The sequence below is a fragment of the Catenovulum sp. SX2 genome (assembly GCF_052056295.1).
In the GTDB taxonomy this organism is placed as follows: domain Bacteria; phylum Pseudomonadota; class Gammaproteobacteria; order Enterobacterales; family Alteromonadaceae; genus Catenovulum.
In genome coordinates this window covers 1,787,816-1,845,486 of record NZ_CP182493.1, presented here as the reverse complement: position 1 = coordinate 1,845,486, position 57,671 = coordinate 1,787,816, and the positions used below count along the sequence as shown (strand labels likewise).

At 40.2% G+C, this 57,671-nt stretch carries 50 protein-coding genes (2 of these 50 running past the window's edge); 22 read left to right on the top strand and 28 right to left on the bottom strand.

Annotated elements, in window-relative coordinates; translation table 11 throughout:
* Positions 1-543: the 5' portion of an anti-sigma factor family protein gene (locus tag ACMZOO_RS07735; RefSeq protein WP_440906111.1), read on the bottom strand. The gene continues 231 nt to the left of window position 1, outside the view; the window shows 543 of its 774 coding nt (coding positions 1-543); its start codon is at positions 541-543; its stop codon lies off the left edge, out of view.
* A complete protein-coding gene (locus ACMZOO_RS07730; protein ID WP_440906110.1) occupies positions 540-1,034 on the bottom strand; it encodes an RNA polymerase sigma factor in 495 nt (164 codons plus the stop codon). The genes ACMZOO_RS07735 and ACMZOO_RS07730 overlap by 4 nt, the downstream gene beginning before the upstream one ends.
* Before the next feature lie 179 nt (positions 1,035-1,213).
* Here ACMZOO_RS07730 and ACMZOO_RS07725 point away from each other — a divergent pair, with 179 nt between their 5' ends.
* The 5 genes from ACMZOO_RS07725 to ACMZOO_RS07705 all read left to right on the top strand — a co-directional run bounded on the left by ACMZOO_RS07725 (position 1,214) and on the right by ACMZOO_RS07705 (position 8,671).
* On the top strand, positions 1,214-2,662 hold the full coding sequence (locus ACMZOO_RS07725) for a S8 family serine peptidase (RefSeq protein ID WP_440906109.1): 1,449 nt from the start codon (positions 1,214-1,216) through the stop codon (positions 2,660-2,662).
* Positions 2,663-2,746: 84 nt separating this feature from the next.
* On the top strand, positions 2,747-4,639 hold the full coding sequence (locus ACMZOO_RS07720; protein ID WP_440906108.1) for a hypothetical protein: 1,893 nt from the start codon (positions 2,747-2,749) through the stop codon (positions 4,637-4,639).
* Between the two features lie 71 nt (positions 4,640-4,710).
* Positions 4,711-6,438 (top strand): HEAT repeat domain-containing protein, encoded by a 1,728-nt coding sequence (locus tag ACMZOO_RS07715; RefSeq protein ID WP_440906107.1) that lies wholly within the window; start codon positions 4,711-4,713, stop codon positions 6,436-6,438.
* Positions 6,438-7,322, top strand: a complete 885-nt coding sequence (locus ACMZOO_RS07710) for a LysR substrate-binding domain-containing protein (protein WP_440906106.1) — start codon at positions 6,438-6,440, stop codon at positions 7,320-7,322. Before ACMZOO_RS07715 ends, ACMZOO_RS07710 begins: the two co-directional genes overlap by 1 nt.
* A gap of 107 nt (positions 7,323-7,429) precedes the next feature.
* Entirely contained in the window at positions 7,430-8,671 is a 1,242-nt protein-coding gene (locus ACMZOO_RS07705; protein WP_440906105.1) for a glycoside hydrolase family 88/105 protein, read from the top strand.
* Here ACMZOO_RS07705 and ACMZOO_RS07700 read toward each other — a convergent pair.
* Both ACMZOO_RS07700 and ACMZOO_RS07695 read right to left on the bottom strand, forming a co-directional pair.
* Positions 8,655-9,458, bottom strand: a complete 804-nt coding sequence (locus tag ACMZOO_RS07700; protein WP_440906104.1) for a DUF2145 domain-containing protein — start codon at positions 9,456-9,458, stop codon at positions 8,655-8,657. The genes ACMZOO_RS07705 and ACMZOO_RS07700 overlap by 17 nt on opposite strands.
* 80 nt (positions 9,459-9,538) lie before the next feature.
* Complete coding sequence (locus ACMZOO_RS07695; protein WP_440906103.1) at positions 9,539-9,940, bottom strand: hypothetical protein; 402 nt, start codon at positions 9,938-9,940, stop codon at positions 9,539-9,541.
* Positions 9,941-10,103: 163 nt separating this feature from the next.
* On the opposite strand from ACMZOO_RS07695, the gene ACMZOO_RS07690 reads away from it, so the two are divergent.
* The 4 genes from ACMZOO_RS07690 to ACMZOO_RS07675 all read left to right on the top strand — a co-directional run bounded on the left by ACMZOO_RS07690 (position 10,104) and on the right by ACMZOO_RS07675 (position 12,432).
* Complete coding sequence (locus tag ACMZOO_RS07690) at positions 10,104-10,835, top strand: helix-turn-helix domain-containing protein (protein ID WP_440906102.1); 732 nt, start codon at positions 10,104-10,106, stop codon at positions 10,833-10,835.
* Positions 10,836-10,961: 126 nt separating this feature from the next.
* Positions 10,962-11,396 carry an inner membrane protein YiaA gene (gene yiaA / locus ACMZOO_RS07685; protein WP_440906101.1) on the top strand — a complete coding sequence of 145 codons (435 nt, stop codon included), beginning with the start codon at positions 10,962-10,964 and terminating at the stop codon, positions 11,394-11,396.
* An 86-nt stretch (positions 11,397-11,482) separates the two neighbouring features.
* Positions 11,483-11,896 (top strand): GFA family protein, encoded by a 414-nt coding sequence (locus ACMZOO_RS07680; RefSeq protein ID WP_440906100.1) that lies wholly within the window; start codon positions 11,483-11,485, stop codon positions 11,894-11,896.
* Between the two features lie 137 nt (positions 11,897-12,033).
* On the top strand, positions 12,034-12,432 hold the full coding sequence (locus ACMZOO_RS07675) for a DUF2721 domain-containing protein (RefSeq protein WP_440906099.1): 399 nt from the start codon (positions 12,034-12,036) through the stop codon (positions 12,430-12,432).
* Here the strand turns inward: ACMZOO_RS07675 and ACMZOO_RS07670 are convergent.
* The 4 genes from ACMZOO_RS07670 to ACMZOO_RS07655 form a co-directional block, all read right to left on the bottom strand.
* A complete protein-coding gene (locus ACMZOO_RS07670; RefSeq protein WP_440906098.1) occupies positions 12,429-13,361 on the bottom strand; it encodes a hypothetical protein in 933 nt (310 codons plus the stop codon). The two genes, ACMZOO_RS07675 and ACMZOO_RS07670, sit on opposite strands and share 4 nt — an antisense overlap.
* A 77-nt stretch (positions 13,362-13,438) precedes the next feature.
* Positions 13,439-14,464 (bottom strand): hypothetical protein, encoded by a 1,026-nt coding sequence (locus tag ACMZOO_RS07665; protein WP_440906097.1) that lies wholly within the window; start codon positions 14,462-14,464, stop codon positions 13,439-13,441.
* Positions 14,465-14,642: 178 nt separating this feature from the next.
* On the bottom strand, positions 14,643-16,022 hold the full coding sequence (locus ACMZOO_RS07660; RefSeq protein WP_440906096.1) for a tetratricopeptide repeat protein: 1,380 nt from the start codon (positions 16,020-16,022) through the stop codon (positions 14,643-14,645).
* 79 nt (positions 16,023-16,101) lie between these two features.
* A complete protein-coding gene (locus tag ACMZOO_RS07655; protein WP_440906095.1) occupies positions 16,102-16,344 on the bottom strand; it encodes a (2Fe-2S)-binding protein in 243 nt (80 codons plus the stop codon).
* 714 nt (positions 16,345-17,058) lie between these two features.
* Between ACMZOO_RS07655 and glyQ the strand changes: the two genes are divergently transcribed.
* The 4 genes from glyQ (at position 17,059) to ACMZOO_RS07635 (ending at position 21,283) form a co-directional block, all read left to right on the top strand.
* A complete protein-coding gene (gene glyQ / locus ACMZOO_RS07650; protein ID WP_016956175.1) occupies positions 17,059-17,961 on the top strand; it encodes a glycine--tRNA ligase subunit alpha in 903 nt (300 codons plus the stop codon).
* Position 17,962: 1 nt separating this feature from the next.
* Positions 17,963-20,032, top strand: coding sequence for a glycine--tRNA ligase subunit beta (glyS, locus tag ACMZOO_RS07645; protein WP_440906094.1), 2,070 nt, complete (start codon positions 17,963-17,965; stop codon positions 20,030-20,032).
* 35 nt (positions 20,033-20,067) lie between these two features.
* A complete protein-coding gene (locus tag ACMZOO_RS07640) occupies positions 20,068-20,547 on the top strand; it encodes a hypothetical protein (RefSeq protein ID WP_440906093.1) in 480 nt (159 codons plus the stop codon).
* A gap of 271 nt (positions 20,548-20,818) precedes the next feature.
* The gene (locus ACMZOO_RS07635) at positions 20,819-21,283 is read left to right on the top strand and encodes a hypothetical protein (protein WP_440906092.1); all 465 of its coding nucleotides are present in this window, start codon (positions 20,819-20,821) and stop codon (positions 21,281-21,283) included.
* Position 21,284: 1 nt separating this feature from the next.
* Here the strand turns inward: ACMZOO_RS07635 and ACMZOO_RS07630 are convergent, their stop codons facing one another.
* From ACMZOO_RS07630 to ACMZOO_RS07590, 9 genes are all read right to left on the bottom strand, one after another.
* Positions 21,285-22,460, bottom strand: coding sequence for an ABC transporter permease (locus tag ACMZOO_RS07630; RefSeq protein WP_440906091.1), 1,176 nt, complete (start codon positions 22,458-22,460; stop codon positions 21,285-21,287).
* Positions 22,457-23,122: an ABC transporter ATP-binding protein gene (locus tag ACMZOO_RS07625; RefSeq protein WP_440906090.1), complete on the bottom strand. Its 666-nt coding sequence runs from the start codon at positions 23,120-23,122 to the stop codon at positions 22,457-22,459. Before ACMZOO_RS07625 ends, ACMZOO_RS07630 begins: the two co-directional genes overlap by 4 nt.
* Complete coding sequence (locus ACMZOO_RS07620) at positions 23,119-24,957, bottom strand: GAF domain-containing protein (protein WP_440906089.1); 1,839 nt, start codon at positions 24,955-24,957, stop codon at positions 23,119-23,121. The genes ACMZOO_RS07625 and ACMZOO_RS07620 overlap by 4 nt, the downstream gene beginning before the upstream one ends.
* A complete protein-coding gene (locus tag ACMZOO_RS07615) occupies positions 24,947-26,410 on the bottom strand; it encodes a TolC family protein (protein ID WP_440906088.1) in 1,464 nt (487 codons plus the stop codon). Before ACMZOO_RS07615 ends, ACMZOO_RS07620 begins: the two co-directional genes overlap by 11 nt.
* Positions 26,411-27,028 (bottom strand): thiol:disulfide interchange protein DsbA/DsbL, encoded by a 618-nt coding sequence (locus ACMZOO_RS07610; RefSeq protein ID WP_016956182.1) that lies wholly within the window; start codon positions 27,026-27,028, stop codon positions 26,411-26,413.
* A gap of 69 nt (positions 27,029-27,097) precedes the next feature.
* Positions 27,098-28,084, bottom strand: coding sequence for a serine/threonine protein kinase (locus ACMZOO_RS07605; protein WP_440906087.1), 987 nt, complete (start codon positions 28,082-28,084; stop codon positions 27,098-27,100).
* Between the two features lie 19 nt (positions 28,085-28,103).
* Complete coding sequence (locus tag ACMZOO_RS07600; RefSeq protein ID WP_440906086.1) at positions 28,104-28,952, bottom strand: DUF72 domain-containing protein; 849 nt, start codon at positions 28,950-28,952, stop codon at positions 28,104-28,106.
* Positions 28,953-29,026: 74 nt separating this feature from the next.
* A complete protein-coding gene (locus tag ACMZOO_RS07595) occupies positions 29,027-30,508 on the bottom strand; it encodes a substrate-binding domain-containing protein (RefSeq protein WP_440906085.1) in 1,482 nt (493 codons plus the stop codon).
* Positions 30,509-30,598: 90 nt separating this feature from the next.
* A complete protein-coding gene (locus ACMZOO_RS07590) occupies positions 30,599-30,970 on the bottom strand; it encodes a DUF2750 domain-containing protein (RefSeq protein WP_440906084.1) in 372 nt (123 codons plus the stop codon).
* Between the two features lie 137 nt (positions 30,971-31,107).
* Here ACMZOO_RS07590 and gmk point away from each other — a divergent pair, with 137 nt between their 5' ends.
* The 6 genes from gmk (at position 31,108) to ACMZOO_RS07560 (ending at position 37,399) form a co-directional block, all read left to right on the top strand.
* Complete coding sequence (gmk, locus tag ACMZOO_RS07585) at positions 31,108-31,728, top strand: guanylate kinase (RefSeq protein WP_440906083.1); 621 nt, start codon at positions 31,108-31,110, stop codon at positions 31,726-31,728.
* A gap of 64 nt (positions 31,729-31,792) precedes the next feature.
* Positions 31,793-32,068: a DNA-directed RNA polymerase subunit omega gene (gene rpoZ, locus ACMZOO_RS07580; protein ID WP_440906082.1), complete on the top strand. Its 276-nt coding sequence runs from the start codon at positions 31,793-31,795 to the stop codon at positions 32,066-32,068.
* Positions 32,069-32,276: 208 nt separating this feature from the next.
* Entirely contained in the window at positions 32,277-34,532 is a 2,256-nt protein-coding gene (locus tag ACMZOO_RS07575; protein WP_440906081.1) for a RelA/SpoT family protein, read from the top strand.
* 31 nt (positions 34,533-34,563) lie between these two features.
* Positions 34,564-34,956 carry a RidA family protein gene (locus ACMZOO_RS07570; RefSeq protein WP_440906080.1) on the top strand — a complete coding sequence of 131 codons (393 nt, stop codon included), beginning with the start codon at positions 34,564-34,566 and terminating at the stop codon, positions 34,954-34,956.
* A 65-nt stretch (positions 34,957-35,021) separates the two neighbouring features.
* A complete protein-coding gene (gene trmH, locus ACMZOO_RS07565) occupies positions 35,022-35,744 on the top strand; it encodes a tRNA (guanosine(18)-2'-O)-methyltransferase TrmH (protein WP_440906079.1) in 723 nt (240 codons plus the stop codon).
* A 53-nt stretch (positions 35,745-35,797) separates the two neighbouring features.
* A complete protein-coding gene (locus ACMZOO_RS07560) occupies positions 35,798-37,399 on the top strand; it encodes a GGDEF domain-containing protein (RefSeq protein ID WP_440906078.1) in 1,602 nt (533 codons plus the stop codon).
* Between the two features lie 11 nt (positions 37,400-37,410).
* On the opposite strand, the gene ACMZOO_RS07555 is transcribed toward ACMZOO_RS07560, so the two are convergent.
* The 5 genes from ACMZOO_RS07555 to recG form a co-directional block, all read right to left on the bottom strand.
* Complete coding sequence (locus tag ACMZOO_RS07555; RefSeq protein WP_440906077.1) at positions 37,411-41,178, bottom strand: AAA family ATPase; 3,768 nt, start codon at positions 41,176-41,178, stop codon at positions 37,411-37,413.
* Positions 41,165-42,445, bottom strand: coding sequence for an exonuclease subunit SbcD (sbcD, locus tag ACMZOO_RS07550; protein ID WP_440906076.1), 1,281 nt, complete (start codon positions 42,443-42,445; stop codon positions 41,165-41,167). Before sbcD ends, ACMZOO_RS07555 begins: the two co-directional genes overlap by 14 nt.
* 44 nt (positions 42,446-42,489) lie before the next feature.
* Complete coding sequence (locus ACMZOO_RS07545) at positions 42,490-43,341, bottom strand: hypothetical protein (protein ID WP_440906075.1); 852 nt, start codon at positions 43,339-43,341, stop codon at positions 42,490-42,492.
* A 397-nt stretch (positions 43,342-43,738) separates the two neighbouring features.
* On the bottom strand, positions 43,739-44,446 hold the full coding sequence (locus ACMZOO_RS07540) for a TetR family transcriptional regulator (RefSeq protein WP_440906074.1): 708 nt from the start codon (positions 44,444-44,446) through the stop codon (positions 43,739-43,741).
* 185 nt (positions 44,447-44,631) lie between these two features.
* Positions 44,632-46,710, bottom strand: coding sequence for an ATP-dependent DNA helicase RecG (gene recG / locus ACMZOO_RS07535; protein WP_440906073.1), 2,079 nt, complete (start codon positions 46,708-46,710; stop codon positions 44,632-44,634).
* 137 nt (positions 46,711-46,847) lie between these two features.
* Between recG and ACMZOO_RS07530 the strand changes: the two genes are divergently transcribed.
* A complete protein-coding gene (locus tag ACMZOO_RS07530; RefSeq protein ID WP_440906072.1) occupies positions 46,848-49,211 on the top strand; it encodes an ATP-binding protein in 2,364 nt (787 codons plus the stop codon).
* A 2-nt stretch (positions 49,212-49,213) separates the two neighbouring features.
* Here ACMZOO_RS07530 and ACMZOO_RS07525 read toward each other — a convergent pair whose 3' ends face one another.
* The 4 genes from ACMZOO_RS07525 to lptM form a co-directional block, all read right to left on the bottom strand.
* Positions 49,214-52,555, bottom strand: a complete 3,342-nt coding sequence (locus ACMZOO_RS07525) for an ATP-binding protein (RefSeq protein WP_440906071.1) — start codon at positions 52,553-52,555, stop codon at positions 49,214-49,216.
* Positions 52,556-52,571: 16 nt separating this feature from the next.
* Entirely contained in the window at positions 52,572-53,768 is a 1,197-nt protein-coding gene (locus ACMZOO_RS07520; protein WP_440906070.1) for an ABC transporter substrate-binding protein, read from the bottom strand.
* Between the two features lie 168 nt (positions 53,769-53,936).
* Positions 53,937-55,187, bottom strand: a complete 1,251-nt coding sequence (gene lysA / locus ACMZOO_RS07515) for a diaminopimelate decarboxylase (protein WP_440906069.1) — start codon at positions 55,185-55,187, stop codon at positions 53,937-53,939.
* An 11-nt stretch (positions 55,188-55,198) separates the two neighbouring features.
* A complete protein-coding gene (gene lptM / locus ACMZOO_RS07510; RefSeq protein WP_157447273.1) occupies positions 55,199-55,366 on the bottom strand; it encodes an LPS translocon maturation chaperone LptM in 168 nt (55 codons plus the stop codon).
* A 72-nt stretch (positions 55,367-55,438) separates the two neighbouring features.
* Between lptM and cyaY the strand changes: the two genes are divergently transcribed.
* A complete protein-coding gene (cyaY, locus tag ACMZOO_RS07505; protein ID WP_016956202.1) occupies positions 55,439-55,771 on the top strand; it encodes an iron donor protein CyaY in 333 nt (110 codons plus the stop codon).
* 79 nt (positions 55,772-55,850) lie between these two features.
* Positions 55,851-56,537 carry an alpha/beta hydrolase gene (locus ACMZOO_RS07500; protein ID WP_440906068.1) on the top strand — a complete coding sequence of 229 codons (687 nt, stop codon included), beginning with the start codon at positions 55,851-55,853 and terminating at the stop codon, positions 56,535-56,537.
* On the opposite strand, the gene dtd is transcribed toward ACMZOO_RS07500, so the two are convergent.
* Together dtd and pip are read right to left on the bottom strand one after the other, a co-directional pair.
* On the bottom strand, positions 56,534-56,971 hold the full coding sequence (dtd, locus tag ACMZOO_RS07495) for a D-aminoacyl-tRNA deacylase (RefSeq protein WP_440906067.1): 438 nt from the start codon (positions 56,969-56,971) through the stop codon (positions 56,534-56,536). The genes ACMZOO_RS07500 and dtd overlap by 4 nt on opposite strands.
* Positions 56,972-57,131: 160 nt before the next feature.
* Positions 57,132-57,671: the 3' portion of a prolyl aminopeptidase gene (pip, locus tag ACMZOO_RS07490; protein WP_440906066.1), read on the bottom strand. It continues 432 nt past the right edge of the window; only the last 540 of its 972 coding nucleotides appear in the window; the start codon falls outside the window, past its right edge — the gene reads right to left on this strand; the stop codon is at positions 57,132-57,134.

The following is a 57,671-nucleotide window of genomic DNA, read 5'->3' as shown; positions in this document are numbered from 1 at the left end:
ACCAGCAGAGGATGAAACTTTATATTGGCGGCAAACTTGTTGACTGTAGTTAATAAAAGTTAACTCAGGCGTCAGTGTGCTGCCGTCATCCAAACTAAAAGCATTACCCGATAGGCTGTTTTCTAAAACCGCCGCTTGTTGTTGCCAATTATCAGTTGCCGTTGGTAATGACGTTTGAGTTTGGCTAAATACGCCTAACATCACACCCGCAACTAACGCAACACTGGCAGCTTGTGCAGCATGTTCAGATAAAAACTGACTCAACTGCTTAACAGGTTTTTTCCAGCTAGCCATTTCAACTACATTCGACTCAGTTTGGCTTGCAGCACTTGGCTGTGCCAATAAATCATTTAACCCTTGTGGCAATGGTTGCTCATCAATTTGGCTATAGGTGGCTCTAATTTGTTCATCCACCATACTCAGTTCGGCTAAACGCATGGCAATTTGTTCGTCGTCGGCTATTTGCTGACGAATTTCCGCCATTTCATTTTCAGCTAGTTCAGCATCTAAAAAGGCTGAAAGTTTTTCATCTGTGATCTTCATGCGTTTGCCTCCTGTGGAGTCACTTTTAAATATTCAGCTAATGCGCTGCGGGCGCGGGCTAAACGGCTCATCACTGTGCCAATTGGTAAATCTAATGCTGCAGCGGCTTCTTTGTACGATTTGCCTTCAAGCGCAATTAATGCAATTAAACTGCGCTGATCGTCCGGTAATTTATCCATCGCCAGATTTACTTGATTCAATGCAATTTCGCTCTGAATGGCGTGTTCGCCATCCACTGTTTGATTGTCTGTTAACTCAGGTTGAGTCGTCGCTTGGCTGCGTACTTTGCGCGAGCGATATTCATCAATCCATAAGTTTTTGCATACTCTAAACGCCCATTTAGTTAAATCTTGCTCGTCACCTTCAGGGGCTTGGCGCAATAACTTTTCAATGGTGTTTTGCAACAAATCGTCGGCGTCGGCATGGTTGCCTGTTAGAGCAAATGCAAATCGCCTAAGTTGTGGCACAATTCTAATAATCTGTTGTTGCATACTGGCTTATGCCTCGTTTTTGTTAAACTGTTACTTAGATAACGTGTCAGCGAAAAATTTATTCCGAAAAAATTAAATTTTTTTAGTTTTATTTTTTGCGAGGTAAATATATGGGAATAAATAGCGCCTTTTAAACGTTAGTTTAATAATAGAAGGCTTGTCATCAACGAGAGTGTGAAATGGTTAAATTTTTTCGGTTAAATACTGTAGTACTGCTTATACTGAGTTTGACCACTCAATCGGCAGCCGCAGATGTGTTGGAGCAAGTAACAGATGTTGTTGAACAAAGCACAGAAACTGCTGAGCAGCGGCTAGAGCAGGTGTTACAGCAAGCTGATGAAAATGCAGACAAACTGGTTGAATTGCCTACACAGCTGCAAGATAAAATTCAACCTTTGCTCGACCCTATTGAACTCGCCGCTGAATCAGAAAATATTTTATTGGCAGGTATTAGCAATAATCTTCAGCAAACTTTTACTATTGTTGATGCACGAGGCAGAAAGGTTTTTGATGAAGCTGTATACCCACCGCAGCAATTGGCAGTGGCAAACGAATGGTTGATTCAGCTTGATACTGAGCAAGTACAAGTTAAATGGCAACAACAGCTGCAACAGGCAGACAAGCTAACCGCCATAGAGCAGTTTTCGATTGAACATTTAGCTGCGCTCGATATGCAAATTATCCGCTTGCGTACTACACCAGCGGCAACTAAACAATTGCACAATGATGCAAGTCTTGCCGAGCAGCAGGCATTTTTAGCACAATTACTTAATATGCCTGTCGATGTTATACAGCAGCTGACCCTAGAGCGTAATTTTATCTACCAGTTGCAAGCTGAGGATAATCCATCGACCGCTAAAGCTAAGCACTCACCCAATAAACTAGTCTGTAAGCAGCCGTTAAAATTAGGCATATTAGATTCAGCAATCGAGCTGAATCACCCACAATTACCAGTGAATCAAATAACCCAACAAGATTTTCTTGAAGCAGGTTTAACCCCAGCAATGGCACATGGCACAGGTGTGGCGGGTATTTGGTTGAGCCAAGATTATGCGTATGCACAGTTGCCAAATGCGCAGGTGGTCAATGCATCTGTGTTTTATCAAAGGCCGGACGGCAGCCAAGGCGCGACCATGTTAAGTTTAATTCGTGGGTTAAATTGGTTGGCTGAGCAAGATGTGCGTGTGATTAATATGAGCCTAACTGGGCCGGATAATGCGTTATTGCTACGGGCAATTAAAAAAGTAGCGGCTAAACCTGTGGTGATAGTTGCTGCGGTTGGTAATGCCGGACCAGCGTCAGCACCTTTATATCCTGCTGCTTACCCAGAGGTTATCGGCGTAACCGCAGTGCAAGCCAATCAAAAAATATATCGCTGGGCAGTGCGTGGTCAACAAGTTGATTATGCTGCACTGGGGGTAGATATGCCGGTACTGGCCGATAAACAACAAGTTATTCGCCAAAGTGGTACTTCGTTCGCTGCACCAATTGTGGCAGCACATATAGCCTGTTTAATTAATAACAAACCCACTTTGGGTTTAGAAGCCAAATTAATGCTGCGCAACCAAGCAATTGATTTAGGTGAGCCAGGTAAGGATGTAATTTTTGGTTATGGCTGGATAAATTGAGAGCGGTTTGGCAACTTTCGCCTATAATCATTTAGGTTCGGCTAATTTCATAGATAATAGCCGCAAAAAATTAGGGATATCACCATGAAACTCAACCGCTTTAAATTGTACGCTCACAACTTGCTTGTGGGTTTATCCGCCTTGATTCTGTCTGCTTGTAACCAAGTTGAGATAGAAATTAGTAATGACAGACCCAATCTAACCATTACCGAAATAAATATCGCAACAGATCAAATTTACACAGCCAGTGACCAACTGCATTTTGATTACACATTAGTGGTAGATGATTTAGAAGATGTTGATGTATTAGTCGACTTTTATCTAGTACATGCTGAATCTGACGGTTCGAACGATGATGCTGTCGAAGTTGAAATTGAAGCGGCACATCATTTAGCTAGCCTGTCACACGATATGTTAAGTGAAGGTCATTTCACTTATTCAATAAACGCACAAATTCCGGCTGATGTAACAGAAAGCGGTAAATACTGGTTAGTCGCGCAAGTTGACCCTTTTAATGAAGTTGAAGAAGACAACGAAGACGATAATCACCCAAATATTGATAATGAAGACCATTTAGTTGGCAATTTCCCCGCGTATGAATTAGATATTGAAGTTCACCCAGAGCACGAATTTCTGTTTGAACAAGTTGTAGTGGATGGTGATTTAGTGGTGTTAGATTCGCCAGATCACCATGAAGGTGTCGGTGATCATCATGCAGACATCATAGGTCATATAGACGCCATCTACCATGGTGCAGAAGCTGCATCTGCCAAACTAACGGTTGAAGCTTTAATTAATGGCAGTTATCAAGTTGTGTCGCAGTGGGACAACGCCCAAGCAAGTTACCAAACTTCTACACAAATTGATTTTGCCTACAATGGTGATGAACACTTTTTTGGTTTTGATTTAGCCTTAACCGATGAACAATTGCAGAATTTATATTCTGTTTATCAAGCGGATGCAGATAATACCTTATCACTTAGATTTACCTTAGAGGACTTAACCGATTCAAGCCTGCCTGAGCACGATGATAGCAATAATGTTTATCAGCTAGATTTACCGCTGTTTTTCTTTGAAAACGACACAGTTGCAGCAAAAACAGCGAGTGAAGGCACAGCGCGACGTTTTACCAATACAGGCAATCAACTCATTATTGATGGTTCGTATAACAAGGGATACGGTGATGCGAGCAAGTTTAAAGTCGCGGTTGATTTAGCCGGTAGTCTAACTTTAGATTTACTCGGTGTTGGTACCGGCCAAGGTGCAGTAGCCGAAGCCGGTGGCTCAGTAGATATGTGGATTTTTAATGCACAAAACACCATTTTTGGCATTAGTTTTAATGGCCAAGCTTATACCTCAGGTTTAAATACAGGTTATGAATCAGAAATGATTATCTTCAATACCACAGTCTTTGAAGATGAAAACTATGTAGCTCAGTTCTCTAAAACTTTTGAAAAATCTTGGGAAGAAAGACGCGTATTAGCCAGTACAACTTTTACCGTTGGGCCAATTCCAATTAAGATTGAAGCGGGTTTAGACGGTTCGGTTGGTTTTGAATTTACCATAGCTTACGCAAGTAAATTAACTGCGGGTGGTGATATTTTTAGCACTAACTTTGGTGGTTTTGCTAATGGTGGTGTCAGCTTAGGTTTAGCTTCGGCAGGTGTGACTATTGTAATTACCTTGTTGGATAATGTGTTGAATTTAGACAGTGAAGCGAACTTAGCCTTATTGGACGATGGTCAAGTTAATCCGCGTATTGAATATGCTTTTGCCCTGACAGATGAGATAGACATTATCAGTGGTAAATTTGGTTTATACGCTGATGTTAAAGGCATTAAGTGGTGTAAAAAATGGGGCATACCATACCCTTGTGGCTCAAAAACCACTACCTATTATTTATGGTTATACCAAACACCAAGTGTGTTTAACAAAGCTTGGACTCTATATAGCAAAGAAGGTAGCATCAGTATCTAGAGCTAAATCTATATTTTATTGGAGCTGGCTTTTGTCAGCTCATGTTCTACGCCTCTCTAATGGAATATATCATGTCGTTTTTATCTGCTAGTCGTACTGTTGTTGGCTGTTGTTTACTAATTGTTGGTAGTTTCGGCGCTTCAGCAGCTTCACAGCAATGTAAACAAAGTTACTCGTTAGAGATAAAAACACATACCCAATTTAGCTTTGGGCAAAGCAATCGTAGTTATCATATTTTGCGCGCGAATATGGCATTAAAACAATTTGCTGCAAGTGACACTGGTAGTTGGTTCGGCTTACAGTTAACCGAGGTTGAGCAAAAGTTAGATAATCAAATTTTGCAACAAGAGCCTATTTTATCTTTGCCGTTTAAGTTTCATCGCACGCATTCGGGACAAATAGACCAATTTCAGTTCTCACAAAATTTAACTAAAGAGCAGCAAGACAGGTTAAAAGGTTTAGCTTTTTATTTGCAGTTCACCGACAAAAAATCGCAACAACAGCTCAGTGTGCAAGAAGTGGATACTATAGGTGAGTTGACGGCTGAGTATAGTTGGCAAGCGCCAGTTTTGATTAAGCGCAAACAGGCCTATATCAACTTAGCCAACGCCAGTACTGTCAGTCAGCCAATTGAAAAATTTGAGGTGATTAAGTCTAAACATCAAATTACGCCGGATGACTGTTTAGTAGAACGCATTTTGGGCAGTGAAACTTTGTTAGCAACCGGCAAAAATAAACAGTTGTCGATGCAAACTCAGCAAACATATCGTTTGTTTAAATTAGAAAAACTAACCAACGCAGATTTATTCTTTTTAACTGCAGATATTAATACATGGCCAAAATTAGTTGAGCCAGAAAAACACCTGACTACGGATGAATTAGCTAAATTGCGTAAACAAATGTTGAGTCAGTTAGAGTATCTAGATCTTTCTCAAATCGATACTGCTGACTTAGCCAACTGGTTGTTACAGTTTGATCCTGTATTAGACAGTTTGCACCAATTGATAATGGAGCAAAAATTTTCCGACGCTGCGAATATGCGTTTGTTCAATGCTTTAGGCTTGTTAGACTCGGTGAATAGCCAAGCGTTATTAATCGGCATAATTGAAATGGATTTATTCTCAGAAAATAATAGATTCCGCGCTTTGCGCGCATTATCTCAAGGTCAAAAAGCTTTAACCGCAGACATTACTGAGAGATTAGTTGTGCTGCTAGGTGAACAAGATTTTGCTGGCAGTGAAGCTATGCATGGTGCAACTATTATGACGCTCGGCGCTTTAGTTGCTCGCAGGCAAAATAATGAACATAGTCAAATATTAGAAACTGCATTAACCAATAAACTTGCTGGTGAAACCAATAGCCGCAAACAAGCGGCACTGGTGGCTAGTTTAGGCAATACAGCTAATGAAAAACATACAGACACATTAGCCAAATACACTCAAGTACAAAGTGATCATGTGCGTGCTAATGCAGCGTTTTCGTTAGGGCAAATTGGTGGTGAAAAAGCACATAATTTGCTTTCTGGCATGTTACAAGCCGAAAGCTCAGATAGAGTGCACAAAGCGCTGTTTTCGGCGCTAGGCAACTTTTCAATGAATAGTGCAGAAATTGATAAAGTCAGTGAGTTGGCGGTCAATAGTAGCAGTGAACAAACCCGCGCCGCGGCCATTAAAGCACTTGCTAAGCAAACTCAACAAAAACAACAAGTGACGACACATTTAAAACAAATGATGAAATCAGAAAAATCGCGTAAAAACTTTGCGTTGGCGGCTAAATCTCTAGTTGCTTTGGATAAATAATGGATACTTTAGCTGGGGTTCGAACTGTAGTTGCTGTTGTCGAAAATTCATCTTTTACCATAGCGGCCGACAAACTTGGTATTTCAAAAGGTTTGGTGAGTAAACAAGTTAGCCAAATTGAAGCGGCACATAATATACGATTGTTTAATCGCAACTCGCGCAAAATTTCGTTAACCGATGCGGGCGCGAATTACTACCAGCATGCGCGCAAATTACTTGAGTATTACGAACAAATGCTCGATAGCGTCGTTACTCAACAAAATACCCCAAGTGGCAAGCTGCGCATTAGTTCACCCATTGCATTTGGTGAACATGTAATGACACGACTACTACCTAAATTTAGCCAGTTATACCCACAAATAAAGTTAGAACTTATTTTGCAAAATCAGCCGGTAGATATGCTAAAAGATGGCATAGATATTCGGATAAAAAGTGGCAAAGTCAGTGATTCGAATATGATAGCTAGGCCTGTGTGTAAATGGCCTCTGATTGTTTGTGCATCCGCTAAATACCTAGCGGATAAAACTTTGCCAATAACCCCACAACAGTTGGCTGAACATCAATGTGTATTGGACAAGCATTTAGACGACAATACAAACTGGTTATTTGGCTGCAAAGATGGTGGTGATATCACAGTTGCGGTGAATGGGGTATTAGCCTCGAACAATCCACAAGCTGTGGTTAATATGATTAAAGCCGGTGGTGGTATTGGCTTAGCCGCGCGTCAGTCGGTTGCCGCTGAATTGCAGTCAGGTGAATTGATTGAGCTTTTGAGCGATTACCAAAGCAAAGTATTAGACATTTATTTAATTTACCCGCATAGGCAACATATAGCGCAAAAAACACAGTGTTTTATCGACTTTATGTTGTCGCAAGATTTTTAATGATGGTTTCCAAAATGGAAACGTTGTGTTTGTAATTTTCCTGTTTACCCTTTTGTTGATTGATTTAAGCTATGCCCCTCATATAAAAATTAAACAACAAAAATATTATGGAAAATCGTCTACACAAATACCGCAAGCAAGTTTTAATCGCTAGTCTATTATTCATTGGCGCTGCGCTGCAGTTTGCCCACGCCCAACAAAAAGTTGCTGAATGGTTGTCTGATTCAATTATTCAGCGTTATCAACCAACTATAGATGTATTAACTCACCATGGTTGGGATCACTCCAACAGCATAGTCATGCATGCTATGGCTAAGGTGTATCTACAAACCAACAACCCGAACTATTTAGCTTATGTGCAAAAATATGCCGATGACTATATTAATGCCGACGGCAGTATTAATGGTTTATTAACCACATTAGATGGCATGCACCCAGCAGTCTTGTGTTTGTTTTTGTATCAACAAACAGGTGATAAAAAATACCAAAAAGCTGCAACAACAATGCGCGACCATTTGCTTGGCAAGAACGGACAAAAGTCTCAGTTTAATAAAACCCAAGACGGCATTTTTTGGCACAAAAACAATGCTAAATACCAAGATGTTGCATCAGTTGACGGTTTGTATATGAAAGACCCATTCTTAGTGCGTTATGGACTTATGTTTGACCAAGCTGAATTGGTGGACGCATCGGTTGAGCAGGTACTAAAACTGGCACAGCGCTCTTTTAATATCCGAACTAATCTGGCTTTTCATGCATGGGATGCAACAGGCACACGTGAGTGGGCAGATCCTATAACCGGTCAAGCGACTCAACATTGGTCACGCGCGTCCGGTTGGTTTGCAATGGCTTTGGTGGATATATTGGAGTACTTGCCTAAATCACATCCTGAATACAACAAAGTAGCGCATATATTTCAGCGCTTAGCTCTTGGGCTGAAAAACGCCCAACATCCAAAAAGTGGCTTGTGGTATCAAGTATTAGACCAAGCAGAACAGCCGGATAATTATCCTGAAATTAGTGGCAGCGGTATGATTGTTTATGCGTTAACTAAAGGTGTGCAGTTGCAATTGTTAGCCGATGAATATGCACTAATTGCGCAAAAAGCTTGGGTTTCAATGCAAGATTATATCAAAACTTATAGTGACGGTGGCCCACAAATTACCTCGGTTGCACCTGGTATGAGTAGCAAACTTGATTACGCGGCTTATGTAGCGGTTAAACCAATTGAAGTGCCGCGTAGCCAAACAAAACAATATTCACACGGTTATGTAGGCGTATTAATGGCGGCATCTGTGATTGAATATCAAGGGTTAAATAACAGGGCTTTTGTTACAGCTGGTAGCTAATTGCATGCTCTAACAAGGCGTTTTCTTCTAAGTATGTTTTTATGCGGCCATAGGTAGCTGTTTTTGCTTTGCCTTTGTGGTCGCTTAAATGAACACCATCGACAAATGCTCGGCCTAACCATAATTTAAAGCGGCTGTGTTGCACTGGCTGCGGAGTAAAATGCGCTAGGCTGGCAGCTTTTAGCTCAGCTACATCAGTTGTTTGGTAAATCGCACTGTTAATCATGTCCAAAGTAAATTCTGTACAGTTTTGATATTTTGAGTTGAACGGGTTAGCAATTAACGAGTATTTGGGATTGTGCAATTTTGCATGATCATTGCGTGCAACCAGCTCAATTAATTTTTGTTGTAACTCTGGTGTTGGAATTAAAATGCCTGCTTTAAGTTGATGCACTTGCCAGAAAAAGTCGGTTGGGTAATCAACCACTAATTGGCTGCTGTCTGCGTCATCTGCGTTTTGATAAAGGTTGTGGATCGCATACCCATAAGCAACTTCGCCATCTTCCAAGGTGATTTGTGAATAAATCGCCACGGCAGTGTGGGTAAACTCTATGCCTTTTGGCAAATCTTCCGGTGGTTGGCCAACTCGAGCAATAATAAATGCACGCGCATTTTTCGCCGCAGCGTATTTTTCAACGGACTTTGCAAACTCGCTGATTTCTTCAGGCTTAAACTGAGCTTCACCTGTTTGTGTGCTGCCTGCAAAACTAAAACCACTGATTAATAAGGTGGTAGCTATAGTCGTGAATAAAGCTAACTGACGAAGTAATTTTTTAAACTGTTTCATAATTTTTTCCTTTGATTTTGTGCTTGTAGCTGCTCTGTAAACGACTAGGGCAGCTTGTGACTATTTATTCAGCTCTGGGATTAATTAGTTGTTGTTTGTTGCATTGCTTTTTTCGGTGCTGGTGGCTGCTCATTTTTAGCGACCTTGCCATGTTGAGTGACTACTTTGTCACTGATATGCAAACCCATTTCATCCGACATAGCCTTGGAAACGTCAGTGGTAATTTCTTTAACTACAGCTTCAGTGGTAATGGCGGTCACAACAACAGATGCACCAACTGCTACTACAGGTACTGCAACAGCGGCACTAACCACTTGCATGCCAGCGACAGTTGAATGACCAACAGCTTGTGCACTGTGTTTACTCGCTTGGCTAGTATGTTGTGACGGGCCTTGTTGCGAACCAAGTGCAGCGGCTTGGCCGGCAAATAATAGAGATGTTGCAACTAAGCTTGTTTGAATAAATTTGTTTAACTTTAACATTGTGAAAATCCTCTTCGGTTTGGCCAACAATATGTGTGGCGACGAAGAGAAATTAGTCTTGTGTAGCAAAATGGTAAACACCTTTGCTTAATGTGTAGAAATGAGCTACTTTTGGTCTATTAATTTAATACCTTATCGCTCAGCTAAGGGACTATAAATAATAATGAGCCAAATTAAGCACATCACCAATACACTTAAAGCTTTATTAAAACAGCATAAAATTACCTACAAAGAATTGGCTAAACAGTTGGATATGAGCGAAGCCAATGTAAAACGGGTTTTCTCTACACAAACTTTCACTTTGGAAAGGCTTGAACAAGTTTGCCATGTAATGAACATCAATCTATCCGATCTATTTCTGCTGGCTGAGAAACAACAAGACCAGCTGACTGAATTAACCGAAGAGCAAGAGCAACAATTGGTGGATGATTTAAAGTTATTGCTTGTGGCGGTGTGTGTGCGAGATGGTTGGAGTTACGCTGAAATTATCGAGCATTACCAAATCGACCGATTTGAATGTACTCGATTGATGGCCAAGTTAGACAAGCTGAAAATGATCCAACTATTGCCAAACAACCAATATAAATTGTTAATTGCACAAGATTTTCGTTGGCGTAAAAAAGGGCCGTTAGAGCGTTTTATGCAACAGCAAGTTTTAACTCAATTTATGCAAACTAACTTTGAAGGTGAAGATTGTTTTCGTTTTTATCTACGAGGCAGTTATTCGGATGCTTCAATTGTGACCATTCAACGCAAACTTAACCAAGTGACCAAAGAGGTGGCGTTACTTAATCAAGAAGATGCGCAATTGCCTTTATCACAACGCAAACACATAGGTCTATTAATGGCAATGCGGCCATGGGAGTTACCTCAATTTGCTAAGCTGCGCCGATAAGGTATTAAAAAGGTAGACTTTAAGTCGTGTAAAACAAAACTATTGCTATTTTAGTTTATTATTTTGTTGGTTGAATTACCTTTAAGCCACCTCAACGAGGTTTAATTAATTTAAAGGATATCAATTATGACAAATTCAACTACTCAAGTTACTAAACCTACATCAGCGTATAAATTAGCTTCAATTGTTGCCTTGTTGTTGGGCAGTGTTAGTTATTCAATTGGTTTAATTAATGCTGATTTACAGCTAAATGAAAAAGGCTATTTTTTGATTATTTTGTTGTACGGATTATTCGCCTTCGTGTCTGTTCAAAAATCAGTACGCGATAGAATAGAAGGCATTCCAGTTTCAAAAGTGTACAACATTATCTGTTGGGCTTCGGTAGCAATAGTACTGTTATTAATGACGATAGGATTGTTTAATGCACCACTAGCACTCAGTGAAAAAGGCTTTTTCGCCATGAGTTTTGTTTTGAGTTTATTTGCCGCTGTGACAGTGCAGAAAAATATTCGAGATAATTTGCTGCAAGAGGAAGTCGCTGAACTTGAGCAAATTAGTTAAAGTGGCATTGATTTAAGCAGGGTACTTGTACCCTGTTATTTACTTACCTATAGTTGTAATTTCTGCTAACGAGAAAGGAGTCACGGATGAAAGCTAAGTGTTTATGCGGTCAAATTGAATTTGATTTTACTGCAGATAAAGGTGTGGCGATGAGTTGTTACTGCTCATTGTGTCGGCGTGCGCATGGTGCTGATTATGCGACTCAGCTTATTTCCAAAAAGAGCAGTCTTAAGTTTATTCAAGGCGAAACTTTATTAACTGAATATGCATCAAGTGATAATGGCATCCGCGCCTTTTGCAGCTGTTGTGGTTCTAGGTTAATGAATTATGCACGAGCGGGCAGTGACTATATGAGTGTCGCTTTAGCTTGTGTGACCACAGAACACCACATTGAACCTATCGCCAATGTGCAGGTGGCTTCAAAAGCTGAGTGGGTTTCACCCAATGAGCAAGTGGATAGTTTTGATATCTTTCCGCCGGATATTCATAAGTATTTTTAGTTTCTACTAAGCTCAATCTGAGCAAATACATTTAGTTGAATACTAGTTATTTACTAAAGCAATAAGATTGAGCTTGTGCCTAGTATTTATAGTTGTTTTACTAGCCCTATTGAGACATTTTTAGATAGGATGATCTTATGTCAGATATAGATGTCACCAGCCCTCTTTTACTCTTTCCGGCTATTTCTTTGTTGCTGCTCGCTTATACCAATAGGTTTATCGTTATAGCAGGGTTAACCCGCTCTTTATACGAGAAATACAAAGAAACGCATGACGACTCTATGTATGCACAAATTGAGCATCTGCGTTTGCGTATCAAACTGATTCGCCATAAACAACTATGGGGTGTTATTGCTTTTATGCTTTGCTGCATTTCTATGTTGTGTAATATGGCCGAGTATCAATTTGTTGGTGGAGCGTTATTTGCTGCAAGCATAGTTACCTTAATTATTTCCTTGATTATTTGTTTTGTAGAAATTTATATCAGTGGTTATGCATTAAACGTACAGCTTGAAAGCTTAAGCAAGCGAGGCTAAAAGCTTAGCCTCATAGTCATTTCTGCCAAGGTTTCAGAGTAATCTGCGCTGGCTAAATTAGACCGATTATCTTTATATTCAATATTGCTGATAATGGTCAAATAGCCAGCGATAGGTTGCTGCCATTCAAGACCAATCGCTTGGTTACGATCGTTACGCACCGCAATGTTTTGTCCTTGTTCATTATTAATTGGATAGTGGTCATAATTCTTACCCAACCATTGATAATGTAACTGCAGCTGTGCAGTTTCACCAAAGCTAGCAAACTTGTAGGTATAACTACTGCGGATTTTATTTTGGCTAAAATCAAATGTTTGATTGTTAGCTGTTTCAGTTTCTTGATTTAAGCTCAAAGCCAAATGATGGTTTAAATTAATAAAATAAAAACCGTCTAAACCAAATGCGAGTGAATTTGCATTACGCTCATTCAATTTTGAAAAATCTTTGTTTTTTAACGTGCTGGATAATCTTAAGTAGGCTTGTTTGCCTAACATTGAACCTATGTCGAGTGTCAGCATCTGCATATCTAACAATGGGTTGCCTGCTAGTTCGACATCGGCAAAATCGTAGCGTGCGCCTAGACGGATTTCCTCTAACGACCATTTTCCAGCTAGGTTAAATTGTTTAAGTTCAGTGTCGTAGCTAGAAGTGGATTGGTAATCTTTTTTGCTCCATTGTAAGCCAGCTGCGACTTGGCTGCTTTCAGACAAATCAAATTGACCTTTTAATTTAGCTTTTAAACTTAATGCTTGATCACTTTGGTTGGAAGCTGTGCCATCTAACTCGGCAATGGTTAATTGGCTGTCATGGATAACACCCGCTTCGGTGGAAAACTGTACGCGGTTTTCAGCAACTAAATGGTTTGATGTGAACGCAAAAATTGCGCAGGTTACTGGTAAAACGGCTGATTTAATGCGGAATGTGTTCATAACAAAACCTCTACTAAAAAACTATCAACAAAGAAAATGTGGCGTCCTTGCCACTACTCGAGGAGATTAAATTGAGCTTATAGGTCAGCTAAAGCATTTAAGCTGTTTTCAGCCGCTAGCTCTAATGCGTTGTCGACTTGTTGGTCTATGTTAGACGCAATTTCGCTTTCAACGCTTTGCTCTGCTGATTGCTCGGCAGTCGCTTCTGCTGTTGATTCAACTGAGTTGTTAATTGAATCGCTAATTTGTTGGTCGAAGTCGAGTGATTGCGTTAATGCACTATCTACACTGTTTTCAATTGCACCAGTGACTACGCCTGACACAGCCCCATTAATTGTTGAATCAATAGCGCCTGAAACGCTTTCTGATACACTGCCAACCACATTAGCATTTACCGCTGTATCAATACTTTGTTCAACGCTGTTACTGACAGTTGAACCGACAGTTTCAAGCAATTGTGCTTCAACTACTGTGTTTACTGCGCCATCAATGCTGGCATTGACGCTGTTGTTAACTTCACCTGCAATATCAGTGGCTTGTTGCACACTGCCGTCAACTGCTAGTGCAATATTGGCTGCCGCACCTTGGCTATATTCGAAGCTTTTGTTTAAACCTGCGGTTAATTGTTTGCTGATTTTAGCTTGAGAATCGCTTGCCGCTTGCTCAGTTGCTTCTGTATCGTTTTTGGCTGTTACTGAACCTTGGGTATTTGCTTGAGTGTTTGACTCAGTTGTTGTATTCGATTCAGCTTGATTATTGGTACTGGCTGTTTCGCTTGATTCAGAAGATGACGCTTCTGTCTCTGTTTCAGCTTCAGTTTCTGAGTCACTTACAGCTGCTGTTTCATTTGAACCTTCAACTTGTTGTTCTGTTGAGGCATCAGTTTGGGCGTTTACATTTGCATCAGCTTGAGTTGATTGTTCTGCTGATGCTTCAGCTTGTGCTGAGTTTTGTGCATCAGCTGAGTTTTGCATATTTGCTGAGTAGCTAGCAGAGGTAGATTGCTCAAACTGCACATCAGCATCAATGTGAGTGTTAGCAGCCGCAGTTGCAGAAGTTAAAGCACAGATAGTTAAGATTGCAGATTTTTTTAAGTTAAACATAATCGTTCTCCTAGTGAACTCGTTTTTAAACATTGATGTGGTTGTGCATCAGATTCACTAAGGTAACGATTGGGCTGTGTGGTTTATTCCGAAAAAACTTTTACGTTAAAATAAATTGAGTACTGGTTCACATATAAATGCCATTTTTACTTACTGAAAATGATATTTAAGCTGTTGATTATATTGGGTTACCTTCTTTTTTGATCGTGCTTGCTTCTATTCCATCTACAATGTGCTTGGTTTGCTCAAAGTAAGGTGAACTGGTTGGTATTTGTTGTAAAGCGGCATTTGCCGACTGATAATTTTTTTGTAAAGCGTGCAGCTGCGCCAATATTTTATAACTCAAGTGTTTAGTTTCATTACTGGTTGGATTTTGCAATGCTTGCTCAATAATAACTTTAGTTTTGGTTAAGTTTTCTGATCGCAGGTACATAGCTGCAATATCATTTAGGTATTGATAATCCTGAGTAGTAGCAAATAACAATTGATACTCTTGTTCTGCCGTTGCTATATTTCCGGCCTGCATATGCAAAAATGCCAAGTGCGCCGAGTTTTTGCTGCTCTCTTTACAAATCTTTTGTTTTTTACACTCCAAAAATGTACTGAGCGCCAACTCGTGTTGTCCACTGAAACTATAAGCAGTCGACAATTGTTTTTGGTTTCCGTTAGTTTTTCTCTGGCCATATTCATAGCTGAGTAATCGATACTTTATGATGTTGCTGTAGTCGTCTACTAGGTCGTACAGGTTGGCTAAATTGTTAAGGTAGAGTGCACTTTTTGGGGCATACTCTTGTTGTTGATGAGCTGCTAACAAGCTGTTGTAGTGCATGCCGAGTTGTTGCCAAGCTGACAGTTGCATTATGAGTTGGCTATTATTTGACGATTTAGGCTCCATAGCTCTTTGTGCGGCCATAGCCGCTAAGATAAATTCATTTTGTTGATAATGAATGAAGGCTAATTGATCGTAGACCATTGGCTCGGCAAAGCCTTGATAGCGAATATATTGGTAATAATATCGCTGCGCCTGCTCAAAGTTTTGCGTCGCTAGGTATAAAGTGGCTATGTTTTTTAATACATCAACATAGGTCTTTTGGCCTAATATAAAACTTTGAGTCGACTTTTCTAAATAGTGTAGGGCTGTTGGATAGTCGCTTTGTTGGGCGTACAACTTACCTAAAATGTGTTCGATGTAAGCTTGGTCGAAAGCCGTGCTAGGGGTTAATTCTAACAGCTCGGCGGTAAACTCTTTCTGTTGATTTTTCTCACTATACTTGTCGAGGATTTCGGTCAATTCACTGCCCACTTGCTTGGTTAGGTAATGTGTTGGCCAATTAACTTTTTTACCTTGCTCAGTAATTTCGGTTATCAAATCTGTATATTTTTGTGCGTGTTTGGCTGAAAACTCATATTCTGCAATAGCCTCAGGCTTGTTTAATTTGTACTGAGCTAGATGTGCGTTTGTGAAAGATTCAGGGGATGTTTGTTGTTTTGTCGACGAGCATGCTGACACGAGAAGTATGCTCGCGCCTGCGGTGATAATAGTGTGTTTGAGTTTCATCCTATTGACCTTGTTGTTTTTATTTCCTCTATGCGGTCAAAGAATGGGAGATTTTTGCTTGTTTGGCAATTACGTTTTTTTACAAACCTAGGTCTATTTCATGTATACATTCTATCAGCCTAGATACATCGCGTTTGCAGCAGCCTGAACCATCGGTTGCATAAGTTTTGCGTCTGACTGCTTCAACTGTGTCTGCGCCATCCGCTATGGTCTCGATAATTTCCATTTTGTTTACCTCGTTACAGACGCATAAATTGCTGTCGAGATCTTTTTTTAGGATGTCGGGTAGTTTGTCGAGCGGATTTTTTACGATAAAACTCATTGGAATTACATGCATTGGTTAATGTGAACTCAACCATTATATCAGTAAATGGGTCATTTGTTTGCAGGGCGATTGGTGTGTTGTGTGGAATTTCCATGCGACTTTTGTACATGCTTGTAGCAGTGGATTAATCACTGCTGCTACTCCAGTGGCAATCAAGCCTATTGGAAGCATAATTTTCTAAAAACGCTTTTCGCCAATCCTTGGCCGCTCGCAAAAGGCATCCATGCCTTTTGAAGTTTTAGAAAATTAGCTTTCCAATAGACTTTTATCTGGCATTTTTATCGCTATGTTTTTTGCTGTACACCCAATTCATTAACTCACAGCAACTCAGATGTGAATAAGGTATGTGGGTGTGTTGCGAGCAAAACTTCACAAGGAAGGGAAGCCTTGTGTGAGCGGCTCAGGGATGAGTTTAAAGCGATTTTGCTCGTAATACCCCATATACCTTATTTGAAGAATACCCTGATCATTTGGTGAGTTGTTCGGAATATCCATGCAGCATGCAAATAGACTTTTAGCTAGCATTTTTATCGCTGTTCTTTCTAAAGCGATTCCATTTACCTTCGATTTCTATGGCTAGAACAGGTTTCGGCGAAAAATGAATCCACATAAACACTGGTTGCCAAGCTTACGGTAAGTTATAATTGCCGCCATTTTTCGCGCGAAATTCGGGCAATTTGCCCCTAACTAACAACAAGATATTCAAACTATATGGCTAAGTACGATATCAAAACCTTCCAGGGATTAATCCTGGCATTACAAGATTATTGGGCGCAGCAAGGCTGCGTAATAGTACAACCTTTGGATATGGAAGTGGGTGCAGGTACATTCCACCCAATGACATTCTTACGCTCATTAGGTCCAGAGCCGCATAACTGTGCATACGTGCAACCGTGCCGTCGCCCAGCGGATGGCCGTTACGGTGAAAACCCAAATCGCTTGCAGCACTACTACCAGTTCCAAGTTATTTTGAAACCATCTCCAAGCAATATTCAAGAATTGTACTTAGGTTCATTAGAGCTATTAGGTTTTGATACGCAAACCCATGATATTCGTTTTGTTGAAGACAACTGGGAATCACCAACATTAGGTGCTTGGGGTCTTGGTTGGGAAGTTTGGTTAAACGGTATGGAAGTCACTCAGTTTACCTACTTCCAACAAGTAGGTGGTTTAGAGTGTAAACCTGTATCGGGTGAAATTACTTACGGTTTAGAACGTCTTGCTATGTACATTCAAGGTGTCGACAGCATTTACGACCTAGTTTGGGCAGATGGCCCTATGGGTACAGTGACCTACGGTGATGTGTTCTTACAAAATGAAGTTGAGCAATCAGCTTACAACTTTGAACACGCAGACGTTGATGCATTGTTTGCTCAATTCGACCAATGTGAAAAAGAAAGTGCCAAGCTAATTGAAAAAGGTTTGCCGTTGCCAGCTTACGAGCAGGTTATGAAAGCATCACACGCATTTAACTTATTAGATGCACGCCATGCAATTTCAGTAACCGAGCGTCAGCGTTACATTTTACGTGTACGTACTTTGGCAAAAGCATGTGCTGAAGCGTATTACGCAGCACGTGAAGAATTAGGCTTCCCATTATTAAAGAAGGTTTAACATGGCAACTGAAAATTTATTAATCGAATTAGGTACAGAAGAGCTGCCACCAAAATCTTTACGTAAGTTGGCAGAAGCTTTTGCAGAAAATGTTCAAGCAGGTTTAGACAGTGCGGATTTAGCTTACGAACAAGTTAAATGGTTAGCATCTCCTCGTCGTTTAGCGGTGAAAGTAACGGCACTGGCGAGCCAACAACAAGACAAAGTTGTTGAAAAACGTGGCCCTGCTGTACAAGCCGCATTTGATAAAGACGGCAACCCAACCAAAGCTGCTTTAGGTTGGGCGCGTGGGAATGGTATTGAGCTTGAGCAAGCTGGCCGTTTAGAAACTGATAAAGGCGCTTGGCTTGTATATAACGCCGAAGTTAAAGGCCAAGCCGTTGCTGAGTTAATTCCAGATATCGCTGCTAAAGCTTTAGCTAAGTTGCCTATCCCTAAACCAATGCGTTGGGGTGATTCTGATGTGCAATTTATTCGCCCGGTACACACTGCGACTATCTTGTTTGGTGGTCAGTCAATTGATGCTGAATTATTAGGTGTTAAAACTGGCTTAGAGTTACAAGGTCATAGATTCCACTCTAAAGGCCGTGTACAAATTAGCCATGCTGACGAATACGAAGCTGTATTAGAAAAAGCATTTGTAATTGCTGATTTTGAAGCGCGTAAAACACAAATTAAACAACAAGTGGAAGCGAAAGCTGCAGAATTAGGCGGTGTTGCTGACATCGATGAAGACTTACTAGACGAAGTAACAGGTCTGGTTGAATGGCCTGTATTGTTAGTTGCATCCTTTGAAGAAAAATTTCTAGCTGTGCCTGATGAAGCTTTGATTTATACAATGAAAGGCGACCAAAAATACTTCCCTGTATTAAACAAAGATGGTCGTTTAATGAATAACTTTATTTTCATTTCAAACATTGAAAGTAAAGATCCAAGCAAAGTTATCGCAGGTAACGAAAAAGTTGTACGCCCACGTTTAGCGGATGCCGAATTCTTCTTCAATACCGACAAAAAAGTATCGCTTGAAAGTCGTTTAGACAGCTTAAAAACCGTTCTTTTTCAACAAAAATTGGGTACGCTGTTTGATAAGTCTGAGCGTATATCTAAGCTTGCAGCCTTTATTGGCGAAAAAATTGGTGCCGATGCAAAACTAGCTGAACGCGCGGGTTTATTAGCTAAAACCGATTTAATGACCAATATGGTTATGGAATTCCCTGAAGTTCAGGGTGTTATGGGTATGCACTATGCTAACCATGATGGCGAAGATGCAGCTGTTGCTAATGCGTTAAACGAGCAATACCAACCACGTTTTGCTGGTGATGAGTTACCAAAAGCGCCAGTTAGTTGTGCGGTTGCTTTGGGTGATAAATTCGACACTTTAGCTGGTATTTTCGGTATAGGTTTATTACCAAAAGGTGATAAAGACCCATTTGCTTTACGTCGTGCAGCTATTGGTGCATTACGTATTATCGTTGAAAACCAACTAGACTTAGATATTGCTGAAATTACTGCTCATGCGATTAGCTTGTACGGTGACAAACTAACTAGTGATTCAGCGCAAAATGATGTAGTTGAATTTATCTTCGGTCGTTTCCGTGCTTGGTATCAAGACCAAGGTTATGAAGTTGAAATTATTCAAGCTGTGTTAGAACAGCGTCCAACTCAGCCGTTAGATTTTGATTTACGAGTTAAAGCTGTATCTGAATTTAAACAGCTTGAAGCGGCAGAAGCATTAGCTGCTGCGAATAAACGTGTAAGCAATATCTTAGCGAAAAACCCGGCGGATTTACCTGCACAAATCGACTCTGCATTATTGGTTGAAAGCCAAGAGCAGGAACTTTATAAGTTAGTTGCTGCCAAACAAACAGAACTGGCACCTGTATTTGCACAGCGTCAATATAGCCAAGCCTTAGCTGCGCTGGCGACTTTACGTGAAGCTGTTGATGCATTTTTCGATTCTGTGATGGTTATGGCAGAAGATGAACAAACTAAATTAAATCGTTTGTTATTATTGTCACAACTAAGAGACTTATTTTTACAGGTTGCTGATATCTCTGTGCTGCAAAAATAATTGCAGCACGATAACAGTGGTAAACGGATAGAACTATGAATATTATCGCAAAATGTTTGGCTGTTGCTGGCATCACTTTATTGGCCAGCTGTAGCATTACCCCATATCCTGATCAGGTTAAAGTGGATGACCGCTCCGAATATTTATATTTGCGCGGCAATTTTACTTGGTGGGATATTGAAGAACATGCCAAAGTTGAGCGAGTTGAAGGACAAGTTTACAAAGCTAAAGTTGAATTAATCGCTGATGGCCAACCATACGAATTTAAGTTTGCCGATGAAAATTGGAGCTTAGGTGCAAACTGTGGTTATTACGATAAAGCCGATCAGCAAGTGATTATAGGTAAAAAATCCAGCGCAAACTGCAATGCTAAGTTTGAGCCGTTTAAATTTACCCCGAGTGTAACTGCACACTACAACTTTTTTATCGACTTTAGCGATTTGAACTTACCTAAGGTGTGGATTGAACAAGCACCTGAAGAAAATCTGATCCAACAATTAGTGCCTAAATTCTAAGTTACTAAGCTAAATTAGTGCCTAATGGTTTGTTGCTGTTAGGCGCTAGCCTTTCCTATTTGTTTTTAACTCTTCTCCAAGAATTTCGATGCTACATAGTTATTAATGTGCATTGGTTCACTTTACTAATTTAGTATCCTTTGGTTCGACTCGATTAATACCGACACATGTCTCACTTTTTAAGATGTCGACTTGAGCGCTGTTTGACTCTTTCTATAATGCCCGCCAACAAACAGACTCTATTTACACATAATATTCAGAAGGCAACAAAATGAAAAAATTTCTACTAGGTGGCTTATTCACACTTATATTGAGCGCGCCAGCGATGGCAGATAAAGGCAATGTAAAATTTGATCAACATTTAAAGGTTTATAATAAAACTGGTGAAGTGGTGGTTGTAAATATTCAAAAAGGTAAATATCACGATCGTGAAAAGAAATTATCTGTAAATGAGAGCGACAGATTTAAATTTAATGATTTAAAAGAAACTGTAACTGTAGGTTGTGGCCCTGACGGTTGTGATAACGCATTTTTTGATCGCTCTTTTAAATTTTCAGTGCGTAAGAAAGAATCAACCTATTGGAGTAGTTGCTACATTACAATTCATTACAAATCTAATACTGCGCGCAATAAAGTCATCAGCCGCACCAGCTCAGACACTTGTAAATCTTCGGTCGAAATATCTGGTGCCGACGGCAAAACCATAGATGTGAAATTAACTGGTTTTAATATTTAAGCTACTTCTTTAAAGCTTCAATTGGGTCCATTTTGCTCGCTTGATAGGCGGGCAAAATGCCAAAACCTACACCAACCAATAACGCAGTTACCATACCAGTCACAACAATCTGCCAAGATAAAATCGCCTGCCACTGATAATATTCCGCGGCTACTTGGCTGGCCCAAATTCCTAAAATACAACCTATTAGGCCACCAATTAACGACAATAAAATACTTTCAGATAAAAACTGTTTGAGTATGTCATTTTGTGTTGCACCTAAAGCCCGGCATAGACCCACTTCCATCTGGCGGTTGGCTACATTGCTTAACATTATGTTCATGATACCAACGCCGCCCATCAACAAAGTGATAATGGCAACTATAGCTAAAAAGACGTCGAGCAATTCAGTTTGTTGCTGCATTTGTGCAATTAAACGCTCTGGTGTTGAGATATCAAGATCAAGGTTACGGGTATAAATTGCAAAATGGCTTTCAAGCTGCTGTACACAAGCTTCTAACGACACACTTGAGTTGGCTTGTAACAATACGGTCGAAATGAGCGCATTTTTTTCAAAATGCTGAACAAATTGATAAGGGCTAAAAATAGCATCGTTCGGTTCTAAGTTAATTGAGGCTATAGGTTCATGTGGCGCGAGTATGCCAACAACCAGAGCTTTTTTATTCTGAATTTTTAGCCATTTGCCAACCCAATATTTTGCGGGTTGCATATGATCTAAGCCCATTTCACGGATTGTATTTGCCCCTAACACAACATGAGCAGAGCCTTGATCAAATTGGCTTAAAAAGCGCCCAGCTTGCAGTTCAAACGAACCTAAATTAAAAAAGTTGTGGTTTACCCCAAGTAGTTTAGCTCGGTTGCCTTGATTGTTAATGACAGCTGATTCAGACGAAAAAGGCACGGCTAAATCGATACATTCTAATTGCTTAGCAAGATTGGCTGTCAGTTGGCTATCGAGCAGTTGCACTTGCCGCGGTGAGTTATCGTATAAACCTAAGGTGATTACATTGGTTCCTAAAGCGACAAATTGTTTATTTGCTTCTTTGGCAACCATTTGCCCGATAGAGACTAAACTGATTAACGCAGCGACGCCAAATACAATACTGACAATCGCCATTAAGCTGCGCTGTTTTTCGCTCCATAAGCTGCTACAGGCTTGTTTTAGTAAATAGATCATAAGTTATGCAAACTCCCATCTCTGAGTATTTGCGTTTGTTTACAATGTTTGGCCAGTTCGTGATCATGAGTGATCATAATTATGGTTAGGCCAGCTTCATTTAACTGTTTAAACAGCTGCATTATGCCTGCGGCAACTTTAGGATCTAACGCGCCAGTTGGTTCGTCGGCCAATAAAATACTCGGTTGAGTGACAATGGCGCGGGCAATCGCTATACGCTGCTTTTGTCCACCAGATAAAGTGCTAGGTGATACATGCGCTTTGTCGGCTAAACCAACTTGCTCAAGCGCTTTAGTCGCCGCAGCATAGTTTTGTTTGTTCGATTGCCGCCTGTAGGTTAGTGGCAAAACTATGTTGTCCAATACAGACATACGTTCGAGCAAGTTAAAAGATTGGAAGATAAAACCTATATGTTGATTGCGTAACTGGGATAATTCTTGGTCAGACTGCTGTTTGAGAATTTGGCCGTTTAATTGATAGTGGCCTAAATAGTTTTGGTCTAATAAACCTAAAATGTTTAACAAGGTTGATTTACCACTGCCAGACTCACCAATAATCGCCAGCATATCTTGTTTTTTAATGCTTAAGTTTAGCTGGTTTAATACAGTTAAACTGGATGGACCAATTTGGTAGTGCTTAGTTATGTTTTTAAGCTCGATCATTTGCTGGTCCGGCTATCTTTAACATTAACCAAGAGTTGCTCACCCGCGGATAAACCATCTATGACTTCAAGGCCATCGGCCAACACAGTGCGGCTTTCAATCACTCTTTGTTCTAACTTGCCATTGTGGTTAAGCCAAACCACTTTGTCGCCTTTATCCAATTCTATTGCGCTAAATGGCACTACAATTGCGGATTCGTTGAGATAAGTGAGAATTTCGCTTTCTGCTGTCATGCCCAAACGAATATCTTGTTTGTGCTGTTCAGTTAAGTTGTCAACTTCAATGCGAATGGCAAAACTATTGCCCATATCTGATTGTTCGGCACGTGAACTGATATAACGAATTGTCCCGGTAAAAGATAAATAATCAGCTGCTGGAATTGTCACTTGGGCTATTTGTCCCAAACTGATTTTTGATAATTCAGTTTCGCTTACTTTGCCTTGCACACTAATGCCGGTCATTTCCGCTATGGTAAAGAGTTGCTGATTTGCTTGTAATATCGCACCTGGGTGAAAACTAACATCGGCCTTTTTATCCGCTGGGAAAATGTGCCCTTCAGTTGGGCTAACGAGCTTAGATTGATTGAGTTGCTGCTCAAGTTGGGTTTTGCGTTTTGTTGCATTGTCTAAGGTTAGTTTGGCTAAATTAACTTTAATTTCACTGCCTTGTTCGACTATTTTATTTAGCTGGTGGTTGGCAGCATCTAATTGGTCTTGAGCGTTGAGTAAGGCAGTTTGGCCAAATTCGACATCCAGCTGCGAAATAATACCTTTTTCATACAAACTTTGATTATGAAGTGCGTTCCTCTTAGTTTTATCTAAGGTTTGTTGCGCACGTTCAACTTGGCGCTGTGCTTGTTTAACTTCAAAACTGTTTTGCCAATCGGCTAATTGTTCGTAGGCTTTAAGCGCTTGATAATAATCTGACGTTGCTTGGCGCAAAGCGAGGTCAGACAAACCACTTTGCAAACTAATTAATACTTGGCCTTTTTTTACATAGTCGCCAAAAGTGAAATGCACAGCGTCAACTTTAGCTTGTGTCGGCGCTGTTATATTTAACCATTGTTTTGGTTCAACTTTGCCATCTAAATACATAAAGTCACTGACAGTTGTATGCTCTAGGCTGACAAATTGAGCTTTATCTTGTTTTGGCTGGTTAAGTTTAGGCACATGCTGACTGAGCGAAATACTTGCAGATGAATAACTAAAAATGGCAACAATACTGGCTATTACAGTGGCAAGCGAAATAATTGCACCTTTACTCATGCGGTTGAGTTTTGACTGCTGTTTTAAGTCGCTATTGTCGTTTTCAACACTGATATAGGCTTGTTGTAACTCTTTATGTTTTTGTGCCAGTTGTTCCGTTAGGTTGAGTTCCTTTTGGCGCAGCAGCGCATTTTCAATGGCAACAGCGGCAATGCTGGCTAACGCGACTAGCAGTTTTTGGTCGTCTTGATTAAACGTGCCGCTGTTTTTGTTTAAAACCTGAATAACACCTATGCGTTTGTTTTGATGGTTTACTACCGCGGCACATAAAATTGTGTTGGTTTTAAAACCAGTTTTTTTGTCAATCGCCTGATTAAATCTGCTGTCTTGGTAAGCATCTTTTATATTAATTATTTTGCCAGTTTGAAACACTTCGCCAGCAATACCTAAATGATCGGCAAAACGAATTTCATCCACTTGTGCACCAGAAGCAACACCCGACCATAACTCATTAGTTTGTTCATCGGCTAAAAACAAAGTAGCACGCTGCGCATTCATATATTCAGATACTTGCACCATAGTATTGGTGAATAAATCTGCTAGGTGGTTTTGATTGCTATTAATCTGCAATTTTATAATCCCTAATTTGTTTTATATTGGCATTTTGGCTGCGGCTTAAATCTACTTGCCATTTGGTAATGTCTTGGCCGACTAAGTTATCTAATTCGGTTAATAAGTTGAGATAGTTTATTTTCGCGGATAAATAGTCGCGTTGGGCTGAAACTAGCTGATTTTGATAACTGACCAACTGAAAGTTGGATGACAGCCCAGATTGGACTTTCTCTTGTTCTGTTTCTAACTGTAATTGAGTGTAAGTTAAATATTGTTCAGATAGCAGTAACTCTTGCCAGCTCATTTCTATTTTTTTCTTTTGTTCGGCAACATCTAATTCAATATTACGCTCTAATTCTTTGAGCTGATTGGCGCTTTGATAAAGAGATATTTGTGCTTTGTATACTCGATTGTCACTGCTCATATCATCAATTGGAATTTCGAGTTTAAGGGCAACTTGGTAATCACCTTGGTCTAAACCTGAATAATGTTCAAAGCGCTCTCCACTGACCAACTTGTTGTAGCTCATGTCTAAATCAAGTCGCCAATCGGCTTGGTCTTTTGCTTGATATAAATCTAGTTTGGCCAGCTCTAAATCAATTTTGGCTTGTTGATAGTCTGGTCGATTAGCAAAAGCTAAATTGAGTAATTCAACTAAATTAAGTGCTGGTTCGACTGTGGTTAAATCAGCATCTAATTCAAGGCGTGCATCCGCTTGTTTATCTAACCTGAGCAATTGCAGAAAGTCGAGTTTACTGCGCTCATATTGATATTGGCTGCGCTGAAAGCTCAGTTTTTGGTTAGCTTGGTCGGTTAAACTTTCAACCAACACAGAATTGGAGATACGCCCAGCGGCTAATAAAGCTTGGTTATTACTGGCTTTTTCGTTTGCTCTTGCCAACGACAACTCAACAATTTTTAAACTCTGTTGCGCTAATAATAAATTGCGGTACGAAAAAATAACTCGGCTAATTAAGTTGCTTAAATTGCGTCGCATCGACAATTGGTTGAGTATTTCTTGTTGGCGGGCTTGAGTTAAATTGGCCGTTGCGGCTTTTTTACCTGCACCTTTTAATAAAGGTTGTGAATAACTCAAACCGATAGAGTTTTGGTATTGGTCAGCTTGTTGCTCTGCTTGGTATTTGTTTTGATTTAGCGACAAACTCACTTCGCCGCCATATTGATTACGCCAACTTGCGCCAGTTGATAGGGTGTTTTGCACACTATCATATCTTTGTTCATTGTAACTTGAGTTATATCTGCTCTGAGCACCAGCATTATATTGTACGGCAAACTCATCTTCGGCTAATTGTAAATCGAGTTTGTTGGCAATGCGGCTAAGGTATTGGTTTTTTAGTGTGATGTTATTTTCAAGCGCTAGATCTATTGCTTGAGGCAAACTGAGCTTGAGCGTTTGTGCGCCCAAGCTAGTTGAGAAAAGAAGGACTAATGAATAGAGTGAAAAACGCACTTATTGTTTAGCAAGTAAAAACTTCACCAACTCTACGTATTCTTCTTCTGATTTAACACTACCTAATTCGATTTGGTATTTACCATTCACGATAAAAGTAGGCACGCTGCGAATGTTGAAACTTTTTTGCTCTGACTGCATTTGGTTAGCACGGCCTGATGCCATAAAACTATTGTAAGCTGAATCGTATTTAGCTGGCTCTACACCTGCTTTTGAAACCACAATATCACGTACTTCAGCCATGCTAGAAAAACGTTTTTTGTCTTTGTGTAAATGGCCAAATATTGCAGCAATACCTGCATCTTCAGCTTTTAATAATTCAAGCGCGGCTAAGCTTTTGCCTAAACCTTGGGCTACATCTTTGTTATTGCGTGGCATAAAATCGACATGGCTTTTTTTGAACTCTGCGTCTGCTGGTAAATCTTTTTTGATTTTGTCGACAATTGGTTCAAATGCGTAACAGTGCGGACAGTAGAATGAGAAAAATTCTTTTACTTCTGGCTTGGCAGTTGCCGCTTTGGCTAAAACTGTATAGTGAGTACCTTCCTTAAACTGCTGTGCACAAGCGGCTAAAGGTAATAGCGCCAAGGCAAATAATAAAGATGTCAGTTTTTTCATTATAAATTCCTAATTTGGTTCGACTTACTTTGTGTAGTGCTTAAATTTAATGTCGCTAAAATTACCGTATCATAGACCAGACATCAAGCGTAAAGGTTCCTCATCAAGCGCTGCAAGCTGCTCTTTGAAGGCCAAAATTTGTTGTTCCCAATATCTTTGTTCGGCAAACCAGCTAAAACTATGCTGAAAAGCTGGATCTAACCAGCGTTTGGCTATCCAACCCATGTAGTGAAGCATACGCATTGCGCGTAAAGGTTCGATAAGTTTAAGCTGTGCAGGAACAAATTCGCAGAACTCTTCGTAACCTTCTAACATGGTTTCTAGTTGCAACATTTGTTGATTGCGATCGCCTGATAACATCATCCAAATATCTTGTACTGCTGGGCCTGAGCGTGCATCGTCTAAATCAACAAAAAATGGCCCGTCTCGCCATAAAATATTGCCAGCGTGGCAGTCACCATGTAAACGGATATTGTGATAGTTTTGCGCTTGATATTCGCTCGCGCAGCGCGCAACCAGTTGTTCAACTATGGTTTTAAATGGTAGCTCAATGCTGCTTGGCATTAATTCACTGTTGAGTAAAATTTTTTGCGCATCAAATAAATATTGTTGGCAGCTAATTTGTGGTCTGTATTGAAACTTTTGTTGTTGACCAACTTGGTGTATGCGGCCGATAAAACGCCCCATCCATTCTAAATGATCCAAATTGTCATTTTCGAATGAACGACCACCAACACTTGGGTATAGGGTAAAACGATAGCCGCCGAAGTGATGCAAACTTTTGCCATCAATCAGCATAGGCGCAACCATAGGCACTTCAGCATCTGCGAGCTGTTGAGCAAATTCATGTTCTTCGATAATTTGTTGTTCAGTCCAGCGTTGTGGGCGGTAAAACTTAACCACATATCTTTTATTGTCGTCAGCAACAAATTGGTAAACGCGATTTTCGTAGCTATTCAGTGCAATTAAACCCGATTGTGGATAAATCGCCAGCGACTCAATAGCGTCTAAAATTAAGTCTGGGGTTAAGCTGCTAAAAGAAAAATCATCTGACATTTATTAGATCCCGGCCAGCTTAAAACAAACTCGATTGCTGACTTTGGTTGTGCACAATTGTTTGCATTAGTTTATCTGGATAGACATCGTAGCCCAAATGCTTTTTTAACTCGTCTAACCAAAGTTGGGCTAATTGATGCACTTGTGCATTGTCGGCGGTGTGAATAAATAGGTAAGGTGTTTTACCTTGCTCTAACCAAGTTTTGAAGTGTTTTAACCAAGGCTGAATAAAGGGCAAATTGTCTTCAAGTATAGTGCAGCCGATAAAACGCACCATAGGTTTATCAGCTGTGGCAATTAAATGTACTGGCACTTTAGGTTTTTTCTTTTGTGCGTCAATGATTGCTTCTGTGTTGGGTATTTGGCTGTGCACAGGGCGAGAGTCCATTAATACCCGATTGGCTTTGTATTCAATCAATAATTGATTAAATTCTTTTTCGCTTTGTTGTTTATTAAAAAAATCAGGGTGGCGCACTTCAACGGCAAATGGCAACTCAGAGTAAGCTGTTAAAAATTGCGCAAGATCATTTAACTGCTGTGCACTAAAAAACGGCGGTAGTTGCAATAAAATTTGGCCGATTTGATTGTTGTTTATTAGTGGTTCAAAGCGTGTAATAAACTCTGCCATCTCGGAATCTGCATGTTTTAACATCAACTGATGACTAATACTTTGTGGCACTTTGAAACAAAACTTAAACTTGTCACTGACTTGTTCACGCCAACGTTCAACCGTTTGTTGATTTGGCAATGCATAAAAACTGGTATTGCCTTCGACAGTTGAATATATCTGGCTATAAAAACCTAGATGTTGTGTTTGTGCGGTTTTGCTTGGAAAAAAATTGTGTTGCCATTGTGGATGTGTCCACATAGCGCAACCAAGTTGGATTTGAGATTGTGGCAAAACTAGGTTATTTAAAAATCATAGATGCAAAAATTATAACTTTAATACACCCAGACTTCTACACGACGATTGCGCTCTTGCCCTTGAATACTGTCGTTGCTGGCAATCGGTAATATGCTACCAAATCCTAAGCTATCAACCACACTTATGCCCCGAGACGATAAAGCTTGCGCAACTATTTTTGCTTGTTTGAGCGAATTGTTTAGCTTTGTTGTTGCTTCACCTTGATTGTCCGAAAAACCCATCAAAACAACCCGTTTGTTTGGGTGTCGTTCAAAATAGTTAAGTAAACGCAGCAGATCACGTTTGCCTTTGTTATCCAAATTTTCTTCTGTGTAGTCAAAGCGCAAAGTCACAGACAATCTTTGTGCTTTACCCGCATATTTGTTGTAGTTGGCTGGTGCGCCCGTCACTGCATATGTTTCTTCTAAACTAATGTTTTGTGAAACTAAACCTGTGTTTTCGACTATGTTTTGGCCTGCGTCGCTAATGGCAAATGCGGCAAAATCTTTAACTATAGTTGGACTTGATGTTGGCGTGTACAGATATAAACGCCGTGTTAATGCATAATCTTCACTGCTGATGGTAAATAATGTTGGATAAAGCGCATTGGTATGCTGATTTTCATATATGGCTAGCGCTTTATTATGCGATATATAATTAATACCAATAAAACCGACTGCGGCTTCATTGCGCGCAACTTTTTGTGAAAGCTCCGAGCTAGACTCCAATTGAATCGCATTTGCTGCTAGCTCGGCTGCATATTTATCTAATACAAGATGATCAAAAGTGTCTCTAGTGCCTGAATGTGTGTCGCGTGCATATACCTCAATGTTTTGGTTGGCACCACCAACTTGATGCCAATTGGTTATTTGTCCTGAAAATATTTTGGCAACTTGCTCTATGCTTAAACTGTTTATATTGTTGTTTTGATTAACGATAATAGCTAAACCATCCAGCGCAATTATATGCTCGTTCCCTACTTTACTTAAATTGCCGTGAGGATTGAATAAATCGAGCAGTTCTTGTTTTTTTATCCGCCGAGATGACATCACTATCTCAGCGTCATGCTGTTGCAAGGCGTTAAAACCAGTAGTCGAACCATGCGATTCAATAATAATTTGGTAATGGCTTTGTCGAACTTGAAATTTGAGGATTTGGCTAAGTGTTGCTGGGTTTTTTGCCCAAGCTAAATTATAACCACCTTGCGATTTGATAAAGTGTTCAACCAAATTAGGTGCGAGTTTTTCACCTATAGTATTTGAGCCCGCAAGTCGAAACAAAACTTTGCCATCACTGGTGGTTATTGCGTTTGTTGGGCTGTTAAGGTTTTGGTGGCTGGCTGAAGGTGTTTTGTCAGTTGACAGTGTTTGATTTTGTGGCGGTTCAGGGTGAATGATTTGCTCAACGCTTGGTGCTGAGAAAAACCACATAAGTAAAACAATAGTCACAACAGCAACAACGCCGCCAAACCACAGCAGGCGCTTGTCGTGTTTGATAATATTATCTTGCTGGTGACTCATCAATCAAACCTATCTGTATCGACTTGGCTTAAAGAGAGTCAGTTTAAACTGCAAATATGACCGCTGTATGTCCAAGTGGTCAGTTGGATATTATTGGTCTTGGTATACGCCAGATTCAACAAATACACGGGCAAGTTCAACCATTTCAGCTTCGGTATTTTTTTGCTCGTCTTGCCAATCTATACCTATACGCACACCATCACTGCCTAGTTCTTCCAACCAAAAATCAAAATACTCAGCCACTGGAATGCTAGTTGGTTTGTAGTCGGCCCATTCTTCGGTACAAGTGGCTTGCGCGGCTTGTTCGCTGCTCCACACTAATAGCACTTCGGTGTTTTCAAATTCTTGTGAGTCTACAACAACCCAATCTTCTTCAGCAGCGTCAGCTGTTAAGCCCCATAAAGTTTGAGAGTCTTTAACTTTGTTGGCAAATTCTAATAACGCTTGGTGTGTTTCATTCATTTGTTCTATACCTAATAATTGTACTAAATGCAGGTTAAATAACTATTCTTCATAGCATAGCGGATAAAAGGCTGCTTTTATATTTTTTCCTTGGCAATTTAATTGTAAACTTGAGGTTTTTTCTTGGGGCTAAAATTATGGCAGATTTAGGAACTTTATATGTGGTCTCTGCGCCGAGTGGTGCAGGTAAATCAAGTTTAATTAAAGCTTATTTGGCAAACCACAATCAAAATGCCAGTGTTTCAGTGTCGCACACAACACGTGCGCCGCGCCCGGGTGAAGAAAATGCTGTGCATTATCATTTTGTAAATCATGCAGAGTTTGAAAAATTGATTAGCGACGATGCATTTTTTGAATGGGCAGAAGTGTTTGGTAATTATTATGGCACCTCAAAAGCGGCAATCCAGCAGCAGCTTGAGCAAGGTTTTGATGTATTTTTAGACATTGATTGGCAAGGTGCTCGTCAAATTAAAAAACTGCAGCCGTCCGCCAAAACTATCTTTATTGCCCCACCTTCACAAACTGAGTTGTTATCTCGTTTACAAAAACGTGGGCAGGACAGTGACGAAGTAATTGCTAAACGCATGCAAGAAGCACAAAGTGAAATCTCACATTACAATGAGTTTGATTTTATTGTCGTCAATGACGATTTTGAGCAAGCATTGGCTGATTTAACTGCGATTTTACGTGCTCAACGCTGTACTCAGCAAAAACAAGCGAAAAAACATCAGGCTTTATTTAGTGATCTCTTGGCTTAAGCTTGATCATAAAGTAAACTGTTTAGCCTTTTTTTAAATAATTAGCATAGATAGCGGAGTAACTATGGCTCGCGTAACGGTTGAAGATGCGGTTGAACAAGTTGGTAATCGCTTTGATTTAATTTTGGTTGCAGCGCGTCGCGCACGCCAAATTGCCTCAGAAGGCAAAGATCCTTTAGTTGATCCTGATAACGACAAAGCAACAGTTATTGCTTTGCGTGAAATTGAAGAAGGTTTAATTAGCTCAGAGATTATGGACGCGCAAGAGCGTCGAGAAACTCAAGAGCAAGAAGCCGCTGAAATTGCAGCTGTAGCTGCATTTGCTCAAAACAGAGAATAATCTCGCATACCCAAGCCTTTTGGGTATAACCATCCCATTTATTGCCGCCTTGCAATAAATGGGAATGGCTTCAAAAAAATAACTTGCCATTGACGTGTCCGTCGTTCAAATTTGTGGCTAAACTTAAAGTTCGTCTTAATCAAATTTAATGCGTTTTTCTTCAAGTAACTTGGGTGTTTTGTTAAGAACTTTTTTGTGGGAAGGTTAGGTGGATTTATATCAAGACTTAGGTGAGTTAGTTCAAAGTTATTTATCACCAGATGAAGCTGATTTAGTAGCAAAAGCTTTTGTGGTTGCTCGCGATGCCCACGAAGGTCAATTTAGATCAAGCGGCGAGCCTTATATTACCCACCCAGTAGCGGTAACACGCATTCTTGCGCATATGCACTTAGACTATGAAACTTTATGTGCAGCCTTATTACATGACGTGATTGAAGATACCCCATTAACTAAAGATGATTTGGCCGAAACTTTTGGTTCTATCATTGCCGATTTAGTTGAAGGTGTCAGTAAACTCGACAAAATCCACTTCAATACCAAACAAGAAGCGCAAGCGGAAAACTTCCGTAAAATGATTATGGCTATGGTGCAAGATATTCGAGTTATCTTGATTAAACTTGCTGATCGTACCCACAATATGCGCACGCTTGATTCATTGCGTCCTGACAAACGCCGTCGTATTGCCACTGAAACCTTAGAAATTTATGCACCTATTGCGCATAGATTAGGTATTCACGATATCAAAAATGAGCTAGAAAACCTTGGTTTTAAAGCCATGTATCCAATGCGCTATCGTGCTTTGGGCGCAGCGGTTAAATCTGCTCGTGGGCATAGAAAAGACGTTATCGAAAAAATTGGTAATGAAATTCGCAAACGCATTGGCGAAAGTGACATTCAATGCATAGTTAAAGGTCGTGAAAAGCACTTGTATAGCATCTATAAAAAGATGAAAAACAAGGAGCTGATGTTTAACGATGTGATGGATATTTATGCATTTCGTATCATAGTTGAAGATGTGGATACTTGTTACCGCACCTTCGGCATTATGCATAACTTGTTTAAGCCAATTGAAGGGCGATTTAAAGATTATATCGCTATTCCACGTATTAATGGTTATCAATCATTACATACTTCGTTAATTGGCCCGCATGGTATTCCACTCGAAATTCAAATTCGCACCCATGATATGGAGCTAGCTGCCGACAAAGGCATAGCCGCACATTGGGTGTATAAAGCGCCTGAAGACGACGAAGAAGCTACGGAAAAATCGGCTAAAGAGCTAGCCAAAGAACAGAAAAAAGTTGTCAAAATTAACCCGAAAGTTAATAAAGACGCAGAAAACACGCCAGTCGACAAAGAAAAAGAAACTTGGTCGTTTAAAGCTGGTGATGGCAGCACAACTGCACAAGTACGCGCGCAGCGTTGGATGAATAGTTTAGTTGAACTACAACAAAGTGCCGGCAACTCGTTTGAATTTATTGAAAACGTTAAATCAGATTTATTCCCAGAAGAAATTTATTTGTTTACCCCTAAAGGGCGCATCATTGAATTGCCAAAAGGGGCAACACCGGTAGACTTTGCTTTTGCTTTGCATACAGATATAGGTTTTACCTGTGTAGGCGCTACGGTTAACAACAAACCTATGCCGCTCAATCAGCCATTAGAAAGTGGCCAAACTGTCTATATAGTAACCTCAAAAGGTGCGAGGCCAAATGCCAACTGGTTGAACTTTGTCATTACACCTCGGGCACGTTTGCGCATTCGTAACTACTTAAAAAACCTTAAAGGTGAAGAGTCGGTTGATTTAGGTAAACGTTTATTAAAAGTTGCTTTAGGTGATGTTGAACTCAACGATATTCCGGAAGAAAACATTGCAGCGGTCTTAGACGAAACTAAGTTGCAAACCGTTCATCAGTTATTAGCTGAAATTGGCTTAGGCAACTTAATGAGCATAGTGGTTGCACGTAAATTATTAAAACGTGATGACTCAGTTGCTAGCCATGGTGAATCTTATTTGGATAAGAAAATTTCTATCCGTGGTGCTGAAGGTATGTTGGTGACCTTTGCCAAGTGTTGTCGACCTATACCGGGCGATAGCATTATTGGTCATGTCAGCCCAGGTAAAGGCATAGTGGTGCATATAGACAATTGCCATAACGTGCGTGATGCAGTTACCGAGCCTTCTAAATATTTTGATGTCAGCTGGGACAACTCACCGAACGAAGAGTTTGCCTGTGCTTTACGTTTAGAATTACACAATGTTCATGGGGCTTTGGCACGGGTAACAACGGCTATTTCGAAAATGGGTTCGAATATTCAGAGTTTATATTCTGAAGAAAAAGACGATTACATTTATAACGTAGATTTAGTTTTAACAGTAACGGATCGCATTCATTTAGCGCAAGTGATTAAAAAAGTACGCTTAATTGAAGATGTACAAAAAGTCGAACGTTACAAAAGATAACTTACAATTAGACCTTTAAAGAGAAAGAATAATGTCAAAACAAATTATTAGTACAGACAAAGCACCTTCAGCAATTGGTACCTATAGCCAAGCAGTAAAAGTTGGTACAACTGTTTATTTATCTGGGCAAATTCCTTTGGTACCAGAAAGCATGGAGATGATTGACACAGGTTTTGCTGACGAAGCACACCAAGTATTTAAAAACCTAGCAGCAGTGTGTGAAGCGGCTGGTGGTTGTTTAAACGACATGGTTAAAGTAAACATCTTCTTATTAGATTTAGCGAACTTTGCTCAAGTAAATGAAATTATGGCGCAATATTTCTCTAAGCCATATCCAGCGCGTGCAGCAATTGGCATTGCCCAGCTACCAAAAGGTGCACAAATTGAGATTGATGGTGTATTGGAACTTCCAAGCACAAATTAATCTATCTAAGCCAGTAGTTTTTATGCTACTGGCTAAATTTACCAGCTATAAATCCTGCAATAACTATGACCCCAGAAAGACTTGCCCGCATTCAAAGCATGTTCAGCAACCGTCAACCAGACTTGACTGTTTGTATGGAAAATGTGCACAAAACCCATAATTTATCCGCAGTTGTACGCACAGCTGACGCAGTTGGCATTCATGATGTACATGCGATTATGCATATAGATAATCCGTTAAAAACGCGTTTGCGCACAGGTACAGCTAAAGGTACGCAAAATTGGGTCAATGTACATGCGCATGACGATCTGGATGAGGCCTTAGCTGTATTCAAACAGCAGGGAATGCAAATTGTTGCAACTAACTTGTCCGATAGAGCTGTCAGTTACACTGAAATTGACTATACCAAACCGACAGCGCTGATTTTAGGGCAAGAAAAGTACGGGATCTCAGAACGCGCGTTAGCTGCAGCTGATCATCATGTGGTTGTGCCTATGTTGGGCATGGTGCAATCGCTAAATGTTTCCGTTGCCGGGGCGTTAATTCTCTATCAAGCACAACAACAAAGATTAGCTGCCGGTATGTATGGTGGCGAATGTAAGTTGCCAATTGCTGAACAACAAAGGTTGTTGTTTGAGCGTGGTCATCCAATTTTTGCCGAAGCTTGCCGACGTAAAGGTCTACCTTACCCATTAATTAATGAGTTAGGCGAAATTGAAGCAGATGAATTGTGGTGGCAACAAATGCAGATGACGGATGAAGCTTGGCTAGCGAGTCAAGTCGACTAGAAATCTACCAATATGCGTCTAAACTCTTTAGACAGTTCTTAGTGAGAGTGCGCATGAAGCTCAAACCATTAAAAACCCAGCTTAAATATTTGATAGTTGTTTATTTAACGCTGATATTGTTGTGCTTTTCCACCTACTATGTCGCTGTGTCGATATTTGTCAGTAAGTCGTTTGATAGTGCTGAACAAGATTTCAAAGAAACCTCGCACGCGCATTATTTGCATACGGTTGCGACTTTGCAGAAACAAATCGCATTATTAGATGGTTTAAGTGCGTATTTAGATTTAACAACCGAGCCTAATTTATCTGAACTCAAAATCTACTCAGATAAAATTCTTAAACGCCACCCAGAAGTTTATCAAATTCAGTTTGCCCATCTGTTTCCACAACAAGCGTCACAACAAGTTGTTTCTTCTTATCAGCAGCAAAATGTTGCTTTTAAATTAACCAAGTTTGATATGTCGACCGGCATAGTTGAAATTAGCGAAGCGCAGAACTTATATATACCGATCACTTTTACCGCGTCTAGAGACAAATTGGCTTTCAGTCAAATAGGCTTAGATCTGCAATCCATCCCATTTATTTATGAAGTCATAGAACAAAGTTTAGCTTTGGAAAACGCGACTACTTTAAGCACGCCATTTGAAAGTTTTGAAGGTAATCAAGTGGTGGTTATGTTGCAGCAATCGCCCGGTGCTTTAGCCAACCAACAAATTTATTTTGCCTTTTTGATAATAGATACCAATATCTTATTGAATGAAAGTTTGTATCTGCAGCACCCATTTGATATCAATATTTATTTGGGTCATCACAACACTGAGAGCAATTTACTAGTTGCAAAACAGCATAGTGAACAAAGTCGCTTTTTTATTAATGAATATTTACCCTTACCTAAGTTTAAATATTATGAGCAACTGAATTTAGCCAACCGACATGTTACTTTTGAGTTTAGTCATCAAGCCGAACTCACATATACAGATAGCTTAGTGTTGTTGATTTTAACCTTGTTTTTTATCCTGCTATTGGTGTTGTTTAGTTTGATGTTTTTCAACCAGTATAAAAACGAAAAAGAGCGCCATCAGCAAGCACAAAAACTATATCAACTCGCTAACTTTGACTCTGTCACTCAACTCGCCAACCGCAACTACTTTTTTAATACTTTGAGCCATTCACTTAATTTGGCTAGCCGCCATCAAGATACGATTTTGTATTTGTTGTATTTAGATTTAGATGGTTTTAAAGCAATTAACGATACTATTGGTCACGACGCTGGTGACTTTATTTTAAAACAAGTGGCCAATAAGTTGTTACAAACAACACGTGAAGGAGACACAGTTGCTAGACTCGGTGGCGACGAATTTATTATTTTATTGGAGAACCGTAAAAACCATAAAGATATCACTCCGCTGATAAGCCGTATTAGCAATTCGATTAGCAATATAAACCAGTACCGCCAATATCCAATTAAGCTGGGGGTCAGCATTGGTCTTTCTTCTTTCCCAGTGGATGGTGAAACCAGTACGCAATTGGTCAATTTGGCCGATCAGCGCATGTACCAAGATAAACGCAAACGTAAACAAGCAAGCAAAAAACGCCAACAGCAGCCAGTGCTTACACCAAGCACTCAGCCGAATAAATCAAAAGAAATGCATTAGCGCCTTTTAATCTAGCTCGCAATAAACTGTTTTTCTAGTTGGCTATAACCTAAACCACTGTGTTTGTTAACGCGTATTTGCACTGGAATCCGTTCTTTTAAACTTTCTATATGGCTGATAATGCCGATCATTTTGCCACTGGCGTTGAGCCTATCGAGTGCGTCTAACGCGATATCGAGTGTATCTGAATCAAGTGTGCCAAAACCTTCGTCTAAAAACAGCGATTCAATGTTGGTTTTGTGGCTAACTAAATCAGACAAGGCCAGTGCCAGTGCTAAGCTAACTAAAAAGCTTTCGCCACCTGAGAGGGTTTGGGTATCACGCTCAACGTCATTTTGCCAAGTATCTAATATGGCTAAATCTAAACCATCATGTGATTTACGCACCAGCTGATATCTGTCGTGCAAATGTTGTAGCTGTTGATTCGCCAAATAAACCAGCTGTTGCAGAGTTAAACCTTGGGCAAATTTTCTAAAGTTATTTCCGTCGGCAGAGCCGATTAAATCGTTGAGCAGCGCCCAATTTTGGTGTTGCTGCTGTGCTTGGTCAATTTGCTGTGTTAATTCTGCAAAATCTTGTTTGAGTTTGTGGGCATATTGGTGTTGTTGTTTAACTTCACCTAGCTGTTGCAATAAATTTTGGTAATTGCTTTCCAATTCGGTTAGTGCTTGGCTGAGTTGCGTCAAGCTATCGTCTTGATTAAATTGTGTCAGCGCTTGGGCAATGCCTTGCTGCAATAATTGTTGCTGCTGCGCATTTAAGCTGGCGAGTTGGTTTTGATACTTCTGCACATTTTGTTCAATTTGTTGTAACTGCTCAACTAGGCTTGTTAAAGCATCTGCGGTTAATATTGCTTGTTGCCACGCCTGTTGGTCAGCAAAGCCCAATTGCGCCAGTTTTTGCTGGCAGACATTTTGTTGTTGGTGGCGCTGTTGTTCGGTTTGCGCGAGTGTTTGTTGTTGGTGCGTAAGCTGTGTCTGCACTTGTGATAAGTTAATTTGTAATTGGTTTAGTTGTTGGTTTTGCTGTTGAAGGTTTTGTTGAGCTGTCTCAAGCTCTAATGCAACTTGCTGCTGTACTTGGCTGATAGAAGCACCGTTAAACCAACTTGCTCTTTGTTGTTGTAAATCTTGCAAATTGCCGGCTAACTGGCTCAGTTCTGTTTGTTGTTGTTGATAAAGTTTAGTCGCTTCACTGACTATTTGAGTTTGATAATCTAAGTCACGGGCGCATTTTTGTTGCTGCTGTTGCAAGCTTTGCAACAATCTTTGCTGTTGTTGGTAATGGTTTATTTGCTGACTAGCACCAGCGATCACCTCGGCAAATTGTCCGGCGATTTGTTCAATCCCTTGCTCTGAAGATAGCTGCTGCGAAATCAGTTTTGCTTGTGCTAGCTGTTGGTTTAATTGTTCAAGCAAATTATGCTGTTTTTGCTGCTTAGCCTGATAACTTTCTGTCACTTCAGTTAACTGTTTTGCCAAATCCTGTTGTTGGTTAGTCAACGAATGCAACTCGGCGGTTAAACTTTGCTGTTGCTGAGTTAATAATTGAATTTGATGCTGTAACTGGGCGATTTGTTGATCGACTATTAAACTGGCGTTGAGTTTGTCTAACCTGCTTTGTAATTGCTCGGTTAAACATAATAACTGTTGTGGCGCATCACTCGGCCAGTCGGCAAAATCTAGTTGTAATAAACTTGGTAGCTCAAGCAGGTTGGGCAGCTGTAATCTTTGGCAAGTCTGCGATAATTTTTGTGCGACTTGTTGGTACTCTTGCTGCTCAGCACTAAATTGTTGTTGCAACCAGCTTTGTTGATGTTGTTGTTTTTCTAACTGTGATTTTAATTCATTGCCGGTATTCTCTAACTCGGCCAATTCAGCCGTTAAACTTTGTTGGCGCTGCAGCTGTGTTTGTAGGGTTTGATCTACCTCGGTCAAATCATTGGCGTATGGATGTTCTAAAGCTCCGCACAAAGGGCAGGGGGCATTATCTTGCAAATTGTGTCTATGCGCTGCTAACGACATTATAGTTTTGTGCTGCTCAATAATAGTCGTCACGTCGTTTAGCTGTTGTTTATTGTTTTTATATTGATTACGTAAGTCGGCTAACTTTGGCGTCAATTGTTCAATTTGTTGCTGGGCAGTTGCTATTTTTTGCTCGGATGCGGTTATTTTTTGCTGCTGTACAATTAGCTGTTGTTGCAAATTATCTATTTGCGCCAGCTGATTTAAGCTAGTTTGCCCTTGCTGTAATTCTAGTTGTTTTTGTTCGCTCGTTAACTTCTGTAAGTTTGTATCTTGCGTTGCGGTTAAATCTTGCAACTGGGTTTGCTGTTGTTGCAGCTTTTCTGTTAACTCTTGCTGTTGTGTGTTTTTCTGCTCGATTGCATTGGTTAAATTTTGTTGCTGCTCAGCAATGTTTTGTTGTTTTTGCCCTTGTTTATCTAATTCATAGAGCAATTCATTGATGTTGTGTAATTGGTTTTGCCAATGTTGCAAAGTTTGTTGATTTAAATCTTTTAAACCTTGGTGTTGTTGCAACCAGTTTTCGCAACCAGCCAACTGAGTTTGTAACTCAGTGGTTTGTTGTTGCAACTTCTGTTGAGCTTGTTCGGCCTGAGCGAGTTTTTGTTGTTGCAGCAGCGCCGCTTGCTGTAATTGCTGGTGTTGCTGCTGGGTTTGAGCTATTTGTTGGTCGAGCGGACGGACGTTTTGTTCTAACGACTCTAGGGTTTGCTGTTGATTCTTTTTTGCTTGGTCAACTTGAGTTTGTGCACTTGCGCTATGTTCTTGTTGTTGGATTACTTCAGTTTGTGTTTGTTTAACTTGTTTGTCGCTGCTGTCAATTTGCTGTTTAATTCCTGCAACTTGTTGCTGCAGCTCTAGCAGTTTTTCAATGCTTGGTTGGCACGCTTGTGCGGCTTTGGCTTGCTCAATTTTATCTTTGAGTGAACTGGACTGGGCTTTTATTTGTTCCGCTTGTTGCAGCTCATTATTTGTCTGAACGATTTGTTGTTGCAGCGTCTGTTGTTGCTGCAGCCAGTGTTGTTTATGTCGGTATAAATCTAAAGTGGTTTTTTGTTGATCTGCCTGTTGTTGGATCTGCTGCAGTTGTTCAGCTAAGGCTGTTATTTGTTCATCCGACATTAAATTAAGATTGTTCTGTTGGTCGGTTAAGCGCTGCAACTCTTGCTGGCTGGTTTTATGGTTGGCAAAAACTTGTTTAGATATTTGGCTATAAACTTCTGTGCCAGTAAGCTCTTCTAATAACTCAGCTTTATCATTACTGTCGGCATTAAGAAATTCGGCAAATCGTCCTTGTGATAACAAGATAGATTTAGTGAAACGGGCAAAATTTAAGCCACTCAGTTGTTCTACTTGGGTTTTGACTTCGGGCAACTTGTCGGCGATGAGTTTTTGTTCTTCTAAGTGATATAGCTCTGCTCTGGGGGGCTGTAAATTACCTTCTGCATCACCACGAGCGCGCCTTTGAAACCAGCAAGCTCTATAGCTATTTCCTTTAATGGCAAATTCAACTTCAGCTAAACACTCAGCTGTGTGCCGGGTCATAATTTGATTGTTGTTCGCCGATACTTTTAATCTAGGAGTTTGATGATACAAAGCTAAACAAATTGCATCTAACAGTGTGCTTTTGCCTGCACCAGTTGCGCCTGTGATAACAAATAAGCCATTACTTGCAAACGGCTCTTGGGTGAAATCAATTTTCCAATCGCCTTTGAGCGCATTGAGGTTTTTTAAACGTAGGCTAAGAATTTTCATTATCTGGGATCAAACTTTGTTGATGGCTCAAGTTAAACAGTTGAGTTAATGCTTGTAATTGTTCTGATGGCAAGTCTAAATTATTAACTCGCTGATTAAATACATCGAGTGGTGAGAGTTCGTCTAAACTGACACTTTTTTCACTGAGCTTTTGTTGCACCACTTTTTTACTGCGGCGCACACGTAATATTTCTAACTGAGATTCAGCGGTTAAACTTAATAGTTTTTGCTGCAAGTCGCTGTGATATTGGTCGCTGCTAATTTCTATATCTAACCAGATGTTTTGTTGTAACTCGACCAATTCTGCTAGTTGGTGTTCAACCTGCTGTATATCACCTTTGAGCTGACGCATTTGCTGAGTGCATGGGATATCTAAGGTTTTAATTTGTAACTCAGCTTGTTGGTCGCCAGCAGTTGAGTATTTGTTAGTATCAACTAAAACTACGGATTTTTGTTGTTTTGCTTCGTCAAAACTCATCGCAATTGGTGAGCCTGAATAACGTATATGTTGTTTTTTAGCGATAACTTGTGGCTGGTGAATATGCCCCATAGCCAAATAATCGAACTCAGGTAAAGCTTCAACTGGGACTGCTTCTAAACTTCCAATATAAATATCACGCACTGAATCTGTTACTTTAGCATTCACTATGGTTAAGTGTGCTGTGCCTATAATTGGAATGGTTTTGTTGGTTTCAGTCGCGACTTGTTGCTGTTGCGCTAATGCAATTTGGTAGAGCTGTTGGTAGTGCTGTTGAATTGCTGGCAATAATCGATTTTGTGTTGTGTTTTTGTCGGTTGGATCTTCTGAATCTGTTGTTTCTAAGCTCAATAAATCGCGTGGGCGCAAATAAGGCACTGCGACTACTATCGCGCTGGCTTGTCCATCTTTATCGGTAATTAACTGCACTTGTTGCTGATAATTTACTGAGTCTTGTTTATTTGCCGCTTGGCTAATCAAGCTGGTATTCAAAGCTTGGTAGAGATTTTTATTTTCGTTTAATACAGCAACAGAGTCGTGGTTGCCGCCTAATAATAACAACTGGCAACCGAGTTGATTGAGTTGAATAACAAATTGATTTAATAAGGTGCGTGCATAACTTGGTGGTGCTGCTGTATCAAAAATGTCTCCAGAGACGATTAATAGCTCAACTTGTTCAGCTTGGATTGTGCTAATTAACCAATCAAAAAAGGCTTGGTGCTCAGCTGCGCGATTTTTGCCATAAAAATTCTGGCCTAAATGCCAATCTGAGGTGTGGATAAAACGCAAACCAAGCTCCTTGTTAGGGCACGACAAAAGCGGCTATTTTAGACTTAACGCTCTTGCTTATCCACCAAATCGCAGTGCATTTGATAATTCATATCTAGGTTGAGCCATTTACGTTTGTTTAACTGGGCTTTTTTTAGGATATTCCCATGATATTTTTCAAATAATTTATTAAAACTACCATCGGCAACGGTTTGATTTAAACCGCCTAATATTGTTTGGCCGTAGGTATCATAAGCTTGTTTACTTAAAATAAAACGCATTTCCGCTTTGTAGACTATCATCCAGTTTGGTTCAACGACAAAAGGTTCGTCTGTGTGGTGTTCTAACTCGATAAAAATTTCAGAGACAGAACGTGGAAAATAGTCTCCATGCCCTTTACGTAACATGTTAAACAATGATTCATAGCTAGAAGACGTGGTGATAGGTAAACCGTGGTGTAAATAAAAGCGGGTATCTGGCCAGTCATGCCCCATGATTGCTGTGTATTTAAAAAAGTCGCATGGGTGTTTAATTTTGCTGAATTCTTCGAGTTTGTTTTTATGCAGTAGGATCAAGCGATTGCCAAATATGCCTTGGTAAAGATCAAACGGAATTGAATATGGATAAGTTTCACGTGTTTGATCCATCATAGTCCACATAATATCAACTAAACCATTTTCAACCGCCCAAAGGGCTCTTTGTTGCTGCATTGGTGTATTGGCCGTGACTATATTCACTTTTTGATTAGATAGTTTGAGTGCGAGTTTTAGCAATTCTATCGGGTAATCATCACGCATATCCCTGTCGTGGCGCGGTTTGGGGTAAATCAATACTTGGTTGGCATGTAATTGGACAAATGTTGGGTTAAAGACGGTTAATAAACAAATAATTAAACCATTGAGCACAGGTTTGAGCATGTCTTTACCTTAACTGTTTATACGTAACTTAGAGCTAAATCAATATAAATTGCGAGTATCAGAGCCGTCACAGACAGTTCAATTCAAGGCGTATCATTGCAGGAATGTAGGCACCTTTCAAAATGATACAACACAGAAGTGAGCTGTCTGTGAGGCTCCTGAAAGGCTGGACTAAAAGCCATTTATTCTGCGTTAAGTTGGCTTGGCATAGAACCACTATGCCTGTGCCAACTTGCCTTGTCTAAATGGCTTTTATCTCCAGCTGATTATTGCTATTTATATTGATTTAGCTCTAAGTTTAGGTGATGGCTGGAATTATTTACAAATATGTATTTGAGAATAAACACCACAGCTTGAAGCTGTGATGTTTATTTAGATAATCTTGAGTTTTGGCAGGTTAGTCAGCTTTAGCGAATAAGTTGCCTATTTTCCAGAAACGACCACTGGATTTGTTGCCTTTTTGGTCAACATAACCATGCCATAACTGAGCTAATGCATCGCGTGCTTCTAAACCAAATTCAGGTTGTAATAACGCAAGGCGTGATTGTTCAACCGATGTTGCTAGCTTTTCTGGTGGATGACTAATTTGCCATAACCCTAACAACATTGCATAACTGCGCATTAATAACTGTGCGCAGGTTTCGTGTTCGTCTAATTGTAAGCGGCTGGCTAGGTCTTTGGCTGTTGATGTTAGCGTTTCTAACAAGCGGTTTTTAAAGTCGAGCAAAATTTTAAAATCGACATTCTGTTCGATAATAGAACTGCTTAAACTGGCTAATTGGAAAAACTGTGGTTGAGTTTCTATGTAATGGCAGAGTGCATTGATAATTTCATCTGCATCTGGTTTTTCTGCACCGATTGCGCTGCGAATGTCGCTAAACCATGCAACATAGTGTTTTTCGAGCAAAGCTAAGAAAATTTCTTCTTTGCTTTTAAAATACAAATAAACTGTACCTTTAGCTATGCCTGATTGGTTGGCGATGGCCGCCGCTGTTGGTAAAGCGTCTGGACTGTCGTCGAATAATTCAGCTGCAGTTTGTAAAATGAGATCGCGTTTCAGTGACTTGTCTTCAGCTGAGCGGGCACGTTTAGCAGATTTGATCATGGGTAACTCCTTTCCTTGGGAATGACTGCTCGTCATCTAGAGTGATAATTTTTAACAACTCAATTGATTTCATTGTAGAACCCTAATTTACACTTGGTCAATTAATAAGCTAAAACAAGATGCTATAGTTAGCATACTTTTGGTTATTAAGAAAATTAGACAAATGGTCTAATTTGTTAGTTTGTTTAGGCCTGAGAATATTTATCTCTGTCACCTAACCAACGGGCAATCAATAACTCGGCTATATCATTTTGCTGCAATATTTTGCGCGCACATTTTCGTGCTGGGCTAATCAGTTGGCTATCGCGTAATAAATCTGCCACTTTAAACGACATTTCACCAGTTTGTTTAGTACCTAATAATTCCCCCGGCCCACGTATTTCTAAATCTTTTTGCGCAATATAAAAACCGTCAGTGCTTTCACGCATCACAGCAAGGCGTTTTTGCCCTGTTTGTGATAATGGTGATTTGTACATTAATAAACAATGGCTAGCCACTGCGCCACGGCCAACTCGACCTCGCAATTGGTGTAATTGAGCTAAACCTAAACGTTCAGGATTTTCAATTATCATCAAACTGGCGTTGGGTACATCGACACCAACCTCAATGACTGTTGTGGCAACTAATAAATCTGTTTCACCTTGTTTAAATCCTTGCATTACTTGCTGTTTTTCACCCGCTTTCATCCGCCCATGGACTAAACCTATGCTTAAATCAGGTAAAGCTTGTTGCAATTGTTCTGCTGTATCTTCTGCTGCTTGGCATTGTAAAACTTCTGATTCTTCAATTAGCGTACATACCCAATAAGCTTGGCGTTTTTCTTGTTTGCACGCTTGATATACTCGTTTGATCACTTCTTCGCGGCGGCTGTCGGGCAATACCACAGTGGTGACAGGTGTGCGCCCAGGTGGCAGTTCATCAATAACCGAGGTGGTTAAGTCGGCATAAGCTGTCATTGCAAGTGTTCTTGGTATTGGCGTCGCTGTCATGATTAACTGGTGTGGGTACAAGCCACTGTTAATCCCTTTGTCGCGTAAACTCATGCGCTGATGGACACCAAATCTATGTTGTTCATCTATAACGACCAAAGCTAACTTGGCAAATTCGACATCTTGCTGAAATAACGCGTGAGTTCCGACGACCATTTGGCTTTCGCCGCTGGCAATTCTAGCTTGAGCTTCGCGTTTTTGTTTGGCTGTGAGTTTGCCGGCTAACCAATCAACTTTAAAGCCGAGCGGCGTTAACCAGTTGGCGAAATTAATTGCGTGTTGTTCAGCGAGGATCTCGGTTGGTGCCATTAATGCAACTTGGTAACCTTGTTGCAGTGCCGATAACGCGGCTAGCGCCGCAACTAAGGTTTTGCCTGAACCAACGTCTCCTTGCACTAAACGCAACATAGGGTGGGGCTGCTGCATATCTTGTTGAATTTCAGCGACCACACGACTCTGGGCTGATGTTGGCTGAAATGGCAAAGTATTAATAAAGTCGCTTAATAACTTTTGTGCTGGTGTTATGGCGACAGATGGATGTTGCTGAGTTTGCTGCCGCAGTTTTTGCATACTGAGATTATGCGCGACCAATTCTTCAAAAGCTAAACGTTGTTGCGCTGGGTGTGTACCCGCTTCTAGTTCTGCAAGTGATACATCTGGCGTAGGCCTATGTAACATCTGAATTGCTTGGGTTAACGTATATTGTGTTGCTACATCCGCTATTGGGATAAGTTCGGCGATTTCTGCTGTTTTTAATCTAGCGAGCGCTTGGTCGGTTAAATTACGTAGCGTGTTTTGTTTTAAACCTTCAGTTGTTGGGTAGATTGGCGTAAACGCTTCTTCAACATGTTGCAAACTATCAAAGTCTCCCACTTTGTATTCTGGGTGGATGATTTCGTAACCTTGTTTACCACGTTTTACTTCGCCAAAAGCTTTGACGTGTTTACCTATCGCAAACTGATTTTTTTGCGCCGCGGAAAAATTAAAAAAGCGTAAGGTTAAACTTTGTTGTCCATCGCTAATTTTGCATATCAGCATGCGTTTACGCCCAAATACAATTTGGCTTGCAGTAACTTCGCCAATTACAGTGGCAGTTATTTCAGGTAATAGGTCGTTAATTGCATAAATACGAGTTCTGTCTTGGTAGCGCAACGGAAAGTGAAAAAGTAGATCTTCAACTGACTGAATATGTATTTGCGCCAACTTTTGCGCAACTTTGGCACCAACGCCAGTAAGTGTAGTGACAGATTGTGAAGCTAAGCGCGATAACGACATGTGAAGCAATATACTGGTGAAATTAACAGTATATTAAGCTGGGCGTTTGATTAATTGCAAGTTTTGTTATTTATTCGGCAAATTTTTCTCTATCTCAGCTATATTTTAGTTAGATTGCTGTCAATATAGACTTTCGGATGGAACCTATTAAATTTTCTAAAATTCGCGCCATTAGCATTGCTATTGTTGCTAGTGTGATAGTACATATATCTACACTCGTTTTGGCCAAAACTGTATTAGCCGATTTACGCTGGCAACAGATACCCTTCCATAGTGCGGTTGAAGTTTTTGGTGGTGTAATAGCGTTATTCGTTTGTTATTTATTACTGAATTTAGCTAAAAATGGCCGAGGGACTAGTTTTAATATAGTCATTGCTAGTGCTTTGTGTGCTATGGGGTTGTTGGATATTGCCCATGCTTTGGTTGAACCTGGCAAATTATTTGTTTGGCTGCACTCTTGTGCGACTTTTGTTGGTGGAATTTTATTCGCGTGCGTATGCTTGCCAATGCGCCTACAACAGAAGCTGACAAGCCGAATAATTGTCTTGACCGCTATTTTTACCCTGATATTTATTGTTTGTTCGCTACTTTTTGCTGAGCTTATTCCGGTTATGGCGGATGAACAGGGCTTCACCTTTACTGCTGTGATGCTCAATAAAGTAGGTGGCGCGGGTTTATTACTGGCGGCGCTGCGATTAATTTTTGTCTATAAGCAGTTGCGCAAAACAGATGATCTCTTATTTGTATTGCATGCAAGTATGTTTGGTTTTGCAGCTGTGATGTTTCAACAATCTGTGTTGTGGGATGTTTCTTGGTGGGGCTGGCATTTATTGCGTTTGCTTGCCTATGGCGTGGCTTTGTGGTTTGCATTGGAAAATGAGCAATACATTTTTGAGCAAATTAAACGCACAAAAGAAAAATTAACTAGTGAAGTTGATGAAACTCTTGTTGCTCTATCTGATGCACAACAACAGCTGAGCACCAGTGAGTCGCAACGTCTAGCCGTTTTTGCCTGCTTAACTGACGCAATTGTTTTATGTGATGGCAAAGGGCAAATTAAGTTCTTTTCAAGCAGTGCTGAACGTATGTTTTATTATTCAGCTGAGCAAGTAGAAGGGAAGAACATTACCATTTTAATGGATGCTGGATTTGCGGCAAATCACCACCAATATATGCAGGATTATAAGTCAGTTGGCGGCTCTTCTGTGGTGGGGAAAAGCCGTGATTTAATTGCAGTGAAATCGAATGGTGATAAATTCCCAATAGAGTTAGTGATCAACGAAGTGTATTTAGATGGTGAGCGGCACTTTGCTGGGGTTATTCGTGATGTAACTGAGCGCAAAGAACATGAAAGGCAATTAGAGCTCACTAAACAACAAGCTGAAGCGGCTAATGTAGCCAAGAGCACATTTTTAGCAAATACTAGCCATGAAATCAGAACTCCAATGAATGGCGTATATGGCAATTTACAACTGTTAAACGATATGGCGTTGCCTGAATCCGCGTACGATTTGGTCGACAAAGCTTTATATTCTACCAAAGCGCTGATGACGATAGTTAACGATATTTTGGATTTTTCCAAAATTGAAGCGGGCAAACTGCAAGTCGAACAAGTTCATTTTAAACTTTCGCAATTAATGGAAAATATTGTGTCTGACATGGGGGTTAAAGCCAAAGAAAAAGGGATTGATTTCATGCTAGTGTGTGATGTAGAGCAGGATGACTTTATTGGCGATCCAGTCAGATTGCGGCAAATTTTGCTTAATATACTCTCCAATGCAATTAAATTTACCGATATAGGTTCGGTTATCCTAACTTGTATTTACCATACAGCTTCCAATCAATTTAGTTTTATCGTCACAGATACTGGCATAGGTATGAGTGATGATGCAATCGCTCGTATTTTCGCCCGTTTTGAACAGGCTGATGTGTCGACAACTCGGCGTTTTGGCGGTACGGGTTTAGGCATGTCTATCACTCAGTCTTTGGTCGCTTTAATGGGCGGTCGTATAAATGTTAGCAGCAAGGTTGGAGAGGGCACGACTTTTACTGTTAATCTTCCATTGCAGCAGGTTGAAGAAGAAGCAATTGCAAGAGAAGAAAAAGTCACAATTGACAAACTAGAGCTTGCGAACCGGACTATTTTATTAGCCGAAGACAATGAGATAAATCAAGCTATAGTGCAAGCTATGTTGGAGAAAACTCAAGCGAGCGTATTAATCGCTGCCAATGGCAAACAAGCTATAGCTCTGGCGGCACAAACAATAGATGAGGATAAACTCGACCTTGTATTGATGGACATTCAAATGCCGGAAATGGACGGTATTATGGCGTGCAAACAGCTTAAAAAAACTTACCCCAATTTACCTATTATTGCGCTAACTGCCAATGTCATGTCGGATGATATCAAAGAGTATAAATTAGCAGGTTTTGATGGTTATCTTGGTAAACCGCTAGCGCAGGCTGAGCTCTACGCCGAGTTGCATAAATTTGTTGGTTAACTTCAATTGAGTAATGCACTTTGTTGATGTTTTTGTTGCCAATGGGCTAAAACTTCGGCGACAACCTGTTTATTTATTGGTTTGACTATGTAGTCATCCATACCAGCATCTAAACACTTTTCTTTGTCGCCAACCATGGCATTGGCTGTCATCGCAATAATTGGGATGTTTTTACACCAGTCACCACATTCACCTTGGCGAATTTTGATGGTTGTTTGATAGCCATCTAGTTGTGGCATTTGGCAATCCATTAAAATTAAATCGTATGTTTGGCCTATCTGCTGGCTAGCGACCAAAACTTCAATTGCCTCTAATCCATGATTAGCAATATCAATTTTTTCCGCGTACGCCTCTAACATGGTTTGTGCAACCAGCTGATTTATTTCATTATCCTCAACTAATAATATACGTTTGAACTTATTTGTTGGTGACTGTGTTATATCCGCTTTGTGCTTGTTTTTTTGCTGAGCATTATCACTTAAGCTATTTAATACGCTCACGAGTTCTTGGGTGGTTATCGGGTAAGACAGTAGCTTAATATTGTCCGCAACCAATTCCCGTAGCGCTTCATTTGGATAATTTACCGGATGAATCACTAAACAAGTTATGTCTTGCGCGTGTGTTTCAATTTGTTGAATTAATTGGCTTGTTGTCAGCGCACCTGTGAGTAAATCGGTAAAACAGGCTATGCTGTTAGTTAACTCGGTAGCAGCAAGCTGCTCAGCCAATTCAAAACTTTGTGTATGCTGGATAATTTGTTGGAACTGTTTGGTTAATAATGTTTTGTATTGAGTTTGTTCTCCTACCAACACAACTTTTTGCTGACCCGAATTATAAGTGTATCGAGTGGTTTTATCTTCAACTTGAGCAATTTCGCAATCTATAACTATGGTGAAGTTACTCCCTTGGCCGTGTTGGCTTTGTACTTGAATATCACCATCTAACAAACTTGCCAATTGTTGGCTAATAGCTAAACCTAAACCTGTGCCACCAAATTTTCTGGTAGTAGATGCATCTACTTGAGTAAATGCCGAAAACAGTGCGGAAAATTTATTTGGTTCAATACCTATGCCAGTATCGATAACTTCAACTTGCAGGCGTACTAAGTTTTGCTCAGTTAATAGTTGACTATGCGCTTTGATGGTCACCGAACCCTGTTCGGTGAATTTGATGGCGTTGCCAACCAAGTTGGTTAAAATTTGTCGATACCGGGTTGGGTCTGTAACTAAGTGATGGTGTTGTAACTCGGTTGCGTCTACTAGTAGTTGCAAACCTTTTTCAAACGCTTTTATTGAATAGGTTTGGCCGACATTTTCTATCAAATCTTGTACATTTGTTGCGACTTTCTCTATATCAATTTTGCCAGCCTCTATTTTCGAGAAATCCAAAATATCGTTAATTAACACCAGCAGTGAATTGGCACTGTGTTGTGCAAGCTTAGTATAGTGGTGCTGGCGCGAACTCATATCTGTATTTTGTAAGATATTGAGCATGCCTAAAACCCCATTCATCGGTGTGCGGATTTCATGCGACATACTGGCCAAAAAGGCTGATTTTAATTTGGCTGATTCTTGGGCTTTTTCTAGCGCTTGCTCTCGTTCTAGTATCGCGGTTTTTAGCTGATTTTCTGCCGTTATACGTTCAGTGACATCATTTTGAATGCCAAGGAAGTGGGTTAAATGGTTATGGCTGTCAAAAACTGGGGTAATAGATAACTGATTGTAAAACTCCTTGCCTTGTTTGGTGTAATTGATAATTGTGGTGGTAATAGCTTGTTGTAAATGAATTGCTTGGCGAATTTGTTCAACAATTTGAGGATCTGAATTTTTCCCTTGTAAAAAACGACAGTTTTTCCCGAGTACTTCAGTTCTGTCGTAACCTGTTATCGCTTCAAACGCTGGGTTGACATACACTATTGGTTGAGACTGGACGCTAGCATCCACTATAAGGATGCCACATGGTGCTGTTTCTATCGCTCGGTCGCGAATCAGTAGCTCTCTGTCTATGCTTTTTTGCATAGTTACATCTATACCCACCAAGACTATACCGGCGAGCCGTCCATCTGAGGTTAAATATAAAGTTCTGTGCCAATGGATAAAAACTTGTTTGTAGTTATTATTTTGATCTTTTAAGTTGTACATGCTTTCAAATTCGTACAACTCATTTTTTACATTAAATACCGCTGCTCTATGTTGACTGTCGATCAAATTGATCGAGGCAACCCCTTCAGTTAACACCTGAGATTGAAACTCGTCAAAAGCATTATTGTGCAACAAACAGCGGCCATTTAAATCAAACACTGCAAGTGACTCTGAAATTGAGTTAATAACACTTTGAAATTGCTCTTTAGACACGTTAGTTGCAAACAACTCTTCGAGTAAGCCGTCGAATTGTTTTCGCAGTTGCGCCATTTCATGCAACTCTATGCTTTGGTAGTCGGCTGTTTGGTCGAAATCCTGTTTATCTTGGTTTTCAATAGCGTTGACAAATTGATGTAAGGTCTGCGAGGCGAAATTAGCCGCTAAGCTTATGCTGTAGGTGGTAACTATGATTAAACCGATTAAGATCACAATTAAAACTATAATAAAAATGATCACTTGTTGATATGCGTATTCAGCTTTTTGTAAAACATAAATTTTACTGCCGTCGGCTAAACTCTCGACATAATATTTAAACTCTTGCAGTTGCGCTGTTTTCAGTTGCAGCGTTTCAGTCGCCAGCTCAAGGTTTGATTGGAACAGGATATTGTTGTGTTTATCTACGTAAACAATATCGGTTTTTAATAAGTTGAGTGTCAGCAGTGGCTGAACTTGTTGCCGTGGAATATGCGCGTAAATAGCGCCTTCTGGCGCTGCTCCGTACTTTATAGGCGCAATAAACAACCAGCCTTTTTCTGATAAGTGATAGTAGCTTTGCCCTTGTTGTAATACTGGATTAAACCAGAGTTTTTTATCAATGATTTGATGTTTACTTTGGTTGCTGGTGACTACTTGCCCTTCAAAATCAAGCAGACTAATTTGGCTATCTTTTATGCCTGCAAACACAAACGAATTAAACAGTAAATTGATATATTGTTGCCGTCCTTCAAGGTCAACTAAACTGTTTACCACTAAATCATTCAGGGCTAAGTTTTCAACTTCAGATTGCAGTGCAGTTTGGGTTTTATTGAGAACATGGTTAAATTGTTCGGCAATTTCTTGTTGTTGTTCAACTATTTCATGTTCAACGAGTCTTTGTACATAAACGACAATTAAAAAACCAACAATTACCAGCATAGTTAGCACTTTTGGCAGTGTTTTGCGGGTGATATGTTGGTGAAGCGTTGGTTTGTTTTGTTCGTCCATGCCTTGCTTGTTAACCTTATTGAATTATTTTTGCCGCGCGAGTAACGCTTGGAATGTTAGAGAGATAACCAAAGTTGTCAAAGGCGAATACATGGTAATCATCAGGCTCAAGCGCATCGTGTTTGTTGGCGCTAAATGCACGTTTATAGGTTTTGACTAAACCTTGATACTCAGGCAAATTTTCCAATGCATTATGGACGGCTGAACTTTCAGTCGTTTTTGCCTGACGGATTGCTTGTGCCAACATGTGAACTAAATCGTAGGCATGCGCAATACCAACGGCAGACGGAACTGTCTGCTCGGTGTAATTTGTCTGAAATTTTTGGTTATATGCTTGCAGTACGCTGGTTGATTTTTGCATATTTTCTGCGGTAAAAAACGAGAAAGTTTGTATAACTCGAATGTCTGATTGGCGAATAATATCTAAGCCAACTTGTTCAACAAAATTGCCAGAGGTGATACCCCAGTGGGAGATAATCGGCTTTTGCATATTTGTTGGCAATTTATGCATAGCTTTGACAATTTGTGCACCTTCGGGTGCATTCGCAACCAATATGATGGCCTGAGGTTGAGTCGCCAAAACGCGCGTTACTTTATTGGTCATTTCTGAATCACGCCAATTGAACCATTCAAGGTGAGTAATATTGAGGCCAAGCTGTAAGGCCGCTTGTTCGAGCGATTGTTTGTTCGAACGTCCCCAGCTTGTATGTTCTAACATCAGCGCCACTTGAGTTAAATTGTTTTGTTTGGCGTGTTTGAGTAAAACGACACCTGCGTCTTGGTCACGCAATGACACTCTAAAAACGTAATTGGGTGTATAACCATTGTTGACCAATTGTGTGCCTGCGGCCCAAGGGCCTAAATAAATCAGTTTATGTTTATGAATCAAAGGTAATTCAGACATAGCTACTGGTGTGTGAATACCTCCAAGTACAGCAACTAAGTTTTGCTGTTGGGCAAATTGTTCTATGTTGCGTTGGCCGCGAGCCGGATTGCCTCTATGGTCTTTACTAACTAATTTTAGTTGTTTACCCAGTAAGCCTCCTGCTTGATTTATTTCATCAATTGCTAGTTGCGCGCCGCGTTGAATGGCGATACCACCTTCTACTGCTACTGCAGATAAATCGGCATCTAGTCCAATAATGAGCTCGTCTGCGTGACTCGGCAGAGCGCACAAAACAACAGTAATTAAACTAAATAATAATTTTGGCATTTGTTTAACAGGCGTTGTTGGTTTTGTTTTTGATGTTTTGAGTATAGCTAACACTGCAATGTTTTACAGGCGTTTAGCTAGAAAATTAGCTGAATTTATTAGGGGGTTATGCTGGGGTGAATGGCTGAAGTTGCATCTTTGCCAACTTCAGCCTATTTGTAGTTTAGATTATGGCAATAACTGTTCGCCTTTCCATAAATCGACTAGTTGTTCACGTTCGCGTACAACATAAGGTTTGTCGCCATCAACCATAATCTCAACTGCACGCACACGTGAGTTGTAGTTAGACGCCATAGTAAAACCGTATGCACCACTAGAACGAACAGCAAGCAAATCGCCTGATTTTATGGCGAGTTCGCGATCTTTACCTAAAAAATCACCTGTTTCACAGATAGGGCCAACCACGTCGTAAACTGCTTTGTCTCGGCTTAATGCTGCGTTAACTGGCACAATGTTTTGCCATGCTGAATATAAACTTGGACGAATTAAGTCGTTCATAGCTGCATCAACAATCGCAAAGTTTTTCTCTTCACCGCTTTTGATAAATTCAACTTTGGTGATCAACACACCTGCGTTAGCCATGATAGAACGGCCCGGCTCAAATATAAGTTTTAAATGGGTGCGGTCGGCTAATTTTGCTTTTAATGCCGCAACATATTCTTCAGTTGCTGGTGGCTTTTCATCCGCGTAAGTTACGCCTAAACCACCACCTACGTCTAGGTGACTAATTTGGATGCCAGCTGCCGCTAATTCATCAATTAAAACCAATACTTTGTCTAGTGCATCGATAAAAGGTTGAATTTCAGTTAGCTGTGAACCTATATGACAGTCAATACCTTGAATATCTAAGTGTGATAACGATGCTGCGTATTTGTATACTTCTAGCGCACGTTCGCGCTCAATACCAAATTTATTCGCTTTTAAACCCGTCGAAATGTATGGATGCGTTTTTGCGTCAACATCTGGGTTAACACGAATTGAAATTGGAGCTTTTTTATCAAGCTCAGCGGCAACTTTGTTGATGCGATCAAGCTCAGGTTCAGATTCAACGTTAAAACAATAAATACCGGCTTCTAACGCATATTCAATTTCAGCTTCGGTTTTACCAACACCAGAAAATACTACTTTTGCTGGATCACCACCGGCTTCGATAACACGCGCAAGTTCACCACCTGACACTATGTCAAAACCTGAACCTAAACGCGCCATTACATTTAACACACCTAAGTTTGAATTGGCTTTAACTGCATAACAAACTAAATGTGGATGTTCACCGGCTGCTGTATCAAATGCTTGCCAATGGCGCTCAATTGCCGCGCGCGAATAAATATATGCAGGTGTGTTAAATTCAGCGGCAATTTCTGCCACGCTGACGTTTTCTGCAAATAACTGATCTTGTTTGTAATTAAAAAAATCCACGCTAATTCAACCTATTGATTTGTTGTTTGTTCTAAAGTGTTTTGCTGCACTGTATTGTTGTGCGCTTGTGTCTGAGTATTTTGCTCTGTTGGTTTTGGCATAGTTAATGGCCCACGTTGACCACAGGCACAAATTAACAAGCTGCAGCTTATCAGCGCAGACAAAGTTTTAAATCTCATGACAATTGTTAAACTCTTTTGTTTGAATGCGGGTATAATCGCATTCATTGTTAGAAAATCAAGTGTAAAGACATGAGCCAATTAACTGAAACCCAATATCACCAACTTGTTGACGACATTTTACTGCAAATTGAGCAAAAGCTCGAAGAAATAGAAGACGATTTAGACATAGATTATGAAAATTTTGGTGGCAAGTTAGATATTGAATTTGCTGATCGCAGCAAAATTATCTTAAACAAACAAGAACCACTATTGCAGTTGTGGGTTGCGACTAAATTTAATGGTTACCATTTTAGCTATCAAGACGGTAAATGGATTGATGAACGTTTTGGTGATGAGTTTTGGCACTTTATTGAAGAAGCCGTTGCGAAACAAGCTGGCACAAAAGTAACTTTTAAAAGCTAAATTGCTGGTTTATTGAACAAAATAATGTTAGAAAATAGCCCAGCCACTTTTGCCAAACGAGAAAGACAACGGAGATTTTATGACTGAGCAGCTCTCGTACATTGATGTAAACCCACAAGGGGAAGTTAAATCATTAGTTGTATGGATGCATGGATTAGGTGACTCGGGTCATGGATTTGCCCCACTAGTGCCTGAGTTAAAACTTCCTGCAGAATTAGGCATACGTTTTGTATTTCCACACGCACCCGTTAGACCAATTACCATCAACAATGGCCTGCCTATGCGTGGTTGGTACGACATAGTTTCGTTTGATATGAATAACAGAGCGGATGAAAAAGGTGTATTAGAATCGGCTGCACAATTGCAGGCACTAATAGACGCTGAGTTAAGCAAAAATGATTTAACCCATGAAAACTTAGTGATTGCTGGTTTTTCTCAGGGTGGTGTCATGGCTTACCAACTAGGTTGTCGCCAGCCTGCTGCGCCTGCTGGCATTTTATCTTTGTCTGCTTATTTGTCTCGTGCGGATAAGTTAGCCTGTGAAGCAACTGATGCTGCCAAAGCCGCACCTGTGTTGGCTATGCATGGCTTACAGGATGAAATTATTCCAGTACAGCTGGGTAGACAGTCTGCCGATATGGTTAAACAAGCCGGTTTTAACGTTGAATGGCAAGACTACCCAATGCAGCACAATGTCTGTGCTGAACAAATTGGTGCTATTTCAAAATGGTTGCAAGCTGTCCTCACGGCTAAATCACCAGCCTAAATTTCTAGCCTAAAGGTCATAGGCCCATCATTTATTAGGCTGACTTTCATGTCAGCCTGAAATTGCCCTGTTTGCACCTTTATCCCTTGAGCCTCAACTTGGCTCGCAAAATACAAATACAACTGATTGGCTAATTCTGGTGTTGCTGCATTGGAAAAGCTTGGGCGCATGCCTTTTTTGGTATCTGCCGCTAGGGTAAATTGTGATACTACTAAAATTTCGCCGCCGACATCTTTAACACTTAAATTGGTTTTACCATTTTCATCTTCAAATATTCGATAACCAGCAACACGCTCAGCTAAGCGTTTAGCTTTGGTTTCGTCATCGCCTTTTTCAACGCCAAGTAATACTAAAATACCTTGGTTGATGTTGGATATAATTTGGTTGTTAACTGTTACGCTAGCTTGGCTAACTCTTTGTAATAATGCGATCATTTGGGGTTAACTCATGTATTGCGACAGCGTTGGACTGATAATTTTCACAAAGACGCTGTAAATACATCCTTGTACGCTTCGCTTTTTCATCCCTGAAAAAGAGACTTTGCTCTAAATTATCACACCAACACTGTCAGGTATTTTTGTCGTTGGAACTATCTTAGTTAGTGTTTTCTTGTAAAAAACGTGCAATTTTATTTGCAGCGTTTAAAAATGCTTCGGCCATAAAAGGTTCACCTAAAGAGTGACCTGAGTTTGGCACTATATATAGGCGGCTATTTTGCCATTTTTCAGCTAATTGCCAAGCTTGGCTGACATCACAAACCGCATCGTATCTACCATGAATGATAGTCACTGGGATATCTTGTAATTTATCTATGTTGTTGAGAATTTGATTCTCTGCAATAAAACTGGCTTGGGTAAAATAATGGCACTCCATCAGCGCCATTGTCATATTGGCGTGAATATCATCGGTATTTTCGCGCGATTCCAAATGATGTAAGACAGATATCCTGTTTTCCCAATTACACCAATGTTTAGCTGCGGCTATTTGGCTAAATTGATTGTTGCTCGTAAGCTGCGCCAAATAACTTGCCGCTAATTGTTGGTGAGTTATCTGTTCATCATCTGCTAAATTGGCTGCGCGAATAAACTCTTGATTATAATCCGGAAATAAACGCGCAGCGCCTGTTGGTTCGTA

Excerpts from the sequence above, each read along its gene's own strand:
- ACMZOO_RS07730 (WP_440906110.1), bottom strand. The coding sequence starts at position 1,034 with ATGCAACAACAGATTATTAGAATTGTGCCACAACTTAGGCGATTTGCA.
- ACMZOO_RS07725 (WP_440906109.1), top strand. The coding sequence starts at position 1,214 with ATGGTTAAATTTTTTCGGTTAAATACTGTAGTACTGCTTATACTGAGT.
- ACMZOO_RS07720 (WP_440906108.1), top strand. The coding sequence starts at position 2,747 with ATGAAACTCAACCGCTTTAAATTGTACGCTCACAACTTGCTTGTGGGT.
- ACMZOO_RS07715 (WP_440906107.1), top strand. The coding sequence starts at position 4,711 with ATGTCGTTTTTATCTGCTAGTCGTACTGTTGTTGGCTGTTGTTTACTA.
- ACMZOO_RS07710 (WP_440906106.1), top strand. The coding sequence starts at position 6,438 with ATGGATACTTTAGCTGGGGTTCGAACTGTAGTTGCTGTTGTCGAAAAT.
- ACMZOO_RS07705 (WP_440906105.1), top strand. The coding sequence starts at position 7,430 with ATGGAAAATCGTCTACACAAATACCGCAAGCAAGTTTTAATCGCTAGT.
- ACMZOO_RS07700 (WP_440906104.1), bottom strand. The coding sequence starts at position 9,458 with ATGAAACAGTTTAAAAAATTACTTCGTCAGTTAGCTTTATTCACGACT.
- ACMZOO_RS07695 (WP_440906103.1), bottom strand. The coding sequence starts at position 9,940 with ATGTTAAAGTTAAACAAATTTATTCAAACAAGCTTAGTTGCAACATCT.
- ACMZOO_RS07690 (WP_440906102.1), top strand. The coding sequence starts at position 10,104 with ATGAGCCAAATTAAGCACATCACCAATACACTTAAAGCTTTATTAAAA.
- yiaA (WP_440906101.1), top strand. The coding sequence starts at position 10,962 with ATGACAAATTCAACTACTCAAGTTACTAAACCTACATCAGCGTATAAA.
- ACMZOO_RS07680 (WP_440906100.1), top strand. The coding sequence starts at position 11,483 with ATGAAAGCTAAGTGTTTATGCGGTCAAATTGAATTTGATTTTACTGCA.
- ACMZOO_RS07675 (WP_440906099.1), top strand. The coding sequence starts at position 12,034 with ATGTCAGATATAGATGTCACCAGCCCTCTTTTACTCTTTCCGGCTATT.
- ACMZOO_RS07670 (WP_440906098.1), bottom strand. The coding sequence starts at position 13,361 with ATGAACACATTCCGCATTAAATCAGCCGTTTTACCAGTAACCTGCGCA.
- ACMZOO_RS07665 (WP_440906097.1), bottom strand. The coding sequence starts at position 14,464 with ATGTTTAACTTAAAAAAATCTGCAATCTTAACTATCTGTGCTTTAACT.
- ACMZOO_RS07660 (WP_440906096.1), bottom strand. The coding sequence starts at position 16,022 with ATGAAACTCAAACACACTATTATCACCGCAGGCGCGAGCATACTTCTC.
- ACMZOO_RS07655 (WP_440906095.1), bottom strand. The coding sequence starts at position 16,344 with ATGAGTTTTATCGTAAAAAATCCGCTCGACAAACTACCCGACATCCTA.
- glyQ (WP_016956175.1), top strand. The coding sequence starts at position 17,059 with ATGGCTAAGTACGATATCAAAACCTTCCAGGGATTAATCCTGGCATTA.
- glyS (WP_440906094.1), top strand. The coding sequence starts at position 17,963 with ATGGCAACTGAAAATTTATTAATCGAATTAGGTACAGAAGAGCTGCCA.
- ACMZOO_RS07640 (WP_440906093.1), top strand. The coding sequence starts at position 20,068 with ATGAATATTATCGCAAAATGTTTGGCTGTTGCTGGCATCACTTTATTG.
- ACMZOO_RS07635 (WP_440906092.1), top strand. The coding sequence starts at position 20,819 with ATGAAAAAATTTCTACTAGGTGGCTTATTCACACTTATATTGAGCGCG.
- ACMZOO_RS07630 (WP_440906091.1), bottom strand. The coding sequence starts at position 22,460 with ATGATCTATTTACTAAAACAAGCCTGTAGCAGCTTATGGAGCGAAAAA.
- ACMZOO_RS07625 (WP_440906090.1), bottom strand. The coding sequence starts at position 23,122 with ATGATCGAGCTTAAAAACATAACTAAGCACTACCAAATTGGTCCATCC.
- ACMZOO_RS07610 (WP_016956182.1), bottom strand. The coding sequence starts at position 27,028 with ATGAAAAAACTGACATCTTTATTATTTGCCTTGGCGCTATTACCTTTA.
- ACMZOO_RS07605 (WP_440906087.1), bottom strand. The coding sequence starts at position 28,084 with ATGTCAGATGATTTTTCTTTTAGCAGCTTAACCCCAGACTTAATTTTA.
- ACMZOO_RS07600 (WP_440906086.1), bottom strand. The coding sequence starts at position 28,952 with ATGTGGACACATCCACAATGGCAACACAATTTTTTTCCAAGCAAAACC.
- ACMZOO_RS07595 (WP_440906085.1), bottom strand. The coding sequence starts at position 30,508 with ATGAGTCACCAGCAAGATAATATTATCAAACACGACAAGCGCCTGCTG.
- ACMZOO_RS07590 (WP_440906084.1), bottom strand. The coding sequence starts at position 30,970 with ATGAATGAAACACACCAAGCGTTATTAGAATTTGCCAACAAAGTTAAA.
- gmk (WP_440906083.1), top strand. The coding sequence starts at position 31,108 with ATGGCAGATTTAGGAACTTTATATGTGGTCTCTGCGCCGAGTGGTGCA.
- rpoZ (WP_440906082.1), top strand. The coding sequence starts at position 31,793 with ATGGCTCGCGTAACGGTTGAAGATGCGGTTGAACAAGTTGGTAATCGC.
- ACMZOO_RS07570 (WP_440906080.1), top strand. The coding sequence starts at position 34,564 with ATGTCAAAACAAATTATTAGTACAGACAAAGCACCTTCAGCAATTGGT.
- trmH (WP_440906079.1), top strand. The coding sequence starts at position 35,022 with ATGACCCCAGAAAGACTTGCCCGCATTCAAAGCATGTTCAGCAACCGT.
- ACMZOO_RS07560 (WP_440906078.1), top strand. The coding sequence starts at position 35,798 with ATGAAGCTCAAACCATTAAAAACCCAGCTTAAATATTTGATAGTTGTT.
- ACMZOO_RS07555 (WP_440906077.1), bottom strand. The coding sequence starts at position 41,178 with ATGAAAATTCTTAGCCTACGTTTAAAAAACCTCAATGCGCTCAAAGGC.
- ACMZOO_RS07545 (WP_440906075.1), bottom strand. The coding sequence starts at position 43,341 with ATGCTCAAACCTGTGCTCAATGGTTTAATTATTTGTTTATTAACCGTC.
- ACMZOO_RS07540 (WP_440906074.1), bottom strand. The coding sequence starts at position 44,446 with ATGATCAAATCTGCTAAACGTGCCCGCTCAGCTGAAGACAAGTCACTG.
- recG (WP_440906073.1), bottom strand. The coding sequence starts at position 46,710 with ATGTCGTTATCGCGCTTAGCTTCACAATCTGTCACTACACTTACTGGC.
- ACMZOO_RS07530 (WP_440906072.1), top strand. The coding sequence starts at position 46,848 with ATGGAACCTATTAAATTTTCTAAAATTCGCGCCATTAGCATTGCTATT.
- ACMZOO_RS07525 (WP_440906071.1), bottom strand. The coding sequence starts at position 52,555 with ATGGACGAACAAAACAAACCAACGCTTCACCAACATATCACCCGCAAA.
- ACMZOO_RS07520 (WP_440906070.1), bottom strand. The coding sequence starts at position 53,768 with ATGCCAAAATTATTATTTAGTTTAATTACTGTTGTTTTGTGCGCTCTG.
- lptM (WP_157447273.1), bottom strand. The coding sequence starts at position 55,366 with ATGAGATTTAAAACTTTGTCTGCGCTGATAAGCTGCAGCTTGTTAATT.
- cyaY (WP_016956202.1), top strand. The coding sequence starts at position 55,439 with ATGAGCCAATTAACTGAAACCCAATATCACCAACTTGTTGACGACATT.
- ACMZOO_RS07500 (WP_440906068.1), top strand. The coding sequence starts at position 55,851 with ATGACTGAGCAGCTCTCGTACATTGATGTAAACCCACAAGGGGAAGTT.
- dtd (WP_440906067.1), bottom strand. The coding sequence starts at position 56,971 with ATGATCGCATTATTACAAAGAGTTAGCCAAGCTAGCGTAACAGTTAAC.